This window comes from Bacillus sp. FSL R5-0512, assembly GCF_038593295.1.
In the GTDB taxonomy this organism is placed as follows: domain Bacteria; phylum Bacillota; class Bacilli; order Bacillales; family Bacillaceae; genus Bacillus; species Bacillus safensis.
This window is the reverse complement of the sequence record NZ_CP151982.1, coordinates 1263369-1321039: the sequence shown is the minus strand read 5'-3', so window position 1 is coordinate 1321039 and position 57671 is coordinate 1263369. Positions and strand designations below refer to the sequence as shown.

Genomic DNA, 57671 nt, shown 5'->3' with positions numbered 1-57671 from the left:
GAAGCAGCTTTCCCGCAGACAATTTTTAAAAGGAGCAGCTGGTGCGAGTATTCTCGGTTTTTTGGCTGCAAGTTGTGGATATGGATATGCCAGGTACATTGAGCCGCGCATGATCGATACCGTGTCACTGACCATTCAAGATGCTCAGCTTCCAGCTTCATTTGACCAGTTTAAAATAGCCCAATTTAGTGACGTTCATTTGAGTGATACATTCCCTGCGAAGGATCTACAAACCATCGTCCAGAAAATCAATGCTGCATCTCCAGATCTCATTGTGTTCACAGGTGATCTCGTTGATTTTCAAGCATCCTCTGAAGAGCATGAAAAAGCGAAGGCTTATTTGAATAAGCTTCATGCTCCGTTCGGTAAGCTTGCCATCTACGGAAATCATGACTACGGACCATTTGGCGTGGAGCTCTATGAGAAAACAATGGAGGCTTGTGGATTTACTTTATGTAAAAATGATGTGTTTCTATTAGAAAAAGATCATGCGCATATTCAGATTGCTTCACTGGATGATCTCATGATGAGCGTGCCTGATTACGATTTGATCAAACAGGAAGTATCATCTGATTTATTTACGTTACTGCTCGTCCATGAGCCTGATGCCGCTTTAGAGCTGAAAACCACACCTATTAACTTGCAGCTTTCCGGGCATACGCATGGCGGTCAAGTGCAGCTGCCTTTCTATGGACCGGTTCTCACAGCACCTTACGGCCGTACATATGTAGAAGGTTTATACGGCATCGATCAGCACCGCATCTATGTCAACCGTGGACTTGGAACAACGCGGCTGCCGCTTCGGTTTTTAGCCAAACCCGAGTTAACCTTTTTTACCTTGACATCTCGCGTATAAATAGAAGCCAAACCGCCCTCTCCTGCATATGTATAATCAAAGTTCTTTTTCATGACAAATGTTAGGAGAAACCTTACTGGGCCTGATTCCGTCCATATAGTATGTCAAGTGACGGCATCATGGCTTCTTTTATTTGAGTAAAAGGAGTGTGCTTTGGTGCTTCGATACACGGTGAAAAGTGGAGAATCCCTTGCTTCTATAGCACTTGATTTTCGAACTACAACAAATGCCTTAAAGGCTGCAAATCCGTCACTTCAAGCTCGCGAGCCCGAACAAAATGAGGTCATTATCATTCCTGGTTTGCCGGATCCTAATACGATCCCTTACCGCATTTTTGTTTCGATTTCAACGAAACGTCTCGTTTTGTTTTCTGGATCACAGCTTATTCGTTCGTATCCGATTGCAACAGGGAAAATTTTAAATATGACACCGACAGGTTCTTATTATATTGTCAACAGACAGCCAAACCCAGGAGGTCCCTTTGGCGCTTATTGGCTGAGCCTCTCAAAAATTCATTACGGCATTCACGGTACGAATAACCCGTCTTCAATTGGTAAAGCTGTTTCTAGAGGATGCATTCGCATGTATAATCAGAATGTCATCGAGCTTGCTTCACTCGTTCCAAATGGAACACCTGTGACCATTAGCCAGTAGATGAAATCAATTGTACGAATGGTTAAAATTTTATATGATATAAAGTGGGATCTTCAGGTTAAGGAGCGTATTTATGGATATTTTTAAAAACAGAAATTTTGTTCGTCTCTTTTTTGCAGCACTTGCTTCGCAAATGGGGACAACAGTAGGCAATATGGCGTTTGCCTTTTATTTGCTCGACCATTTTAGTCATCAGCCCGCATACGCCACATTGGCTGAGCTCATGTATTCTCTTCCTACCGTCTTTGTCTTTTTTATGGTCGGTGTAGTCGCAGACCGTTTTGATCGTAAAAAAGTCGCAGAGAATTGTGATTGGATACGAGCTGGGCTGACGATTGTATTATTCATCGTTATTTATTTTAATTCACTGCCACTTATTTTCTTGATCTTGTTTATTCGAAGTGCCATTACGAAATTCTTCTATCCAGCTGAAGCTTCTCTCGTTCAGGCCATTTTAAATAAAGATCAATATGCAAAAGCCGCTGGCTTAAATCAAATGCTGTTTAGTTTATTTATGGTATTTGGCGTTGGTATTGGTGCCATTATGTATAAAACGATTGGACTTCACGGTGCCATTACAATTGATTTAGTCAGCTTTATTATTTCAGGCATCCTGATTCGTTCATGTAACATTCCAATTGAAGCGCGCCAGCCAAATGGACAAGCTGGCTGGAGAGGCATGACCATCAAAACGTCTCTGAAAGATTTTAAAGAAGGCATTCTGTATATTTTAAAAAACAAATTATTGGCTTCTTTAATTTTTGGCTTTTTTGTTTTCGGTCTTGTCAATGGCGCATTTGCCGTTCTTCCGATGTTTACAATGAAATATGGACTTTCACCGGACCATTTTGAACTGCATACATCCTTCTTTACCATTGCGATTGGTGCAGGTCTGCTCGTTGGAAGCTTAATGGGCTCTGTCCTCGCTAAAAAGGTAAAGATGCAATATCTCATGTCGATTCCAATTCTGGTCGCAGGTATTTTGATTTTTGTCCTTGGCTCTACCCATACATTATGGTTGTTTTATGTCACATCATTTGTCATTGGTACATGCATTGGCCCAGTCAACATTGTCATTGGCGGCTGGCTGCCTAGAATCGTCCACCCTCGCCTGATGGGCCGTGTGTCAGGATGGGTTGATCCGCTCACTATGTTTGCTCAATCGATGACATTAGGTCTGATTGCTGTATTATTTCCAAAACTCATTACAAATGTTTCTTATATTTATTACGGAATGGGCTTTATTATTTTACTCGTCTTCCTTTTTTACTTCATTACACTGCCAAAGTTCAGCAGAGAAGCTGCCGACTTAGACGTGCAGCGTGAACTAAAGGGTCAGGGAGTTCAATAAGTAAATAGCAAAAAGGACTTTCTTTTCAGGAAAGTCCTTTTTGCATGGCTGAAACATCCTTCATGTCATTTCCTCTGCCCATAGAATCTGTTTGAAGCATGCATAAATAAATCACATATACCTCGCTTTACTAACGCCTCCATCCTTTTAGCACCTCTCGTTTTGTTTTGTTGATCCATTTTTTCTTGTTTTTCACAATAAAATTCCTTTACATCATTAAACGTTTTATAGTAGGATAGTCAGGTTGGAGGTGAAGGAAATGCTAAAAAGTTACTATTTTATTCATACAAAGAATGAACAGGGACAGTTTGTTGTACATACAGAAGATTGTGCATTTTTAGGTGATGCTGCAAGCCGTACATTGATTGGCATGCATATGAATGGGGAAAGCGCCATGGGTGAAGCCAAACAAATGACGAATGAAACTGACTTTAATGGTTGTTTTTATTGCGCTTATTCTATTCATACAAAATAATTCATCTGCTTACATCATATAAAAAAATATCATTTGAGAAACTACCCATTTTAATAAATAGGTAGTTATCATGAACTAATAGTTCACTTTATTTATATTTCATTCAGTCAATTCTTCTTATCATTCCTTCTATTGTTCAACACCCCTCCCCCTCATTTTTCGGCTGATACAATGCCAAGAATAAAATCATATAGACAATACAAGCTGTCCCTATCCATTGGAAAAGTCCGAATGGCTCTTTTAACCAGAAAACAGTCGTAACGACTGCTGCAAGGGGCTCAACACTTCCAATTAAGCTCGACTCTTTTGGTGATAAGTATTGCAAACTTTCTATGTAAAACCAAAAAGCGATCATCGTTCCAAATATGACCACAAATAATAAATAGACATACGCTTCAAAAGGTAAATGAGTGAGATTAACCTTCCATGGGGGATGGATCAAGCTAAGGGCGCCTCCTCCTATCAGCATTGCCCAGCCGACAATCACTAGAGAGTCGAATTGTTTTAACAGGTTAATTGGATATAACGTATAAAACGAGAGCGCCACAGCCGATAATATTCCCCAAATCACTGCCGCAAATGGAACGGTTAATGTTGAAATAGAACCATTCGTCAATAAGAAAAACATACCCGCTAAAGCCAATACCACTGTGACCAGATCTCTTCTAGTGAAGGTTGATTGCCTGCGAATGACCAAATACACGATAATCATAACAGGGGCAGTATACTGCAGCAGCGTTGCCACAGCAGCATTTCCATGTTGAATGGATGCCATATACGTATATTGAACAGACAGCATCCCCATTAGCCCAAATAGAAGGATTTGTATCGCTGTCCTCTTCTTTTGCCACACACCCATCAGATGTGTTTTTTCTTTTGTCATCACATGAACAAATAAAAGCAATCCCCCTGAGATGAGCAGCCGGACCGTCACAAGCCAATCGACATCAATCCCATATTGCTGAAACAATTTTTGTGAAATCGTTCCTCCTACACCCCAGCAGATGGCGCCTATGAGTACAAGTAAAATGCCCTTTCTCCTATTCATTTTCATTCTCCTCAATTCTCAACAAATCATGATAATATAGTTGATAGTAGTTCAATTTGTTACATATTGATATATGAATTGAACATAAAAATAAAAGAATATTGAGGAGAATCATGCACAACCATCATTTTCTGATTGACTACAACCTGAAAGAATTAACGGAGCATTCCACGACAACATGGCCTATTGCTCTTTATCATACGAAAATTCGTCATCATAGAAGCGGCTATATTCCTCTTCACTGGCATGACGAGTTTCAATTTGTCTTTATTTTAGAGGGTGAGGCTGAATTTCATATTAATGAAGAGACATTATATGTAAAGCAAGGAGATGGCATTTTCATCAATAGTGGCTGCCTGCACATGGTAAAAGATGCGAATGGGACGGCATGTACTTATGTTTGTTTAAATGTCTCTCCCTCTTTCATCACAGCGAATGAATTATTCACCACTTTTGTCCATCCTTATATGCATGCGAGCCAGACACCTTATATTTTACTCAACCGAAAAGATCACTGGCCAAAGCAGATTTATCAATGTATTCAAACCATTCAACAATTAATTGATGAAACTCCAGTCTATTATGAACTTGAACTCAATATTCAGCTCATCACCATTTGGAAAAGCTTATTACAAAATGGCTTCCAAATGAAACATGATGCGCGTAAACACGATAAAAATGAACGGATGAAACACATGCTGAATTGGATTCATCAGCATTATCATGAAAAGATCCTTCTCCAAGATATCGCTCGTGCAGGTCAGCTTAGCCGCTCAGAATGCTGCAGATCCTTCAAAGACATTTTAAAGAAATCACCTATGCATTATGTAAATGAATATAGAATTCAGCAAAGCCTCATCCTGCTCCAAGAAACGGATCTCAATATCACAGAAATCGCCTACCAAGTAGGTTTCAACAGCACAAGCTATTTTATCAATTTGTTTAAAAGAATAAAAAATACGACACCTTTAGCATATAGAAAATTAAAACAGACTGATTCTCTTCAGATTAAACGGGTAGAAGAAAACTGATGACAGATAGTGTGTTTGCTAAAATGAAGAGGGTGTTTAAACCCATCATAAATAACTATTGAAAATACAAGCAATGAGAATGGCTTAAATTTCAATGCCCTCGACGAATGCAGACTAGGGCATTTTTTATTGCTGTTTTTGTTCTTTTAGTTTCTTGAAAATCACAAATTGATAAACTCCAAATAATACGGTTAGGATCATAATTGCTGTAAATAATTGATCGACTGGAAGCAAGAAATATACGACAATAAAAGATAAAAGCAAAACAAAATAACCTATATTGAACGCTTTTTTGAATGTCATGATATTACCTCCTTTTTACAATCATATCACGTTTTAACTAACCGAATAACCAAGTTTATCCAGTTAAAGCCCCTATCCATTTATGGACAAAAGCTTTACTTGTTTTAACGCTTTTCGAGACTGTTCCTCTAACATCTCCTTTATGCTGTCAATCTAATCTAAAAATTTACCGTTCACAGTTTACGACATACTCATGCGACTATACTGATAAGCAAAAGAATACCAGTCAAATTCATAGCTGATCGTCTTGGGAACAACCCTCAAATGATTAATGATATATATAGCCATACCTTTGAAGAATTAGAAATAGAATCAGTTGAAGTTTTTGCAGAGGCTATGAATTTATAATTTGGGGGATGTTTGGGGGGATTCTAAAACACAAAATTTTCAACCCTCCCTAATCCCTTTATACCAAAGGTTTTCTTTTTACAATAACTCTATTTGCAATTTACTAATAAAAACGTATAATTTATACTAAGCACAGGAAGACGAAAGACAAAGGAGAGAAAAAATGGACGATTATGCTCATACTAAAGACATAGAACCTACAGCAGAAAACATCGCAAAAGCCATTTATACTGTTAACCGCCATGCTAAAACCGCACCAAACCCCAAGTTTCTTTATCTTTTGAAAAAACGCGCGCTGCAAAAACTATTGCAAGAAGGTAAAGGAAGAAAAGTGGGCCTACATTTCTCTAACAATCCCAAGTATAGTCAACAACAGTCCGACGTGCTGATTGAAATTGGAGATTATTATTTTCACCTGCCACCAACGAAAGAAGACTTCGAATTTTTGCCACACTTAGGAAATTTAAATCAATCATATCGCAATCCGAAAGCGAATATGTCATTAAACCGAGCAAAGCAAATACTTCAAACGTATGTCGGTTTAAAAGAAAAACCTGCCGCCACAAAACAAAAATCACATTACACAAAGCCCGTCTTCAAACGTCTCGGGGAAAGTTATTTTTAAACAACAAAAAACCACTCATACCGAGTGGTTTTTTGTTTAGATAATAAAATGATCGACTTTTTCAATCAGCTGATGAATTTCTGGTTTACTGATTTGATCATCTGCCCCGATCGTTTCCCCTTTATGACGCAAATCTTCAGTGATTAACGAAGAGAAAATAAGAATCGGAATGGAATTTGTTAAAGGATTGTCCTTCAGCAGTTTTGTTAGCCGGTGGCCATCCATTTTAGGCATTTCAATATCCGTAATAATCATATCAATTTCTTCTGTGACACTGATTCCTTTGCTGACAAGGTCCATGACATGATCATATGCCTGTTTGCCATCTTCAAAGGTCACAATGTTTTTATAGCCTGCTTCGGTTAATTCATTTGTTAATAAACGCATGAGAAGCGGAGAATCTTCAACGACATACAGCTTCTTCCCTGTTCTTCTCTCGTCTTTCTCACCGTCAAACATATGATACGTATCAACACCAGAAGCGGATTCAATATCATAAATGATTTTTTCGTAATCTGGAAGGAAAATCATTTTTTCATCAAGCTTAATGATGCCCGTTAAATGACGGTCCATCCCTTGATTGAGTGCAGTCGGCTTCTCAATCTCTTCCCAGCTGACGCGGTGAATTTGTGATACCGTTCCTGTATGGAACACAAATTTCCGTTGGTTGAATTCAGTCACAATATATTTCTCTTGTTCTGACTGATCTGACTCGACATTAAAAAAGGAAAATAGATTGATGACTGGTAAAATCTCGCCTCGTAAACTAATCATCCCTTCTACATCTTGGTGAGAGTGCGGTACAACCGTCACCTCAACCGGCTGAATGATTTCTCTTACTTTCATGACGTTAATGCCGAATTGATTTGCACCAATTTCAAACTTCACAATTTCCAATTCATTGGTACCAGAGTCAAGTAAAATTTCTTGTTTGTTTAAAGCCACGGAAATCCCTCTATTCTTCAATATAAGATTGTACTTTTTATATCGGCAGCATAGGTAAAAAGTTGACGTTTCTTTACGCTTTCTCTCGAACGAATTGATGAATCACAAGTCCTATCGCTGCAAGGATGAGCAAAGACCCTAGTGCAAGGCGGCTTGCGAGATTTCCGTGCTCTGCAAACAGCAGGGTAACTGAGCCATAAATGATCGGCCCGATAATGGAAGATACCTTCCCTGAGAATGCAAAGAGGCCAAAAAACTGTCCCCTTTTTTCCTTCGGTGTCAGTTCAATAATCAAGATTCGTGATGCCCCCCAGCTTGCGCCAAGTGAAATCCCGAATAAACTGCCCGCTATCCAGAAGACCCATTCGGTTGCCGCTGTCACAGCCAGAATCAGCGCCACAATCAAAATGACATACACAACTGTAATCGATCGCTTTGCCCCTATCGCTTTTGTGATATATCCAAACAGAAAGGAGCCAATGATACTTGAAATGGTCGACACAAGATAGAGCAAAATAAATTGCCCAGCGGTAAAGCCAATGATGATTTTGGCATAAACAGCCATCATCGCAATCGCTGTTTGTAAAGCATCATTCATAAAAAAGAAAGCAATCATAAAGATAAAAGCTGGCTTGTACTTTTTCATCTCTTTAAACGTGTGAATAATCTCTTTATACCCGCTGAAAAAAGACGCCTTTTTCTCTCGCTGAGGCAGCGGATGAGGATCTTTTACAAAAAAGAGAAAGGGTAGAAAAAAGAGAAGGAATAAAAGAGCTGTCGGAATAAATGCTTCATGAAACTGGTCATTGCCGACAAGTAAATAAACAGAGAGGCCGACAAGTGTTCCTAAATAGCCAACGGCGATACCAAATCCTGAAATAAGCGGGATTTCTTCCTTTGTCCCAAGATCGGGCAAAATGGTGTCATAGAAAACAAGACTAGAATGATAAAAAAACTTTGCGATCACAAACAAGGTGACCACGACCAATAAAGAAACAGGCAGCCCAAACCATTCACTTGAGAAATCAATCCCAGCAAAAATCCCCATCAAAAGCGTACAAGCAATACATATGAACGTAAACACCGTAATGTAGCGTTTCTTTTTTCCTGTACGATCAATCAGCACTCCGTATAAAGGTGTAAAAATGACGAGAAAAAAGCTGGCTAGTGCGTTTGCATAAGAAATAAAGGTGCTGGCGATCTGGTCCATTCTCGCACTGTCCCCGATCGTTTCCTGTAAGTAAAACGGGAAGAAAATGGTGATCATGTTTGATGAAAAGATCGTATTTGCAAAATCATACAACGCCCAGGCTAACACAGGTGCTGTCAAAAACAGCCCAAAGCCTGCCCCTTTTTTCTGTGCGGTTTTTTTTCCTGTTCTCAATCGATTGTCTCCCTTCCCTGCCTCATTTTCACTATCATTCTATTTTATGTGCTGTTTCCCTCATCCATACAAGCGATCTATGAAAAAAAGCACCTCTTACCATATAGCAGAGGTGCTTTTTTCATTATTTCTTCACAACAATGGTACTTGCAATCAAATCGTGAAGTGCTTGTTTTTTTTCTGTGAAAAAAGCAATGATATAGCCAATATATAAGATCGGAGACAAAAAGCCTTTTGCAAAGAAGCGGCCAGTTGCACGTCCGAATGTGACCTTTTCGCCTGTGACTTTTGTTACTTTGATACCGAGAGCCATCTTTCCAAGTGTTCCTTGCAATTTTGATGATTCCATGATGGTGTAATAAAGCCATGTCACCACGGTACCCATCAAGATTGCCCCTATATAGAAAAAGATCAGTCCCATAATAGCTTCCCATTCCTCATCCGTTATGACGGTTGAAGAATAGTAATAACTGTCGTCATCCATCATCATTGCTGCCTCTGGGCTTGAGATAAAAAAGACTGACGCCAAAATAAACATGATAAATGCAATTGGTACACCGATAATGATACCGTCCAAAAGGTGTGCAAGAAAACGATAGCCTACACCTGCTAGCTCAGGATGCTTCTTTTCTTGAATGTGTGGTTCTGTTATGTTGGTTTCCATCCTATTTCTCCTTTATTATGTATGTTTTCTATAAATTTCTTATAATCATTCGTTATTATATCCTATGAATATAGCAAGATCAATGGAGCTTTACACTTTTACATACATTTTAGATCAGTTTGATCTAAGCGATTTATGTGAATAAATACTGAAAATTTGTGAAAAACATGGCACTTCTAGTTCTTTTACCTCCTGATTTTTTAACATTTTGTGATATTTTCGTCTTGTTTCCATTCTTCTGTTGACAATGATTCTTCAAATGGTACAATAGTCAAGGATTTTTTTAAAGAAAGGTGTTCATGATGGGAACTGTCGTATTATTAAAGAACAACGAAATGACTGTAATTGAAGATATTTGCGAGGCTGATTTTTTAGATATGAAGCATGGTTTGTCAAATGATGACACAGCTTATATCTCTTGGTATGAAGACTACGATACTGCTTATGGATATTGATTTCATTTCATAGATGAAGCGTAAAAAAAGGCGATACAATCTGAGAATAGGTTGATCGCCTTTTTTACGTTTGTGCGCTTCTTTCACTTTCAGGTTCCACATGAATAAAGATTTGTGCATGCGGAAATTCCAGCTGAATCTTCTCTTCAATTCGATCACATAATTGGTGAACATCTTCAATCGTTGTCTTTCCATCTACAATCAAATGAAAATCAATATATTCCTCGGCACCAGACCGCCTTGTTCGAAAGTCATGATATTCAATAAATTCTTGACTAAATCTTTGAATGATCGCTTCGATCGATTGTTCTTCCTCTGGTGTTAACCGAGCATCAACAAGCGGCGGGAAGGCTTCCTTCATGAGTTTAAACGCTTCACGCATAATAAAGAGGGCCAGAACCATTCCAATGATCGGATCTAGGAAATACCAGTCGGTTAATGCCACAAGCAATAAACTAAATGCCACCCCTAATGACGTAAACACATCCGTTAAAAGATGCAGTGCATTTGATTTCATGGCAACTGAATGTACTCGCTCAGCCTCTTTGTTCACAACCCTCGATACAACAAAATTGATGAGCGCGCCTAGCAGCATGACCACAATACCAAGCACAGGCAGCTTGACTGGCTCTGGATGCATTAATTTGTGAACACATTCGTATATAATCCAAATGCCAGCAACGAAAATCAGCAGGGTCTCAATCGTTCCAGAAATATTTTCGACTTTTCCATGTCCATAAGGATGTTTAGAATCTGCTGGCTTTCTTGAAATACGAACAGAAATAAATGCAATAAACGACGCCATTAAATCGAGAAACGAATGAATGGCTTCTGATAAAACCGCAACAGATCCGGTTAAAAGACCCACAATGATTTTTAAGATGACCACAAATGTGTTGCTCAGCACGGATAGGAACGCGATTTTCGATGTCTTCGCTGATTGTTCCATCTATCGTCCTCCTTTAGGAGATCGTATGTCTATGAAAGCCATTCCCATGACCCTGATTCTCATGTTCTTTCAGTTTACGCAGTTTTGCCGTTTTCTAATCATCTTCATCACAGCCTGTATTTTCTCTTGAGGTTACGCTATAATAAATGTTGCTCTTTCTTCAATATATCACTCATGCGGTGATGGATAGGAGAATAGACTACATATAACGATATCCAGTGCCTTTCGCAGGTGACATTTATGCAGTGAATGGTAAAATAGGATAAAAACATAAATTTTTAAGGTGATGAGAAATGGAGCATTTGCTGAATCCAAGAGTAAAGGATATTGAAATTTCAGGCATTCGAACATTTTCAAATCTCGTATCGTCATATGAGGATGTCGTTTCATTGACGATAGGCCAGCCCGATTTTTATACGCCGCATCATGTCAAAACAGCTGCCAAAGCAGCCATTGACGAGAATTTCACCTCATACACTCACAATGCTGGTTTCCTAGAGCTAAGACAAGCGATCCAGCATTATATCAAGAAGAAAGTGAATCTTGATTATAATGCAGAGTCAGAAATCATTGTGACGACAGGTGCAAGTCAAGCAATTGATGCTGCGTTTCGAACCATTTTAACAGAAGGCGATGAGGTCATTTTACCTGGACCTGTATACCCCGGATATGAACCGATCATTCGAATGTGCGGTGCCATGCCCGTACATATTGACACAACGAATGCCGGCTTTAAATTGAATGCCAAGCTGATTGAGGATGCGTTAACGGAAAAGACAAAGTGTGTGGTTCTTCCTTACCCTTCAAACCCGACTGGTGTCACGCTTTCAGAAGAAGAATCGAAAGAAATTGCCCAGCTCCTTGAAGGAAAAGACATCTTTATTTTATCCGATGAAATCTACAGCGAGCTGACATTTGACCGGCCGCATCATTCAATTGCCTCTTTCTTAAAAGAACAGACCATTGTCATCAATGGACTGTCTAAATCTCATAGCATGACTGGATGGAGAATTGGATTTTTATTTACTTCAGCTCCAATTGCTAAACATGTATTAAAAGTACATCAATATAACGTGTCTTGTGCCTCGGCTGTCTCACAAAAGGCGGCACTTGAAGCTGTGACAAATGGTGTGGATGATGCACTGATCATGAGAGAGCAATATAAGAAAAGACTCGATTATGTATATGATCGGCTCATTTCTATGGGGCTTCCGGTAATTAAACCTTCTGGCGCTTTTTATATTTTTCCATCCATTGAATCGTTTGGGATGAGTTCCTTTGATTTTTGCATGGAGCTGTTAGAAAGTACAAGACTTGCGGTCGTACCAGGCTCAGCCTTCTCTCCACTCGGCGAAGGGTACGTGCGCCTGTCTTATGCTTATTCACTTGAAACGCTGAAAGAAGGACTTGACCGGCTAGAACAATTTGTACTTGAAAAACGTTCCATTCATTCGCTAGATTGAAACAACGGCTCTCTTGCCGTTGTTTTTATTTTGCAGGAAACATGATGTGAAATACGGTGCCCTTTTCAGGCTGACTATCCACACGGATCGTCCCGTTATGATTTTCTAAAATATTAAATGTGACCATGAGGCCAAGTCCGGTTCCTTTTTCCTTTGTGGTTAAAAAGGGCTCTCCAATCCGCTTCATTACCGATTCAGGAATGCCAACCCCTTCATCACGAATGGTGACAAGTATTCCATCACCTTCTGCTTTGGCTGTGATGTCTACCTTTCCTCCGTCCGGCATGGATTCTACGGCATTTTTGATTAAATTGATAAACACTTGCTTGAGCTGATTTTGATCCCCGTTCATCAGGAGACCTTCCTCTATCTCACTTGTGTTCATTAAAATGCCATTTAAGTTCGCTTGTGTTTCTAACAAGGCTGTGACTTCGCTGATGATTTTTTTCAAATCAAGCGTCTGCATTGAGGACGTTTGCTGCGGTTTCGCCAGCATTAGCAGCTCACTCAAGATAATTTCTATTCGGCTCAGCTCAGAGAAAACAATCTCGAAGTATTGATCGCGGTCTTTTGTTTTCGGTTTAATGAGCTGTAAAAAGCCTTTGATGGCGGTCAATGGATTTCTGATTTCATGTGCAATGCCAGCCGCCAATTGACCTGCGATCGATAATTTTTCTGAGCGGAGCATGAGCTCTTCTGTCTGTTTACGTTCGGAGATATCTCTTAAAATAATTTGAACCGCTGTTTCTCCAAAAAATGTAGTTGGGATACAGACCATTTCTGTATAAATCAGCTTATGTTTAAACGTATGACAGCTCATCGTGACAATCTCGGAATCTGATGCTCTTTCAATAATACGTGATAAGCTCTTTTTGACCTTTTGCTGATCACAGGAATGGATTTGATGAAAGATATCCTTACCTATTAATTTATCGTAATGCTCGGCTTCAAATAATTTAATGCCTGATTCATTCATAAATACCCACTTGTGATCATGGATGACTGCAATCGTATCAATGGAGTTTTGAATGAGCAGCTGATACCTCTCCCGGCTTTTTTGAAGAACGGTTTGGAATTTTTTACGGGATGAGATGTCCACGAGCAGCAAAAGCTCTGCCCGCTGATTTTGATAAATCGTCGGTGATGACTTTACCTCAATATGAATACTGCTCCCATCTTGACGCTTCCATATTTGTTCAATCATTCCGACTGGAAGGCCTTGCTGCAGCCTTGTTATTCGGCTTCTGACAATGTCATGGTACTCTTCAGCAATAAAATCAAACGCGGACTTGCCGATCATGTCATCTCTTGCACTTACCCCCATTAATTGCAGCATCGCATCATTCGCATACACGATTTTCCCTAATGTCGTAATACATAACGGATTTGGCAGCATGGCAATCAATTGTTCAGCTTCACTGACATTTTGGAAAGCCGGCAGACTGCCTAACGACTGTTCTGCTACTTTTGATGTTGTTTGAAATGCTGCTTTTTGGGGCTCAGTATCCAGCACCCTCATTTTCAGGATCATTTCTCTACTTACTTCGCTATCTAACCCATCACAAGCAACAAAATCAATGCTTGCTTCAATCCATACAGCTGTCAGATCACTTCTTAGCAGTCTAAAGTGGCAAACCTCTAGCATGTGCTGATTGTAAAAATAACTTTCGACGAGAAATTGATCTTCGGCATGAACAAAGTCTTTCAAAAAACACCCTAGTAAATCCTTTTGTTCATAGAGCAAAAGCTGCTTACAGTTGGAAGAAATGTAGAGAAAGCGGCCATTAGAAGAAAGAACGGCATGTAAATCGATGTTCGAATACAATTGATTCGAATCTTTCATTTGTTGTTCCATCGTCGTCCGACCCTCCTTTTCATTTTTTAGGGTTGTCCTTAGATTGATGTATAAAAAAGATTCGCTAGAAAACCCGTATTTTCCTTCTGTCATCGAGGGAAACGTCCATAAATTCAGCAAAAAGGGAGCACTTTCTGCTGCTGTGCTCCCTGCGGTTTATTGTTTTTCATATTTCTTTTGCAATTCAACGTACTTATCCACAATTTTACTTGGGATGTTTTTGATGACAGGATCTTTATCTGAAACATAAGGTGTCACGACACTAAAGGCTACCTCTGGATTAGAAGAAGGATAATATCCTCCAAAGGTTAAGTTGTATGTTGAATTTCCCCACCAGCTGCGGTTGGCGCCATAGTAGAAGGTTTGTGCTGTACCCGTTTTTCCTGCGACATCATGCTGACCAAACCGGCCAGCGGCAGTTCCGCCTGTTGATGTGACCATTTTCAGTCCCGTTTTTACGCGGTCAATATCTGCTTTCGAGTTGTTAATCGTATTCAGCACCTTCGGCTCATATTTTTTTACGACTGGGCCTACTTCATCATTCTTCGTTGGAAGATGAACACTTTTCACTACTCTTGGCTGAATACGGCTGCCTCCATTGGCGATCGTCGACATGTATTGCGCCACTTGAAGCGGTGTATACGTGTCATACTGACCAATTGCTTCATCAAGCAAGAGTCCGCCGACCGTCTTAGGATGCGTCTGCATCCCGCTTGATTCCTGCGGCAGATCGATCCCCGTTTTCACGCCAAGACCGAATTGCGCATAGTAGTTTCTCATTTTTTGTAAGTGCTCAGGCCTTGCAGGTAACGGACCATCCTTTTGATAGGTGATGCCCGCCATTCTCATCGCTACTTGGAACATGTAGACGTTGGAACTTTTTTGGAGTGCCTGAATGTCGTTAACCCATCCAAGAACTTTGTAAGACTGTTTCGCCTTTCCATTACTTCCTGCAAAATAGAGCGGTGTATCCATATAGGCTTGGTTGTGTGACATCCCGTCCTGATAACCGCCAAGTACTGTGGCTCCTTTGACAACAGAGCCCATTTCGTACTGGGTCGTAAATGTTCCGATCGCATAATCTGTAACGTCTCTGCCGTCCATTTTCTTGCCCGACATGGCGAGAACATCCCCTGTGTGAGGGTCCATCATGACGACAAAGGCACGATCCATCATATAGTTTCTCGCGCTGGCAGATCTAAGCTCTGATTCAACAATTTTGTCGACTTCCTTTTGCAGCTCCATATCAAATGTCAGCGCAAGATCAAGTCCTCTTCGTCCTTCTGTCCGCTTGATTTCATCGAGCAGCTTCCCGCCAACCTGTGTATATTGAACGGTCGCTTTCTCTGGATTTAGAAAATCCTCGTACTGATATTCTAAATAGCTCTTCCCTACCCGGTCATTTCGCGAGTAGCCTCTTGCCATATAGTAATCTTCACGTTCTTTAATAATTCCTTGCTCTGGTGTCGTCACACCGCCAAGTACATTATAAAGGGTCTTTTCATACGGATATTTTCTTGTCCAGTCGTTGATGACGTTCACACCAGGCAGTTCATCAAGATGCTCTGAGACAAGTGAAATCTCTTCATATGTCAAACTCACGGATGAAGTCTGTTTTGATTCTTTCGTTTCATCGAGTAAAGCCACTTTTTCGTCCCCTTTTTTCTCTTCGTTTGGGTCCATTGCCTTCACGATTTGGGGCTCAAAGGCATATCCGCCTGTAAATCTACGGTAGATCGCTGCAACAGCTTTTTCCTCTGCATCCTTTTCGATAGCCTTGACTTCTTTCTTTGGGACACGCTCTACTTGAAGCGGATAGACATCCTTTGCATCGATATCTTTTTTCTCCGCTTTTGAAATGAGTTTATCCGCTTCTTTCGGATGGCTCGCCAGCCAAAAATCCCGAATGTCACGCTCTCTCAAAAAATCAGTATCCATTTTTATATAAGTCGCAAGTTTTCTTGCTACCTTAATCTTATCCTCCGCTTTCACACCGCTTTCTGATGTATAAACGATGGCAGGCACACTTTCGTTATCAACGACGACTCTTCCTCTCGCGTCATACATTTTTCCTCTTGGAGACGGGTATGATGCTGTTTTGACCTCTGTTCGGTTGGCTTGCTTTTTATAATCTTCACCATTGACGATTTGCAGCACACCAAGCTTGATCACAAGTCCAGCAAATAAACTAAATACAGCGAAGAAAAAGAGATTAATTCTCCAGGCGTTCCGGCGCTTCATTCTTTTTTGCTCGGTAGCACCTTGATGCTGTTTCTCTCCCACTTATGTAGCTCCTCTCATCCTTTTCAATCTTTTACAATTACCACTCATTATTGTAACACTTTTGTAATAGTTGTTACAGCGAAACGAGTGAAAAAAAGCTGTCAATCCCTAATCTGCAAAAAAATATACTAACACTTTAAAATATTGGTATGTTTATGTCGTTTTCTTTAAATGGAAGAATTCCCTATCCTTTGATATGAAGCGGCTCTTACGATGACTTTAACAAAAATGACAAACTGGCATTGTCAATGGAGGATGCTGGTACGTTTATAACAAAAAGTCCATGTTATGATTTTTTGTGAGAAAACAAAACAAAGATTTTAGGAGGAGTTACAATATGAAGAAGAAATCATTCTTTTTTTCAGCGCTGACAGCTGCTGCACTCATCACATTCACTGGAGGACATTCAGCTGATGCGAAGGAGCTTAACCTGAAACAAGTAATAAATGTACAGCATCAAGCCATTGATCTTCATACACTAGCAGCAAAATTACATATCTCTTCAGATGTAAATAAGCTAAGCAAGTCGAATCAAAAAGAGATCGAAGCTCTATTAAACAAACTGATCAAAAGCGGTCAACCTGTTACTGGAACAAAAGTAGTGAAAGAAGTAAACAAAGCAAAACAAGAACAAAAACAAGAATCAGTGAAAAAACCAACTGCTTCTAAGCCAAGCACTCCAGCAAAAGAAAACACAAACAGCAACACTAAAGCTGACCAAAAAGACACAGCGGCATCAAAAGCAGACAGCAGCTTAAATGCATTTGAAAAAGAAGTGGTTGAGCTGACAAATAAAGAGCGTGCAAAACAAGGCTTAAAGGCACTTTCTGTTGATTCTAAATTAAGCAAATCTGCTCGTGCAAAATCTCAAGATATGAAAGATAAAAACTATTTCTCTCATACAAGCCCAACTTATGGATCTCCATTTGATCAAATGAAGCAATTCGGTATCACTTACAAATCAGCAGGTGAAAACATTGCCCAAGGTCAAAGATCCCCTCAAGAAGTTGTGACAGCATGGATGAACAGTGAGGGCCACAGAGCGAACATTTTAAACAAAAGCTATACACATATCGGTGTTGGTTATGTGAAATCTGGCAACTACTGGACTCAGCAATTCATCGGAAAATAATATCAAAAAAACCTGTCCCTATGTGGGACAGGTTTTTAGTTTGTTTTGAGAGTTTGTTTAAAGCTGCAAACTATTCCACCTAGGCGGGGCAGTTTATTTATTTGACCCATAATTTATAGATGCTCTGGGTCCCGCTGTTTTCTTCACCCTGTTCGCTCAGCTTTTCATAAAGTGACTTCGCAAGTGAGAGCCCTGGCATTTCTTCCCCCATCAGCTCTGCTTCTTCAAGTGCAATGCCCATATCCTTGATAAAATGTTTCACATAAAACCCTGGCTCGAAATCGCCTTTCAGCATTCTTGGTGCAAGATTTGACAAGGACCAGCTGCCGGCTGCACCTGTTGTGATGCTTTTGAGCACCTGCTCTGGATCAAGCCCTGATTTTTCGGCATAGGCCATTGCCTCTGCGACACCGACCATCCCCGCTGCAATGGCAATTTGGTTACACATTTTTGTATGCTGACCGCTTCCTGCCGGTCCTTGATATTGAATGTTTTCACCCATTTGCTCAAATAGTGGCAGACAGGCTTCATAGGCTGACCTTTCTCCGCCGATCATAATGGCCAGCGTGCCATTTTGGGCTCCTATGTCTCCGCCTGATACAGGTGCATCTAATGCATATACACCTCTTTCCTTCGCTTTCAGCTCAATTTCTTTTGCAAGCTGAGGCTTCGATGTCGTCATATCAATGAGATATGTACCTGGAGCGGCATGTGCCACAAGCCCATCTTCACCTAAATAGATCTCTTCTACATCCGATGGATATCCCACCATTGTGATGACGGCATCTGCACTTTCTGCAATCTCTTTTACTGCCGGCTTCCATAAAGCCCCTTTTTGAATCAATGCGTCTGCTTTTGCTTTCGTTCTTGTATAAACGATAACTTCATAGCCTGCATCCATTAAATGCCCTGCCATACTGCGTCCCATTACACCGATTCCTATAAAACCAACTGTTTTGATTTGTGCCATCACTTGTTCCTCCTTAAAGAGACTTTGTCAATCCACCATCAATGATCAGTGTTTGACCTGTCATATATGTATTGGCTTCAGATAAAAGAAACACTGCATATGCTGCAAATTCCTCTGGCTGTCCGTAACGGCCAAGAGGGATCGCTCGTTCAGCCTGTGCTTTGATTTCTTCAACCGTTTGATTCTCTCTTTGTGCTCGGTGCTTTTCCAGCTGTTTCACACGGTCTGTTTCAATTTTTCCCGGTGCTAACGTATTGATCAAAATGCCATCCTTTGCAAGCTCCTGAGCGGCTGTTTTTGTCCAGCCGGCAATGGCAGGTCTAAATGTATTCGACAGCATTAAGCCCGGTATCGGTTCTTTCACTGACATTGACGCAATATTTAACACACGTGCGCCGCGTTTTTTCAAATAAGGCAATGCCTCTTTTAATAATCGAATATAGCTGAGTAAATGAAGCTGAAATGATTCGATCCAATCTTCATCTGTTAAGGTGTCGAGCGTCCCTGTTTTTGGCCCGCCTGTATTGTTCACAAGAATGTCTAGACACTTCTCATCACCGGCCGCCGCTTGTACAAGCGCCTTGATTTGCCCGGCGTCAGATACATCACATACTTGATAAGTCAGCTGTCCTTTAACAAGCGGAGACAGCTCGTTGACTGTTTCTTTCAGCTTCTGTTCATGTCTTCCCGAGAGCATCACATCTGCTCCTTCTTTTGCTAGAGCAAAGGCAATCGCTTTTCCGATACCTTGACTGCTTGCAGCCACCAATGCTTTTTTTCCAGTTAGATTGACATCCATGTCAACACCTCCTCTCGTTTATTTTATCATACAAAAAGAACCTTGCTCACATCGCAAGGTTCCTTTCCGCTCATTACACCTTAAATCGGTCAACCGCCTGACGCAGTGCCTGGCTTGATTCGTTCAGCATTTCAGTTGAAGTTTTCGTTCTTTCTAACGCTTGAACTTGTTCATCTGTAGACGCATGCACTTCCTCAGCTGAGGCAGCAGATTCTTCTGAAATGGCAGCAATGCTTTGAATCGAGTCACTCATCTTCTGCTGTTCTTCTGTCATTTCATTGATCTGTGTATGAATGCTGTCGATTGAACCGACAAGTGCCTGCATTTCCATTGTGATGCTGCTGAGTGCCTCACCTGTTGCATTGATGGCGGCACCTTGTTCCTCATTCATTTTACTTGCTGTTGTCATCGCTTCAGCCGCCTTCTTCGATTCATCTTGAATGAGTTTGACGGTTTCACTAATGTGTTTTGTTGACTGCGCAGATTGTTCAGCAAGCTTTCTCACTTCTTCTGCAACTACAGCAAATCCTCGTCCACTTTCTCCTGCTCTCGCTGCTTCAATGCTTGCATTCAGTGCAAGTAAATTCGTTTGATCCGAGATTTCAGAAATAGCAGTCACGACGTTTTCAATATTTTTCGTTTTATGCTCAAGGTCTAGCAGCATTTGCTCTACCTTTTTCGATTCTTCGTTCGCTTGTGTTGATTTTTGGACGAGCACACCAAGTGCGTCAAGTCCTTTATAGCTTGCATCTTCAGATGATTTTGAGTTGGTTTGCATTTGCGTGGCAAGCTCACCCATATGACGCACTTTCTCATACAAATGCTCTGATTTCTCATTAATTGTTTCTGCATCTGATGCCTGCTTAGACGCTCCTGTTGCCACCTCTTGAATGGCCGTTGCAATCTGTTCGCTAGAAAGCAAGGTCTCATTTGAAATGTGCGTCACTTCATCCGCTGATTTCACAACTTGATCTGAAGCCCCTTTCACTTTTTCAATTAACTCCCTGATATCCTCGGTCATTTGATTGAAGCTTTTCGTGAGGAAACCAATTTCATCTTGGGACTTCGTTTCAAGCGTGCTTGTTAAATCGCCTTCCGACACCTTACGAGCGTGCTCTATTAGACGCTTGATTGGCGTTGTAATGCTTCTTGCCAATAAGAAGCTGAGGATCATCGCAAGAATAATGGCAATGACGGATATAATGATACTTGTCTGATTCATTTTTTCTGTGATCCAAAGCAGTTTACTTTTCTCAAAGCTGACACCAACCGTCCAATCGGCTTCTTTGATTTTAGATAGGACCGTCAGTTCTTTGCTGTCATCAACACCTGAGTTGTCAAGCGCTTTTTTCACAGAAGCGACCTTTGATATGTTTTTTCCTTGCTCTGTTGGATGCGCCAAAAGGGTGCCTGTGCCATCAACTAAGAAAGCGGTCCCCTTATAAGGAATCTCTTGTTCATTTATATACGTTTGAATGGAGGACAGCTTCAAATCAAGTCCAGCGACTCCAATGACCTTTCCATCTTTGACAATCGCCTTCGTGGCTGAGACAATCATTTTTTTCGTTGCTTCATCAATATATGGATCTGTCCAAACGACCTGATCAGGCTTTTCGGCTGCTTGTTTAAACCAGCCTTGTTTCGATGGATCATACCCTTCGCCAAGATCGAACTCCGGAAAGCCGAACATTTTTCCGTCACTTGTACCTATATAGGCAAACGAAATGAGTTTATCCTGTTCCTGCATGTTTTTTAGTTCATCGTTTTCAAAAGCCAATGTTTGCTTGGTTTGTTTTCGCGCAAATTCTTCAGTCATTGTACTTGTTGCGAGTTTATTAATTGTATTGCCGTAATTATCAAGCTTTTCTGTAATAATGTCTTTCATGCTTTTTGCCGTTGCTGCTGCGGTGGTTTTTGCATCTCGTTCAATCAGTGGTCTTAACACTAAGTTGGAACCCACTTGAACAGCCACGACGGTTAAAATTAAAATAACTGAGATGAAAACAGCTATTCTCACTTGAAGTTTCTTAAACATCTCATCACCCCTACATCTACTTTCACACCTTAATTTATATATCGGCAAAATGATACCGCATTCAATAGTTGTAAGAAAATTTAAATAGAAAAAACAAGCCATATAGGCTTGTTTTAAGTAAAATATTCAATTTTTGCAGAAGGAAAGTACTGATCTATATATGACTCTAAAGTCTCTCTCAGTTCTTGTTCCTCATCTTTTTGATAGATATATTTTCCTATACCGTATCTTCCCCACTTGTATCTTCTTTTTTCTTCGTCCAACTCTAATTTTGATTTTGGGTAATTTTTTTGAATCACACGCTTTGCTGGTTTTGTAAAGCGATGCTGAATCATCTCAAAGGTGATATCGTCTCTCACATCTTCAGGAAGAGCTGCATCAAGCTTTTCAAAAAGAACTTTATATCCTTCCTGCCAGCCTTCATGGATGTAGATTGGAGCAACAATAAAGCCTAGAGGATAGCCTGCCTTTGCGACCTTAACAGCCGCTTCAATCCGCTGATCTAGCGGTGATGTGCCAGGCTCGAAATATTTAATGACATAATCGGCATTGATACTAAAACGGAATCTTGTCCGGCCATTATGCTTTGCATCTAACAGATGATCGACATGATGGAATTTCGTGACAAAGCGAAGTTTTCCTAGGTCCGTCTGCCCGAAGTATTCAATCGCTCGTTTGAGTGTATGTGTCAAATGGTCAATTCCTACGATGTCTGAAGTACATGATGCTTCAAATCTCGTGATATCCGGCGCCCGCTCGTTCATGTATTGATCTGCCTGATCTAATATTTCTTCTACATTGACGTACGTTCGGATGTACGGCTTACTTCCCATTGTTGTTTGCAAATAGCAATAATGACAATGCCCCATACATCCTGTTGCAAATGGGATTGCATACTCTGCAGATGGTTTAGACGAGTCAAACTTTAATGTCTTCCTCACACCAATGACAAGTGTTGACTTCGCATTACGATACTTTTGCAAGTCATTTTTTCCCGGAATATTTCTGACCTGGTTGTGTGAAGTCGTTTCTCTTATTTCGATTCCCATACCCTCAAACTTTTCCTTCAGCTCTCGTCCTAACGGGTACTCTAACGCCCGAGGTTCAATGTAAACAAGCTGGGGAACGAAAGGTTTGATCATATTAAGCACATCCTTACCTTTAAGGTTTTCATACCGTTACTTTAACCGCACAGGATGGCTTTTATCCTTTCTAAAATCTCCCTTATTCAAACAAGTCTTGATAAAGAGCTTCTGCTTCTTCATATGTTGGAAAAACAGCATCATCTGGTGCTAGTGGATGATACGTTTCAAGCAAAAAGAGGGCAAGCTCTTCTTCGTTGTATGGATGTGAAACAATTTCTGCTTCTTTAATTTGTGCTACGTTTGCAGCATGTGGATTTCGATAAATCACATATACTTGATCACCCGGTTTGTAGTCTGAGAAAGGCAATCTGGTCACCTCCATTTTTTAATTATAGGGTGCCCTTCTCACTGCCCAATATGACTCAATATGATAAAATTCGACAAAAAAACCAGACAGTTTCACCTGTCTGGTTTTCATTCACTTAGTTCTGTTGAAACGTCTTCTTGACGAAATCAACCACTTCTTCTGTTGTGCTAAGTGATAAAATATGCTCTTTAAATGACGCAGCTTCTTCTTTAGAAAGCTTGCTTAGCTGCGTTCTAGCTGGAAGAATGGATGTTGCACTCATTGAGAATTCATCTAATCCTAATCCAAGTAGTAGCGGGATTGCGATTTCATCTCCTGCCATCTCACCGCACATGCCGACCCATTTACCCTCTTTATGCGCTGCTTCGATCACAAGCGTAATAAGACGTAAAATCGCTGGGTTGTAAGGCTGGTAAAGGTAAGACACTCGTTCGTTCATTCGATCAGCAGCCATTGTGTATTGAATCAAATCATTCGTTCCAATACTGAAGAAATCTACCTCTTTTGCAAATTGGTCTGCGATGACAGCTGTTGATGGAATTTCTACCATCATTCCGATTTCAATCGAATCAGAAACGTCTGTACCAGCAGCAACTAATGCTTCTTTTTCTTCAAGTAAAATGGCTTTTGCTTCTCTAAATTCTGATAACGTCGCGATCATAGGGAACATGATTTTCAAGTTTCCATATGTACTTGCACGAAGTAAGGCGCGTAGTTGTGTTCTGAAAATCTCCTGCTCTTCCAGGCAAAGGCGAATGGCTCTATAGCCAAGGAACGGGTTCATTTCTTTTGGAAGCTGCAAGTAAGGAAGTTCTTTATCGCCACCAATATCAAGTGTGCGGACAACCACTGCTTTCCCTTCCATCTTCTCTAAAACTGTTTTATACGCATCGAACTGCTCTTCTTCTGTAGGAAGCTGGTCTCTGCCCATGTATAAAAATTCAGTACGGTACAATCCGACTGCTTCGCCGCCATTTTCAAGTACACCTTTTACATCTTCAGGTGTTCCGATATTTGCAGCTAGCTCTACGTGAACGCCGTCTTTTGTAACCGTTGGCTGGTCAACAAGTTTCGCCCATTCCGCTTTTTGAGCTAAGTAGTCTTCATGCTTTTTTTGATACGCTTTCACTTCATCTTCAGAAGGCTGAATGATGACGTCTCCAGTAATACCATCCACAATGATCAGATCATCGTTTTTCACCGTTTTTGTTGCTTCTTTTGTCCCAACAACTGCTGGAATCTCCATAGATCTTGCCATGATCGCTGAGTGAGAAGTACGACCGCCGATATCTGTTGCAAAGCCTTTGACAAATTGTCTGTTCAGCTGAGCAGTATCAGAAGGTGTTAAATCTTCAGCAATGATGATGACTTCTTCAGAAATCATGCTTGGGTTTGGAATGTCAACGCCTAACAAATGTCCAGTCACACGTTTCGTTACGTCGCGAATATCCGCCGCACGTTCCTTCATGTATTCATTGTCCATTGCTTCGAACATTGTGACAAACATCGTCGCTGTTTCTTTTAAAGCAAATTCAGCATTTACTTTATCAGATTTGATTTTATCCTTTACTGGGCTTAGCAGTTCAGGATCACTTAACACAAGAAGGTGGGCAGAAAAGATATCTGCTTTGTCTTGGCCAAGCTCTTTTAGCGCATGCTCTTTAATTGCTTCAAGTTCTTGTTTAGAAACATGAATTGCTTCTTCAAAACGCTTCACTTCTGTCTCTGGATCATTGATGTCTTTTTGGTGAACTGTTAAATCTGGTTCTTCCAGACGATACGCTTTTGCAATCGCAACGCCTGCTGAAGCACCGATTCCTTTCAGTTGTTGCATTACTCGCCTAGGCCTTCACTTTTCATTGTGTCTTTAAGCGCAGCAAGTGCATCATTTTCATCAGAACCAGAAGCAGAGATTGTGATTGTAGCACCTTTCGCAATTCCTAGAGACATTACACCCATAATAGATTTCAGGTTCACTGTTTTACCATTATATTCTAAGTTGATATCAGCATCATATTTACTAGCAGTTTGTACAAGAACTGTTGCAGGACGTGCGTGAATTCCAGAATCTGCAGTTACTTTGAATGTTTGTTGAGCCATTTTTATCAATCTCCTTTTTATACAATTAATACATCCACAATATTATATCATACTGCCGAGCTTGTCATCTAACAAGAACGGCAGTTATGAAAATTATTTTGAAATTTTCATGATGTTTTCTTGTCCAGCTTTGATTTCACCGGATGCTTGAAGGTCAATAAATTGTCCTTCACTTAAGTTGGTAAATACAATTGGAGTCATCAAAGATGGTACTTCAGACTTAATTTTATCAATATCAACCTCTAAAAGTTTTTGACCGATTTCTACTTGATCTCCCTCTTGTACAAATGCTTCAAACCCTTCTCCTTTGAGGCCGACCGTATCAATTCCGAAGTGGATCAAAATTTCAAGTCCACCATCAGATTGCAGGCCAATGGCGTGTTTCGTCGGGAACACATTTAAGATCTTCCCTCTTACCGGTGAAACAACCGTTCCATCTGTTGGCAAGATGGCGAAACCGTCACCCATCATTTTCCCTGAGAATACTTGATCTGGTACATCTGTAATTGGATGAAGCTCCCCTGTAATTGGTGAAGCAAAAATTTCTTCCCCTTGCTCATTTTGAAGCGGCTTTGCAATGACTTCTTCGACCTGCTGGCTGACTTCTTCTTTTGCGGAAGGGTCTTTCGCTGGACGAGGCGTGCGGCCTGCAATGATGTCCTGCATTTGTGTTTTTAAATTATCAGAGCGCGGTCCAAAGATTGCCTGGATGTTGTTCCCTACTTCGAGAACACCTGAAGCGCCAAGCTTTTTCAAGCGGTCCTTGTCCACTTTCTTCTGATCATTGACAGTAACACGTAAACGCGTGATACAAGCATCAAGGTGCTTAATGTTTTCTTGATCACCCATTGCTTCAAGGATTTCATAAGGCAAGTCATTACCTTTTTCAGACTTCGCCTCACTTGCTCCGTCTGCTGCTTCATCCTCGCGGCCTGGCGTTTTCAGATTAAATTTGCGAATGGCGAATCTAAATCCGAAGTAGTAAATGACAGCAAGGACAAGACCTACTGGAATGACGAGCCACCAAGCGGTTCTATTTGGCAGGATACCAAATAGGAAGAAGTCGATTAACCCTCCTGAGAAGGTCATCCCGATTTTCACGTTTAGAATATCCATTATCATAAAGGATAATCCAGCGAATACACAGTGAATCGCAAATAATACTGGTGCAACAAACAAGAATGAGAATTCAAGCGGTTCAGTGATCCCTGTTAGGAAAGAAGTAAGGGCCGCTGATCCCATTATTCCTGCTACTAGCTTTTTATTCTTTGGTTTTGCTTCATGGTAAATCGCAAGTGCTGCTGCTGGAAGACCGAACATCATGAACGGATATTTCCCTGTCATGAATGTACCAGCTGTCAGCTGTACACCATCTTTGATTTGCGCCATGAAAATACGCTGGTCACCACGGACAAGCTCTCCTGATAAGCTCTTGTAGCTAAAGAACTCATACCAGAATGGTGAGTAGAAAATGTGGTGCAGACCAAACGGAATTAATGATCGTTCAATGACACCGAATACAAAGGCAGCCAGCGGCTCATTCGCTGCGAGCAGTCCTGTTGAAAATGAGTTCAGTGCACCTTGGATTGGCGGCCAAATGACTAGCATCAATAGCCCTAAAATAAGTGCTGAAATAGAAGTAACGATTGGAACAAAACGCTTACCAGCAAAGAAGCCAAGATATTGCGGGAGCTCAATTTTGTAAAATTTATTATACATATAAGCTGCTAATACCCCGACGATAATCCCGCCAAAAACGCCGGTAGACAAGGTCGGTATACCGAGCATATTAATATATGCTGGATGGCTTTCCTTGAAGAACTGGGCCAGTTTGAGTGAATCGGATGGAATGGATCCGTTGGCCATTAATACGGCACTCATCGTTACGTTCATGACAAGATAACCGATGATAGCGGCAATTCCTGCCACTCCGTCTCCATTGGCAAGACCGATGGCAACCCCTACAGCAAATAATAGTGGAAGATTCGAGAAGACGATGTTCCCCGCATTCTCCATGACACTTGCAACAAGCTGAATTGTATCGTTGCTTAAAAATTGAGCTACATCAATCAGCTGCGGATTTTGCATCGCATTCCCAAGTGCTAGTAAAATACCGGCAGCAGGAAGGATCGCAACTGGAAGCATGAGTGCTCGTCCAATTTTTTGCAACACACCAAAAAGTGATTTAAACACTGGTTGAACCTCCTTTTGTTTTCGCTTACAACATACATTTGGGATGCTCCCTGACGTACATTTCATAATTAACCGTTTACATTTCACTTTCAAACGCAAAAAAAGGCATGGTGATATAAGGTTGCGCAAATAACAGGATCTTATCCTGTATTTACCTTAAGTCACTCATGCCTGATCGAATCAGTTACACGTTTCAAGGAAACTATGAAATTTTATTTGTCAATCTGTACAGATGAAGTGTCAGGTAGACGGCCTCAGCATCCTGTACAGGCTTTTTCAATGCATGCTGCAAAATTTTGATCATTTTCCAAGCAGTATTGTAGCATAAAGGATATTCATTTTTCAATAGATGAAGCAATTTTTCTGGCTCCTCTAATGATTCTCCCCGTTTAATACGCTCAATTGAAAACGTAATATGGCGTAATAAGCGTAAATAATGAATACTTTCTCTGTCTACTTTCATATGAAACGAATCTTCAATGACTTGGACCATTTGTGTAATGAGCTGCGAATGACGGTTCACCTCAGATAAAGGCCGATTCGTCAAAGCTGAATGGATATGGAGCGCTATAAAGCCAATTTCTCCTTCTGGCAGCTTCGTTTCGACATCTGGCCGCTCGTTAATCAGTTCAACGACTTCCTTTGCAACCTCGTATTCTTTCGGGTAAAGCGATTGCGTCTCAAGCATAAAAGGGTTCGTGATATCATAGCCTTGCTGCACCCGCTTAAAACTAAACGCAATATGGTCGGTCAGTGCAACATGTATATGCTCATTCAATCGCTGTCCCATTTTTTCTCGTATATGATAAATGACGTCATTGGCAAGCTCAATCATGTTCTCATCAATATGATGAAGCAGCTGTTTATATTCTGTTTGTTCCTTCGTGTTTTTTAACACAAACATTTTTTCAAACACGTCTTGATCGAGAAGATCACCCGATTTTTTACCGAAGCCGATCCCTTTCCCAATCAGAACCACTTCGCCCAAAGAAGGGTGTCTTGCGATGATGACATTATTATTTAACGCTTTATCAACGGTGAAGGATTCCATGAACATCCCCACCTCCTTCTTATTCAATCCCTCTTATCGTACAAAACAGATGAAACGTGCGTCAACGATTGTTTTTCAAAACGGTTGTTGTCCGCTCAATCAGGTGAAATGGCAGCATTCTTTTTTCTGATTTCTCTCCCTTTAATGCCCGGTCGAACAAGTCAAAAGCTTCCTGTCCCATTTGTTTGAGGGGAATATGAATGCTGGAAATCCCCAAAACCTCACTCAATTGGTTATTTTGAAAGCTGAGTATGGCTGGTGATTCTCCTACTTTTATGTCATGACGCTGCGCCTCTAATAAAAAGCCTGCAGAGACTTCGTCATTTGTGATGAATAAAGCTGTAGGACGATTTTTCATTTTCTGCCATTCTGCAAATAATTGCTTCCCATCAAGCAGGGATAACTTCCCTTCGATGATCCATTCCTCATCAATGGTCTGTCCGAGCGATTGCATCATGTCTTGATAAGCCTGAAGGCGCGACTTGCTATTCGCTCCTTCTGTTCTGGCGAGAACGATCGCAATTCGTTGATGCCCGCATGCAGCCAAATGATACAGGCCTTCCTTAAATGCTTGATCATGCGCAATCGACACGGTTGAGCATTGATCGTGCGGCGCAGGATGGCAAAATATAATCGGCCCTGATTCCTGCCACTTTAAAATGTGACCATCACTTAACGCATTTGAACAAAATATTAAACCATCCACACGGCGCTCTTTTAAACTCATTAACGCTTCTTTTTCTTTTAATGGGTCATATCCTGTTTGAAATAAAGCAAAATGCATACCGCGCGCCTGTGCTTTTTCTGCAATACCTGTGACGAGTGTGCTGAAATAAGAGTGTTCAATGTTTGGAAGGACAATGCCAAGCATATTCGAATAGCCCTTCGCTAAATGAACCGCCTGAATGTTTCTCGTATACTTGAGCTCTTCCATCGCTTGTAGAACACGCTCTCTTTTGTCCTCTTTGACATAAGGATGATGATTCAACACACGTGATACGGTTGTCACAGATACGCCCGCTCTTATCGCAATCTCCCTTATGTTTGCCATTTTTTCTCCTACTTTCTCTTGATATGGTAAGCGTTTCATACTTTAAGATGTATGTGAGCTGAACAAATCACTGGATGGAAAGGGGAATTCAAGATGGGTTTCATCATATGGATTATATTATGTATGACTGTTTTGTTTTCTGCTCGTTTTGCATTACATCCTTTAGGAAAAGAACATAAAATCAAACCGTTTCAATCAATTGATGATTTTTTTGTTGATAAGGATCGAGAAGAGTGATAAAAAATCACGATGACACTTCCAAGACCTGGACGTTCATCGTGATTTTTTTATTACTTGATGATCGTCAGCTCTTTCGGATAATTGGTTAAGGTGACTGGACCATCTGCCGTAATGAGAACATCATCTTCAATTCTTACGCCGCCGACTCCTGGGACATAAATTCCTGGTTCAATCGTATACACCATACCTTCTTGCAGAAGGTCGTCATTTGCCTGACTCATAGAAGGAAACTCATGAACAGAAATCCCTAACCCATGTCCGAGGCGATGCGGGAAATATTCACCATACCCCGCTTCTGAAATCAGCCCGCGGGCTTTTAAGTCAAGATCGCCGATTCTCACGCCTGGCTTACTCATTTCAAGTGCTGCCATTTCTGCATTTAAGACGGTTTGATAGATGTCCTTTTGCTTTTCAGAAGCTTCCTGATAGATAAATGTTCTTGTGATATCTGAGCAATATCCATCGACAATGACGCCCAGGTCAAATAACACAAAATCGCCTTTTTTTAAGGCTGCCTGTCCCGGATTTCCATGAGGCTCGCCTGATTTTTCACCAAAGAGAACCATGGTTGAAAAGGACATGCCTTGAATGCCTTTTTTCTTTAGTTCATATTCTATGACAGCGAGCACTTCTGTTTCTGTGATTCCTTCTTTTAAGGCGTTAACCCCAATTTTTACACCTTCATCTGCCAATTGAGCCGCTTTTTTCAGTGTAGCAATTTCAGATTCATCTTTGATCAGTCTGAGCTGATCGAGCGCATCTTCAGCCCGGACGAACGTTTCTGCCCCGGTGACAGCTTGGAGCTGTTCTGCTCTTTGAAGCGGAATCGATTCTTTTTCAATCGCAAGACGCGCCGCTTGAATACCTCGTTTTTCTATCGCTGATTGAATGAAATCAAATGGATTCTCATGATCTTCATATCCAATGATATCGCCGGACCATCCTGCATTTTTTGCCTGCTCGACTTCCATTTTAGGCAAAATAAAAAATGGTTCTGCCTCTTGGAACACAAACAGCCCCATCACTCTTTCATGCGGCTCTGTGAAGTATCCAGATAGATAAAACACATTTTCCTTTGTATGTATAAATGCACCTTGAATGTCTTCTTTCTTAAGCCAAGAAGACAAGCTCTTCATTCGGTTCATCATGATCCTCCTCACACGTTTTACTACTGGTCTATTGTATCAGTTTTTGCTGTATTTCGCACAAAAGCGCACTGGCATGAATCCAGTGCGCCCTGATGATTGATTTAAGATGCACGAAGCAGACGCAGACCATTTAAAATGACCAAAATCGTACTTCCTTCATGCCCGATGACACCAAAGGGCAAATCAAGCACTTGTAAGAAATTCGCACAAATTAAAAGACAGATCACCGTTAATGAGAAAATAATGTTTTGCTTAATGATTCGATTCATTTTTCTTGAAAGACGGATCATCTTTGTTAGGTTACTTAAATTGTTCTTCATTAAAATGAGATCCGCTGTTTCTAAGGCAACATCTGTGCCTCCGCCCATCGCAACCCCAACATCTGCTGTGGCGAGCGCTGGTGCATCATTGATTCCGTCTCCTACCATGATGATTGAATTACCTTGTTTTTTTAATTGATTGACCTCATGTACCTTTTCATCTGGAAGACATTCAGCCACTACGGTTTGGATACCGGCTTCCTGCGCAATCGCTTCAGCCGTTTTTTGCTGATCTCCTGTCAGCATGACGGTTTGGATGCCTAAATCATTTAGTTCTTGAATCATTTTTTTGGCTTCAGGTCTGATTTGATCCTTAAGGCCAAGACAGCCAACAACTTCTTCACCCTTTTGAACGTAGACCACTGTGTATCCTTGAGCTGAAAGGTCATCACCTGTCTCTTCAATCTCGCGGTCGATTGACGCCTTACCCGCAAAGTCTTTCTTCCCAATCCGCCACGTTTCTCCATTTAATTGTGCTTTTACACCAAATCCAGAGGTTTCTTCAATGGTGACATGGACTGATCTTTCTGTTTGGTGTTCTTTTGCCATATCAGAAATTGCTTTCGCTAATGGGTGGTTTGATTGACTCTCAATTTGATAGAGTGCCTGATAAAAAGCAGATTCATCCTGCCCTTTAGCCATGACGACTTGTTCTACGGCTGGCTTCCCGCTTGTAATTGTCCCCGTTTTATCAAAAGCAATCATGCTGCTTGTGCCTAGTTTTTCTAAAAAGACACTACCTTTAACAAGCATTCCATTTCTCGCGCCATTTGAGATCAGTGACAGTGCTGCTGGCATGATGGATGCAACTAGAGCACAAGGTGAAGCAACGACCATAAACACCATTGCCCGGTAGAAAGTTTCACTCATACTCCAGCCGAGGACAAAATGAGGCAGAACCATTAATACCGCAACGGTAATCAGCACGCCTTTTACATAGGCACCCTCAAATTTTTCGATAAATGCCTGGCTTGGCGAAACACTTTCTTGAGCGGATTCAACAAGTTTAATAATTTTATGGAATAGCGTTTCTTCATTATGTTTCGTGACTTCCACTGTTAAGGAACCATTTAAATTCACTGTTCCTGCAAATACGTCTTCCCCCTGCCCTTTTTCCTGTGGAACAGATTCGCCTGTGAGGGCAGATTCATCCACACTTGTTCTCCCGCTTAAAATGACACCATCTGCTGCAATGCGTTCCCCAGCTTTGACCATAATCCGGTCACCTGGTGTTAATGATGAAGCGGCGATTTGAATGGTCGTACCATCTTCTTCAATTAAAGTTGCTTCATCTGGTGCAATGCTCATTAATGCTGTTAAATCTTTTTTGCTTTTATTTGACGTATACGTTTCAAGCGCACCACTCAGTGAGAAAATAAAAATTAAGATAGCGCCTTCTGCCCAATAGCCGATTAGAGCTGAGCCTATTGCTGCGAAAATCATTAAAAGTTCCACATTCAAGGTCTTCGACGAAATCGTTTCTTCAATTCCTTCCTTCGCCTTTGCAAAACCTCCAATAACAAATGCTAGGATGAAAAGAGGAATGCTCCACATACTCTGATCCTTTAGAATCCATCCAGTTAGAATAAGAATCCCCGATATACCTGCTGCAATTAATTCTCCGTGCTGTGCCCATTTATGTAAGGACCATTTCGATTCCTTTTGATTTGTCGTTTGGTAAAGTGCTGTATTCTCATTCATGATTGTTTTCTCCTCTCTAATTGATAATCGTTTTCATATTATCAATCGTTGCCCGTTTCTTTTTCATCTATATTTTCTGCTATTTCAAGCTTTTTATTGGTCTGTCACTCATTATAACAGGTTCTGATTAATTTTCAATTAATAATTATTATAATTTCTTTTTGATAATAATTATCATTACTGATATAGACCGTTCCGTCTTCTTCTGAGCACAGTGTATTCAGATGAAAAGCAAACGAACACAAAAAAGAACCAACAGAATTGGTTCTTTCACAGAAAGGATTTGTTCTACGAATTTGTCCACTCTTTGATTTGTTTTTTCGTCAGTGGACCTACATGATTTTTCACCACTTCTCCTTTTTCGTTAATCAAAAAGGTCGTTGGAATGGTGATGATTTGATATTTCTTCATCATTTCTCCATGTTCATCTAGTATGATCGGGAATGTAAACCTTCTGTCTTTCACAAATTGGGCAACAGCATGTTTACTTTGTTCAGCACCTAGTAAATTCACGGTCAATATGTCAACATCACTCTGATTTTCTTTCACAATCTGTTCAAATTCGGGCAGCTCCATTTTGCAGGACGGGCACCATGTTGTCCAAAAATGCAAAATGGTCTTTTTCCCTTTTTCGGGAACCATCTGCATGTCACCATTTAATGTCGGCGCCTCTATCCTTGGCGCCATCACAGGCTCTTTTGCTTCTGCTGCTGTGCTCGTTAGAAATAGAAGCAGGGTCATCATCAGAAGACTGGCGGGTAGATGTTTACGATTCATCATGATCTTCCTTCCCAGTTTTCTTCTAGCTTGCCCTCTCGATGGCGATGACATTCAAGCTTTTTTCAATGTAAGAAACATTGAAACGCCGAGCTCCTTACAAATCGTCGCATAATGCAGGGCAGTCAACAGCAGCATGCCTGTGTTCATCCCTAAAATGACCCCCATCATATTCAAGCTTTCAATTGAACCGAGGAAATACACCATAGAAAAAGAGACGACATGCACCCATATATTATGTAGGAACACATCTTTGATGAGCCCCATCCCGATTAAACACGCTTGAAACGGCATCACAAACAGGTGGCATAAAAAGTATGGCCAAAGCAGCTGTAAATAGACAGCAGCTTGCGGTGAATCAAAAAAGAGCTGTGTGAGCGGGTAAGCAAAATAATACATGACCATCACTGCCGGCACCCCATATCCAAACGTTATAAGAATCGCCTGTCTGACACGTTTTTTCACAAGATCATACTGACCTAAAGCATAGGCTTCAGAGACACTCGGAATCATCACAATCATGATGGAATGAGCGATAAACGCTGGGAAAAAACCGATCGACATTGCGACACCAGCCAGCATGCCGTAATGATCAACAGCAAGTGTTCCAGAAATGCCTGCTGCTACGAGCGCTCCTTTGATTAAAAATGGTTCAACCGCATTGGCGATCGCATGAAAGATGCGCATGCCCGTTGTCGGAATGGAAACGGCTAATAGGCGCTTTCGCACATCACTTCCTCTTAATTCAACAGACCTGACATTCACAGCATTTTTTGCCATGACGTATTGGGAGTATAAATAAATAAAGACAACAAGATCACTCGCAACAATGACACCAATGGCGATGAGTACTGCTGTTTCAATATCAAACGAATACCAATGAAAAAACAAAAACAAGCAGATAAGCTGGATCGTTTTCTTCAGCATATTGGCTAAAGCAATTCTGCCCATTTGCTGCTTTCCCATAAAATAGCCGCGGGCAATGGAGGTAAACGCAATAATCGGGATAAGTGACAGCACTAGGCCCTTCATAAGCGGATGATACGACTGAAACACTGGAATGAAAGGCAGTACAATAGCTGCTATAGCTGTTGTTGTACTTGTCACCACAAGTGTCATTTTAAAGGCATGACGGAGCATGCTTTTGTGGAGACGCTCATGTGATTCTGCAATGAATTTAGAAATGGAGACTGGCAGCTCTAAACTGGCGATCACAAGGACAAGCATGATGATTGGAAGGATACTCATATATAAACCCATTCCATGTTCTCCAAGCTCTCTCGCTAAAATCATATTGACTAAAAACTCTATACACTCCGCAATAAAAGCTGCGACAGATAGCAGAATGACCCCTTTTACAAATCGATTCATGTAGCCTCCCCTTGTCTAAAGCAAATTCTTTTCACATTCTATGAGACAAGTCCAAAAAATATTTTAATAATTGAAGACAAAAAAAGAGCAATCTCATTGATCGCTCTTTTTCTCTATACGGCAAACACGTGACGTCCGATACGTTCTACAATTTTGCGGGAACGAATCCAATGATCTGTTGCCGTTTTTGGATTATAAAAATAGATAGCCTTTGTTGTTCTGTCATGCTCTTTTACTACCTGCTTCACCGCTTTAATGGAATCTTGATCTGCCTTATCATGAATGCTTCCATTTGATACTGGCTGGAAGGCATTTCGCTGATAAATCACACCTTTCACGCTGTCAGGAAAAGAACGATGCTCCACCCTGTTTAAGACAACACTTGCCACCGCTTTTTTCCCTTCGTAAGATTCACCTTTCGCTTCAGCGTGTACCAACCGAGAAAGCAAGTCCATTTCTTCATTAGAATACTGTTTTCCGCTTGCCTTATTCGTTGTTTCAGATTTTACTTTTTTCTTTTGCTTCGGTTTTGAAGACTTTTCTTCTGTTGACGTACTTAGCAATTTCACTTTTGGCTGACGCTTTTCTTCAGAAAATGCTGGGATGACTTGCTCGTGGTCTTGATCTATATATGAAAGCTGATGTTTAACAGGTGCTTGTGAAAGTTCGTGACTTAATGTGCCTTGCTGCTCTTGTATATTGTCCATCTTCATTGCTGCAACGAGCATAAGGATGACAAAAAGAGCTGTATGAATTTTAAACATTCGCCTTTTTCCTCCTTTAATCAAAGTAGGCTGTAAGATACTTGTCCACTCTAACAAGAGCTCATTCTATTTTCACGCACAAAGATTTACATGCCTGTCCAAATTCCGTCATTAAATGGCATGTCCTAGTTGAGCGCACATAAAATGGAATTGTTAGCGCTTAAAAAGGTCCCTTTTTCACCTATCATCATCCTTATGCTCCTGATTATGGGTTATTACATTTTCTTTTCATATGTATCAGAGTCGTTTGAAGTGTGACAAAAGAACGAAAATAAAAAAGCTTTCTCTCATCAATGAGAAAAAGCTTTAGCTTCTTGCTTCTGTAAGATATTCAAAAATAACATCTCCACCATGTTTGGCGATCCCGCGAAAATGTTTAAAATCATCTTGATTCACCAAAACAGAACGAAACGTTAAAAAGTCATCTTTTTGGATGGCCACCTGTTTTTCCGTCCCATTCCGTAAAGATTCGAGGATTGTGAGGATTTGTTCTTCAGTCAAAAAAACCGCTCCTTTTCAGCCATGATCAATTATTAAATATACCATTCGTTAGAAGAGCATACAACGAAAACAAAACAAAAACGTCTTTATCCTTTACATTGGTATGAAAATATTGCAAAATACTTTTTAATAGGGAATGAAATCTGTTTTTAAAGGAGAGGGATCGGTTGAAGATTGCAAAAATTGGAAATGTGATCGAATTTAGAAATGGTTTAACAGGTGTAGTTGAAAAAGTGAATGAAAACTCTGTCATTGTGGATGTCACCATTATGGACAACTATAGAGATCTAGAACTGGATTCACTAACAGTCGTTAATCATAAAAACTATAAAATCATCAAAGACTCCGTACATTAATTTGCAATCCTCAATTCAGACAATCGGTACATACGTATATATAAAGCAAATTTGGCTCGTTTGACAACTTTGCTCTATTTGAACAATCACATATGAAAAAGACTGATACCACTTAAAGAGGGGTCAGTCTTTTTGCGTATGAAAGGTTTGCATTTCCGCCTTCGTCTTGTACATCTCGACTTCCTCGGGTGTGATCACTCCTTTATCAATCAAGAGGGCAATCACTCCAAGCAATGTGGAGGCACTCCATTTATACCGTTCTTTGTTTTGATGTTCGAGCATTTGAAGCTCTTCCTTTAGCTCCATTAGCAGCTGCTCTGCCCGTTCTTCTTTGTTTGCCAACTCAAACGCCTCCATTTATCATTCATTGCCCTTATTTTATCTTACATCAAATGAGATAAGCAAAAAAACATGATCCCCCTTTACAAACGTACGTTCTGTTATGTATAATATGTTTACGAGCTGGTAGCCCCCAGCCGTCCTAGCAAGTTCTATTCCCATTCGTATGAGAAGAGTGACATGACTCTTCTCTTTTTTTATGGTTGATTCGCAAAAAAAGACATGCATCCGGCATGTCTTTTCCTTTTTTCTCATTTTACATATCCATCACCAAACTTAGTTTGCAGCATTTGTGGTTACTCAGGACATCAGGAAAACGACTTTTTTATATGACTCAAGTAAATCCCCATTAACTTTTTTTGGGGACGATTTGTAATCTCTTCGCAGTGACATTATACCTGTGCTAGCCCGCCATCTACGAACAATTCAACACCAGTCAAGTAACTGCTTTCGTCTGAAGCAAGGAAAGTTACAGCGTTTGCTACTTCTTCAGGTGTCCCAACTTTTCCAGCTGGAACAGTATTTCTGGCATCTTCCATCGCTCCTTCAAGTGCATCACCAAAAAGCTCATCGTATGCAGGTGTAAGAATCACTCCTGGACTTACCACATTTACACGAATTTCAGTACCTTTTAGGTCAAGAATCCAGTTGCGAACTAGTGCTCTTAATGCTGCTTTAGATGCTCCATATACACTAAATGCTGGGTTGCCAATTGATCCAGCAGTAGAGCCCGTTACAATAATAGAACCTACTTTGTCCGGGAATAGTGATAGCGCTTTTTGAACAGTAAAAATGGTTCCTTTCACGTTAATGTCGAACGTTCTATCAACCTGCTCTTCAGTAATTTCACCTAATGGCAGGAAGTTGCCGATGCCTGCATTAGCAAAAAGGATGTCCAACTTACCTTTTTCCTGCTTTATCATGTCATATAGTTTGTCTAAGTCTTCAAGCTTAGAAATATCACCTTGAACACCGGTTACGTTCTTGCCAATTTGGTTAACAGCTTTATCAAGTTCGTTTTGTCTACGTCCCGTGATATACACATATGCACCTTCGTTTACAAATTTTTGTGCTGCAGCAAGACCAATCCCACTTGTTCCACCCGTTACAAGTGCTATTTTACCTTCAAATTTACCCATACTTAACACTCCTTTAGAATTCATATTATTTTATGTCTAGTACCTTTAAGTACTTGAAGAACAACTTACAAGATATAGTATCCTTCAGTAAGCACATTATCGGAAGTACCCACTTTTTTGTGATATAGTAACTAAAAAGTAATAAATGTGGAATGGAGAGCTTTAGACATGAAAAAATTCAGCTGCGGGTTTGAAGTGACAAAGGAAGTGATTGGCGGAAAATGGAAAGGCCTTGTATTATACTTTTTAATGAATGGACCAAAGAGAACGAGTGAATTAAAGCGCATTATCCCAAATATCACTCAGAAAATGCTGATTCAAACACTTAGAGAGCTTGAGGCCAGTGGACTTGTGACCAGAAAGATGTATAATCAAGTACCGCCGAAGGTTGAATATTCATCCACTGAACTTGGAGAATCTCTTAAACCTATCTTGCAGGAGCTCTGTCAATGGGGGAGCCAATATGCGGAGCAAGAGTATGCAAAAGGTGAATATGAAATTGTACAACCAGAACAACTAAAGTTAGGATTGAAGTAGCTGCTGAAGTAAATGCTATACAACATCAATACCATCACCTAACAGATGAAGAACAGTCAGAAATAAATGAGATAGTCAATTTTGAAAGTGAAGTTCTAATCAGAAGTGTCATGGACTATATTCAGGAGAACTTTGATGAAATTCAAAAATGAGCTGTTTCAAATGTTAAAGAGAAGGTTCAGAAACTTAACTTTAAACAATGAATGAAGATATGATCATAATATTTAATGCCTCTGATCTCTAGATAGGCATTTTTTCTTTCGGATAAAAAAAAGACGTACAAATTGTACGCCTTAATCTGCTTCTGAACTATCAATTTTTCACTGCATAAAAGTCACAGTTCAGGTTGCACCTCAGGTCACACTTTTTCATACAATTCCCATGAGTATTTTCAGGTGTGACTTTTTCCACTTTAATGTGACACCAATTCGTTTCACACTCCGTCTCACACAGCGGAATAATTACCGATTATCAATCGTCTCCGGATACATATCATGGTTCATCATACGGTATTCTGCCATTTCCTCATATTTCGTGCCAGGTTTCCCGTAGTTCGTATACGGGTCAATGGAAATACCGCCTCTTGGCGTAAATTTGCCCCAAACTTCAATATACCTTGGATCCATCAATTCAATCAGGTCGTTCATAATAATGTTCATACAGTCCTCATGGAAGTCACCATGGTTACGGAAGCTGAACAAATATAATTTTAGCGATTTACTTTCGACCATGATTTCATTTGGGATATAGCTGATATAAACTGTCGCAAAATCAGGCTGACCTGTTTGCGGACATAGTGAGGTAAATTCTGGACAGTTGAATTTCACAAAGTAATCTCTATTTGTATGTTTATTTGGAAACGTTTCAAGCACTTGTGGTGCATAATCAAACAAATAATTGGTTCCTTGGTTTCCCAGTAGCGTGACACCTTCTAATTCTTCTGGTTTTCTTGTCGTCATGTCATCTCTTCCTTTCTATACGCCTCGTTTATTTCCCCACAATAACGTGTGCAGCTGCGGCAGCACTCTTACGCGGTTTAAGTCTGGATCTTGCGCTACTTGATCGACAAGCGCTTCATATTTCTTTAATAAATGCGTCAATAAGTACGCATCATCAGCTGTCGTCGTGTCATCATTTCCTACCTGCAAATAAAAAGGAAGCTCAGGGTATTTTGCATGAACATCCTTCGCATACGCTAGGTCACGATCGTCAAAGATCACGACCTTCAGGCTAGCATGCTGCAACCTATTTCCGTTTTTCAGCTCATCTATAATACGTGTTAGTTTCGTAAAATCTGTTTTCATATTCGAGCTTGGCGGCTTAGGAGAAATGGTTAAATCATCAATTTTCAAAAACCATTCCTGATACATCGTCCCTTGTGTTTCAAGCGCTGTATCAATTCCCTCTTCATGCAGTAAATCAATGAGGGATTCCATTTGTTTTAAAAGGGCTGGGTTTCCCCCTGAAATGGTGACATGAGAAAAAGCCTGTCCGCCTATTCTTTTTAATTCTTTGACAATGTCTTCTGCCTCAAGCCACTGAATGTCATGCTTCGCTGAGCCATCCCATGTAAAGGAGGAATCACACCAGCTGCACGAGTAGTCACAGCCAGCCGTTCTGACAAACATGGTTTTTTGTCCAATGACCATTCCTTCTCCTTGAATGGTTGGACCAAAGATTTCTAATACGGGAATCGCTTTAGCCATTGATCTCAACTCGTTTCGGACGGTAAATGCAATAGCTTGTTGGTGTCTCTCTGACAAAGACCTGAACACATGCCGGCTTGTTCGCTAAAGTCGATAAATACGCTGCGACTTTGTCATGTACGGTCTTTGCTACCACCTCAGTGGTTGGCATCGCGTATCGATCGTTTGATGAGAATTCCTCATGATCATTGAGCAGCGTGTGATCGTACTGCCCATGAATGAGCTTTTTCAATGTACTGAAATTGACAAGGAAACCCGATTCATCTAGCTCGTCTCCCGCAATCGTGATATTGATGGTGTACGTATGACCATGAACACGGCTGCATGCGCCCGCATCTTCTCGCGGGATGAAATGGGCAGCAGAAACATGCATGTCTTTATTTAATTCAAATGAAAATGGATGATCGGTTTGTGGATAGATTTGAGAAAGCATTTATTTCGCCTCCTTCATTTCCATATAAGTGTCATAGCCATTTTTCCGCAGCTTACACGCAGGACATTCCCCGCAGCCATCAGAGATGATGCCGTTATAGCAAGTGAGCGTTTCATTTTTCACAAAATCCAGCGCATTAAGCTCGTCTGCCAGCTTCCATGTTTCTGCTTTATTCAGCCACATCAGTGGTGTATGAATCACAAATGGTTTTTCCATTGCTAAATTCACTGTGACGTTGCATGATTTCACAAACTCGTCACGGCAATCTGGATAGCCGCTAAAGTCTGTCTCACAAACACCTGTGATAATATGTCTTGCTCCAATTTGATACGCAAGAATAGAGGCGAAAGATAAGAACACTAAGTTTCTTCCTGGTACAAATGTGGAAGGAAGCTCTCCTTCTTTTTCCTCAATGTCAATGTCATCTCTTGTTAAAGCATTAGGTGCCAGTTGATTTAAAAGAGACATATCTAACAGATGATTCTTCACACCTAATTTGTCAGCGATTCTTTTGGCGACATCAATTTCTTCTTGATGACGCTGATTATAATGAAAGGTCACGGTTTCTACCTCTTCAAATTGTTGAAGTGCCCATAATAAACATGTCGTACTGTCCTGTCCCCCGCTAAAGACAACGACTGCTTTTTCATTTTTCATTTTCTGTTCTCCTCCTTTTGCAGATGAGTACAACCGTACAACACTGCATCTGAAAGGCTCCTGAAAACCCCTATTTTTCTCAAAAGAAAAGACACCTTTACATGTGTATGAGGTGTCCCAGCCATAAAAAATAAAAAATGCCACATCCAAGGATACGGCAAGTCCTTAGTTTTTTATAGAGGGTTTTGCTAGAACCTCTCCCGTCTTCACGGATTTTTGTTCAATTTTCACAGAGGATAGTGTACCACATATTTTTCATGCAGGCTATCCCTTCTTTACTTAACTATCGGGGCAGGCACTTTTTTTAGACAAAGAAAGAGGATAAAAAAGATGCTGACATAGCCAAAAACCGGATAAACCGTTGAAATCAGTGTACCGTAACCAATTTTACTAATCACATAGCAGCATATGAGAATAAGTGATATCGTAAAGATGCTGTTCATTCGGATATATGCCCTCACCTGTCTCTCCAGCCCGTATAAATTGCCTATGACGGATGTAAAAACTTCACCGAAGATGACAAATAAATAAATGAGATGAATCGAGTTTGCGACTTGATACACTACCTGGGCCATTGGAATATCAAACGCCTCCAGCATATCTAATGAAGAAAGAGATAAGAAGCAAGCAAGCAAAATGAGTGTCAGCATGATGCCCCCAAGCACCGCTCCCTTTTTAATGACTGCTTCAGAGGTCATTTCATTTGCGACGGGTACTAACACTGCCTGTGACAGTGCTAAATTAAAGGCACCATATGACACGGCTGATAATATCCACTCGCCCTCACCCATTTGCAGCGCAAGAACATAACTTTCACTGCTGCTAAACACAAATGAATCAAGAAACACGATCATTGAAAAGAAAATCAGCATTGGAACGACAAGGACGTTGACTCCAAATAGCCCTTTTGAACCTTTAAAGAGTACAATGACGCTCAAAATGATCGTCAAAAAGATCCCATATTCCTTCGATATGCCAAGCTGTTCTTCAAAAATAGCCCCTGCGCCTGAAATCATGACTGAGGTGACACCAAGTAAAATAAAAAACATGACAATATTAATATATCGACTCGCAGCTGCGCCAAATAAAAAACGGTTCATATCTTGATAAGATTCTGCTTCGATTCGTTTCGAAATCAGCATCATTTTTGCCCCAAGGCCAGTAAAAATAACACCGCTAATCAGGATTCCTAATAGTCCAATCCAGCCAAAACGAACAAAAAATTCTACGATTTCTTTCCCTGTCGCAAACCCAGCTCCAACCACTGTTCCTACATAAACAAAGGCAAGCTGAAAAGCGGATTCATTTGAACGTTTCATGTGACCCCTCCGCACCCATCACTTTCGATTGTCTCTTTTTTATCCTATGAGACAAGTTCCTTGAAAAGAAGGACAAACCATGATTAAATGCAAAAAAGGATTTTTATTCCCCTTTGAGCAAAACAGTTGAAAGTCAAAATAGGTCAGAGTATACTATAGTCAAAGATGGTCAAACAATAGACCATTTTCTTTAACATTCATTGGTCAAATAAAGTCAAACTTTATTTTAAGGAGGTCATGGCAAATGCGTTGTCAACATTGTCAAGTAAATGAAGCAACTATTCGCCTGAATATGCAAGTAAATTCGTCCCGGAGCCAAATGGTTTTATGTGAAGACTGCTATACCTCTTTGATGGAGCAGTCAAAAATGAAAATGGGACCTCAGCTTTTTGGAGGAAGTTCATTCTTCTCTCAGGCAGCAAGTCATGCCCCAAACATGGAGCAGCCAAAGCAAAAAGGCTTACTCGATGAGCTTGGCCGTAACTTAACAGATGGAGCAAATGCTGGTTTAATTGATCCAGTCATTGGCCGAGATGAAGAAGTCGCAAGAGTCATTGAGATTTTAAATAGAAGAAATAAAAATAACCCTGTTCTTATTGGTGAACCAGGTGTTGGGAAAACAGCGATCGCAGAAGGACTCGCGCTCAAAATTGCGAGCGGCGATGTGCCAAATAAATTAAAGAACAAACAAATCTATTTATTAGATGTCTCCTCACTTGTCGCAAACACAGGTGTACGCGGTCAATTTGAGGAAAGAATGAAGCAGTTAATCAAAGAACTGCAAAGCCGTAAAAATATCATCTTATTTGTAGATGAAATCCACCTTCTTGTGGGCGCAGGATCTGCAGAAGGATCAATGGATGCTGGAAACATTTTAAAACCAGCCCTTGCAAGAGGCGAGCTGCAGCTAGTAGGTGCGACGACATTAAAAGAATATCGCCAAATTGAAAAAGATGCTGCACTCGAACGGCGCTTCCAGCCCGTTATCGTAGATGAGCCAACACAAGATGAAGCAATCGACATCTTAAAAGGCATTCAAGATAAATACGAGGCCTATCATGGTGTCACCTATTCAGATGAAGCAATCAAAGCGTGCGTTCAATTATCTTCGCGGTATATTCAAGACCGTCATTTGCCGGATAAAGCCATTGATTTAATGGATGAAGCTGGTTCAAAAGCGAACCTCTCCATTGATGCAGCAAGTGAAGATGAGCTGACAAACCGACTAGCGCAAATTGCCGCAGAAAAACAAGCTGCGCTAAAAGAAGAACAATATGAAAAAGCAGCGAAGCTACGCGATGAAGAAGAAGCCATTGAAGCAAGACTTCAAAACAAAACAACTGAAAAAGAGCATATCGTTACAGCAGAGGACATTCAGGCCATTGTGGAACAAAAAACAGGCATTCCTGTCGGGAAACTCCAAGCAGACGAACAAACCAAAATGAAAGAAATTGACGTCCGTCTAAAAGCACGAGTGATTGGACAGGAACATGCGGTTGATAAAGTGGCGAAAGCCGTGAAAAGAAGCAGAGCTGGTTTAAAATCGAAACATAGACCAACAGGCTCCTTCCTTTTCGTTGGACCAACAGGTGTCGGGAAAACCGAATTGTCTAAAACGTTAGCTGAAGAATTATTCGGTTCAAGAGATGCGATCATTCGTTTAGATATGAGTGAGTACATGGAAAAACACTCTGTGTCCAAACTCATCGGTTCTCCTCCTGGTTACGTTGGACATGATGAAGCTGGCCAGCTGACTGAAAAAGTGCGCAGAAAACCATACAGCATCATTTTGCTGGATGAAATCGAAAAAGCACACCCAGATGTACAGCACATGTTCCTGCAAATCATGGAAGATGGCCGCTTAACAGACAGCCAAGGCAGAACGGTCAGCTTTAAAGATACAGTCATCATCATGACAAGTAACGCAGGCAGCGCAGATAAAACGGTCAAGGTCGGCTTCCAGTCTGATCAGGGAGAAGCGATTGAGGAACAATCACTCATTGATTCACTAAGCAGCTACTTCAAACCAGAATTTTTGAACCGTTTTGACAGCATCATTCAGTTTGAATCATTAGACAGAGATGATTTAGTGAAGATTGTTGATCTTCTGCTCAATGAGCTGTCAGAGCAATTAAAAGAGCAGAATTTAACAGTCCATGTCACAAATGAAGCGAAAGAAAAAATCGCAGAGCTTGGATATCACCCTGCATTTGGTGCTCGTCCACTTCGAAGAACCATCCAAGAGCACGTTGAAGACCAAATGACGGAGATCCTGCTTGAAGAGGAGCAGCTTTCTGGATTTACTGTGGATGTTGAACATGACGAAATCGTCGTAAAAAAAGGATAACTACATCTTCAGGATGATATGCATCTCCATCATGTTGCGGCGTCTAAGTTCCATCTGAACGACGACGCTCCCCCGCCTCTTTTCCTTTACGATAAAAGAAAAAGAGGTGGATCACATGATGAATTGGAGCTACGATCTTGTTAAAATCATGTATGAAGAAAAATTAAAAGAGCTGCTTCATTTAGATGAACCAGCTCAAAACGATTAAATGGAGACTCCCTTTATATGAGAGGGAGTTTTCTTTTTACGCAGATAGAAAGCGCTTTCGTCAAAAATTCTTCACAGAAAGTGTCTTAATTTTATATTCTGACTAAAACCCTTCTGGAACACACCGATATTAACTATAGAAAAAGATAGTTAAAGGATTTGGTGAGATAATGGACAAAACATCGTTAATTGGTATTATTTTAGCATTTATTGCACTAGGTGTCGGTATGGTTTTGAAAGGTGTGAGTCTAACTGCTCTTCTCAACCCGGCGGCTATATTAATCATCATTGTTGGGACGGTTGCAGCTGTTGTCATCGCATTCCCTTCTAGTGAAATTAAGAAAACACCAAAATTGTTCGGCAAAATTTTCAAAGACAGCCAGCTTCCAACGATTCAAGAAATGATCCCTCTATTTTCAAACTGGGCACAAATTGCGCGTCGTGAAGGTCTTTTGGCATTAGAAGCAAGTCTTGAGGAAGTCGATGATGATTTTCTAAAGAACGGGTTAAGCATGGCAGTTGACGGCCAAAGTGCTGAATTTATTCGAGACGTCTTAACAGAAGAAGTTGACGCCATGTCTGAACGACATCAGTCAGGTGCATTAATCTTTACACAAGCTGGTACATACGCTCCGACGCTAGGGGTACTTGGCGCCGTTGTCGGACTTATTGCCGCACTTGCCAACATGGGAGATATTGAAGCACTTGGACATGCGATCAGTGCTGCCTTTGTCGCCACACTGCTTGGGATTTTTACCGGATATGTGTTATGGCATCCATTTGCCAACAAGCTGAAGCGTAAATCAAAGGAAGAAGTAAAGCTTCGTCTGATTATGATCGAAGGTATTCTTTCTGTTCTTGAAGGTCAATCTCCAAAAGTCATTGAACAAAAACTTCTTATGTACTTACCAGCAAAAGAACGTGCAAATCTTGTCATTGAAGAAGGAGAAAATCAAAATGGCTAGGAAACGTAAAAACCATGATCATGAAGACCATGTAGATGAATCTTGGCTTATCCCTTATGCCGATCTACTAACGCTTCTTCTCGCCCTCTTCATTGTGCTCTTTGCATCTAGTTCAATTGATGCGGCAAAATATGAACAGATGGCTAAGTCTTTTAATGTAGTTTTTACTGGCGGTACTGGTGTTATGGATCAATCCAGTATGCAAAGCACGGAAGAAACTGAAAACAGCAACCAAGTCAAGAAAGCAGCCGAGGAAGAGAAAGATGAAGAAGCCAAAGCAAAGGCTAGGGACCAAGCGATTCTCACAAAGGTCAAACAACAGGTCGATTCATTCATTGCAAATAAAAAACTTGGTTCAAAGCTCGAAACAAAGCTTACGGATGAAGGTCTTCTCATTACGATTGAGGACAGTATCTTCTTTGACTCTGGACGGGCAGTTATTCGCCCTCAGGATGTCCCGTTAGCAAAAGAAATCTCAAAACTGCTCGTCATTAATCCTGCTCGTGACATTGTCATTAGCGGACATACAGATAATGTACCGATCAGAAATTCAGAATTTGAATCAAACTGGTATTTAAGCGCCATTCGCGCTGTGAACTTTTTAAATATTCTTCTTGAAAACAGCAATCTAAACCAAGAGAACTTTAGTACAAAAGGATACGGCGAATTCAAACCGATTGCCTCGAACGATACAGCAGAAGGCAGAAGTAAAAACCGGCGTGTAGAAGTACTCATTTTACCGATTGAGAAAAAAGCGAAATAAAAAAAGAAGCCAGCGGCTTCTTTACAGATTGTTGACAAAGGGCTAAAATGATCTCTATTTTAGCCCTTTGTCTTCTTTTCAGCGTGATAGAATACCTTTGCAGTCTAGGAACGAGCACCGGCACGCAGGACTGACAACTGAATGCGAGGGATTGCTTGCGCGCTGAAAAGGAAGCCAGCGGCTTCCTTTTTATTTATTCTTGATGATCATATAAATGCTTTGCACGCAGCCCTACATGTTTGAGCATATCGATGCAGGCATCTTTCTCTTCTTCGCTGAGGACACTGATCATCTCATGAATTTCTTTCGCATGATCTGGGAAGATGTCATCAAGCAAAGCTCGTCCCTGCTTGGTAATATGCGCAAATGTCACCCTGCGGTCTTCTGCACAAGCCTTGCGGCTGAGGAGTTCTTTCTTCTCCAATTTATCAACCACATACGTGATGCTGCCGCTTGCAAGTAAAATCTTATCACCGATTTGCTGAAGCGGCTGATCACCTTTATGATACAGCAATTCTAGCACAGCAAATTCAGTTGGATTCAGCCCGTGCTTCACAATATGTTTGTTCATGTGATGATTAATTGAGCGATAGGCACGTGATAATACAATAAATAGTTTCAATGATTTTTCAACATTATGATTTTCCATTTTTTATCATCCTTTATGAAATGCAACCCACTAATGTGACATTAATAAACAATAAGTAAAATGTCAACATTTTGATCCATCTTTAGCACGAAAATGAGACCAGAACGAATCACCTAATTTTTTAAAAATCACACAAGTCATCGTAATAAAGATAGGTTCAATGCTATAATAAGTCTATTAGGTAATACGTTGGAGCGATGAATGATGAGTATACTGAAAGGGTTTTGGAAGAAGATCAGGCTTTACCTTATTTTGGTCATGCTTCCAACCCTAATCATTAGTTATTTTATCTATGAAAAAGAAACTGAAAAAATCGATTTAAAGAACAAACAAACCGCTACACTTATGTTAAATATTCACAAAAATCAAATGAATTATTTAATAAGTGAAACAGAAGCGAGATTAACTTCCCTCGCCATGGGATTTGACCAGCCGCTTGAGACGAAAAAAGTACAAAACATCCTAGAGAAAATCTATAAACAAGAACCTCGTTTTTCAGGTCTGTATCTCCTAGACAAAAAAGGAAATGTAACAGCAAGCACCACCCCGTTAAAGGAAAAAATTAACCTATCATTCAGAGATTACTTTAAACGCATTCAAGTGACCAAGCAGACCGTGATCACAGACAACTATGTAAGCCGAATTACAAAACAGCGGATTCTCTCCATTTGTGTGCCTGTTCTCGATGAAAACGAAGAGGTCACCAATGTACTAATTGCCGCCATTCAAATTGATTATTTAAGAAATATTATGAATGTATTGAACCCTGATCTTCATTTTAAGATGCTGAATCAAAATGGACATGTCGTCTTTACAAGCGGTCCACAGCCAGTACCCGAGGGCGGCAGCACCGTGTCTACATATTTAGATGAAAACAGCTGGAAGCTGGAGGTCTTTCCGCAGCGTGCTTCAACAAGTGAAGTGCTGTCTGTGATGCTCATCCCTTTATCCAGTGCGTTTATTTTATTAAATATTTTATTCACACTCGTCCAATATATCGTGTTAAGGCGGCAAACTCAGCAGGAGCGTCATCAAAATGAAGCGCAAAAGCTTGAATTGATCGGAACACTCGCAGCAAGTACAGCACACGAAATTCGCAACCCATTAACAGGGATTAGCGGATTTATCCAGCTATTGCAAAAGAAGTATCATTCAGAAGAAGATCAGCTCTATTTTTCTGTCATCGAGGAAGAAATTAAACGGATCAACCAAATCGTCAGTGAATTTCTTGTATTAGGAAAACCAACGGCAGAAAAATGGCAGAATAACTCTGTAAAAGAAATTGTAAGTGAGATCATGCCGATCGTTTTCTCTGAGGCAAATCTTTATAATGTTGAAGTGGATTTGCAAATCAATACGATTCAAGATGTGGGCGTGTATTGCACAAAGGATCATATTAAACAAGTTGTTTTAAATGTAGCAAAGAACTCTTTAGAAGCGATGCCAAACGGCGGTCATTTGAAGATTGTGATCGAAGCTGAAAAAGAACATGTCATCATTAAAGTAGAGGATACAGGTGAAGGCATACCAGAAGAGATGTTAAAGCACATCTTCCTCCCCTTTATTACATCGAAGGAAAAAGGCACAGGTCTTGGGCTTGTCGTGTGTAAACGAATCATTTCGATGTATGGCGGAACAATTGATATTCATAGCGAAGTGAATAAAGGAACGACTGTCATGATCATGCTTCCTTCTGCTCACTCAGCATAACTGAAGATGTCAGCCGGTTTTGCTTATGCAAGACCGGTTTTTCATGTCAATAAGAGGGGCGGTTCACAGATAAAAGACTCATTTGAGACACAAGATCATGAAAGGAGGGGGCAGATTGTTTCTCATGAAAAAGAAGATGCTGATACTCATTCATCAGGTTGTCCAGTTCTTGACTATATTTAATTGTCTTCTCACCAGTGTAACCTTCCACTTGAGCAGCTTCTACCATTTGTTTTCTCTTCTCATCAATGGACATCAGCAATTGTTCTTTCCTTACGTAAATATTCATGATCTCAGCTCCCGCAATGATTTCGACTGTCTATGCTCAAAATGATCCGACACCAAAATTATACTTTATTTGTAAATTAAATTAAATATGCTTATTTTATTTAATTTTTTACAGCCTAAAGACCTTTTACCCAATCAAATTTGGGGGTAAACTTCAAATTTGGACAGGACTGACACATTGATTAAACAGAATTTTATCCTATGCAGAAGATCAAAATCAACTATTTTCTTTCTCATTTTATGTCTAATTTCCTAAAAAAAAGCTGATCTTCCGCCTCATGCGGAATGATCAGCTCTATCATTAAACCGTTTCTTCCTCGTAAATCGGCACCCAGCCCTCAGTTGTGACAAATATGCGAACTGCGACCACTTTGCGATCCTCTTGAAGTGTAAAGTAATGACGAATGTTTGGCGGAACAGAAATTAAATCACCTGGATTCAATCTCACATCAAAAAAGACGCCATCCTTGCCTTGAATAGCAAAGATTCCGTGCCCGCTCACAATAAAGCGTACTTCGTCATCTGTATGGTGATGCTCACGTTTAAAGTTTTGGAGCAGCTCATCAAGATTTGGCGTGGCATCAGATAATGAAATGACATCCTGCGCTTTGTACCCTCTTTTTTCAGAAATACTTTGGATTTCCTTTTGGAAAACAGTCAAAATCTCTTCCTTTTCCTCATCGGTTAAATCATACTTTTCTGATAAACGGTTTGGCAGCTTTTCAATATCCCAATGCTCATAAATGACCCCTTGGTTTTCCAAATATGTTGCTACCTCTTGCTCGCTTTCAAGTAATGTGTTCTCTTCATTATGAATCAAAATCGTCGCCATGTGTTTTTCCTCCTTTTTATCTTACAAGCTGCTGTTGATAAAGCGCTAATTTTAAGTGATAGCTAAATAAAAATTCATATGCTTCTAATACTCGTTTTGCTTCAAAGGCTGTTTTTCCCCAGACTGTAATACCATGATTGCGAATGAGTACAGCACCAGATGACGCCTCTAGTGTCAGATGTTTGGCAAATTGCTCTGCAAGCTTCGGAATATGAGCTGGATTTTCAATAATCGGAATCGACACTTCTGCATCCTCTTCCCAATAACCAAGCGCTTTGATGATTTCGTTGCCTTTAAAACGAATCTCTCCCTTATCCCCATACAGCTCTGACATCACATTATTATCGATTGTATGGACATGGAGGCAGCAGCCTGCTTTCGTCCGTTCATATACGTACGTGTGAAGCAGTGTTTCAGCTGATGGTCTAAGCGGCTCGTTCGGATCATGGGGCTGGCCTGCCGCATTTACTAGCACAAAATCTTCGTTTGTTTCTTTTCGTTTATCTTTGCCGCTTGCCGTCACCAAAAACGTGATTGGATCATCCGACACCTTGATCGATAAATTACCGCTTGTTCCGAAAAACCAATCTCTTTGAGCCAGTTCACGTTTAACGTCTGCTAGCTCCTGCCAGCGTTTGCTCTTTGCGTCTGCCATTCCTTCACTTCCTTTATTTGAACAAATTGCGCTTGTAGATCAATAAATGTGTCATATTCCTTGTGTACGAGGCCGAGCTCTTGACATTCATTGAGCAAGTAGTCGCGCGCAAACGTAAGATCCGCATGCTTCGCCGCCTCCACATCAGTCACTGAATCTCCGATCATGATGATGAAGTCATCCTCATGAGTCAGCTTTCGAATGATTGAGGGCTTGCAGCATCCGCAGCCATTTTGACATGGCGTATCGCAGGCATGCGGCCATTCAATCTGAATATGGCCTTCCACAAATGATGCATGGTTGCAATAAATATCGTCTCGATCGACAATGCCTTCGAGGATGGGGTAGACAAAAAAGTCCATCCCCCCGCTAAGTACATAGAAAGGAATATCTGCTTTTTTTACCTCATCGACAAATTGCTTAAATCCTTCTCGAATCTCTGTATCCTCTAAAATAAATGATTGAATAGCATCCTTCTGATCACTTTTCAGTAATTGAAACATCTGCCCGACGCCTTCTTGAATGGTGATTTCCTTTGACAGGACACCATCCTTCAGCTTCGTCCATTCACTTGGTGCAAACTGTTTCATGATGCGGATGATATTATCATTTTTTGTAATTGTTCCATCAAAATCACAGCATACAATTGGTTTTTTCATTATTCTGCTACCCTTCCCCAAAGATCAAGTGCCGCTTTTAAGTCTTGGCAGGAAGCCGCCTTATCTCGGATGGACTCTTCGTGAATCACGGCATCAATGATCGAACGAAATGCCTTCCCTCCGCCAATGGCTCCCCGCGGATGTCCGTGAATGCCTCCACCTGCATTTATCACATGATCAATTCCAAAATCTTTGATCAATACTGGAACCATTCCTGGATGAATGCCTGCTGACGGGACAGGGAATGTTTTTTGAACCGTATCCTCTTTTACGCAAGCTTCATAGATTCCAAAGGCATCTTTTTTCGAAAGAGCAACCGACCCATAAGGTGAGGGAAAGAGGCTCAAATCAGCGCCAGCATATCGATTTAATTTGCCTAAAAGAAGAGAATGCGAGAATCCATATTCAGGAGAGGATGTCAAAGCACCACTCACAGCGGGATGCGCCATAATCGGCAGTGGAATGTCTGGGTCCTCAGCTAGGCTTTGCATGACATCAAGGCCGTATGCAAAGACATTGAATAAGAGCGCATCTGCCCCAAGTTCAGCGGCCTTTCTCGCTCGATCCTTCAGGTCAAAGGTTCTGCCCGTTAAATTGACAGCATACAGTGTGCGGTGTCCTGTTTCTTCATAGGTTTCTTTTAAAATCGCTTTTCCTTCTTTGATTCGCTCTTCAAAAGGGGCTAATGGACTTTCGAATAAAATTTCATCGTCTTTGATGAAGTCAACCCCGCCTAATGCCTGTAAGCGGAGCTGCTCTTTTAAATCCTGCATATCACGGCCGATAACGCCTTTAAAAATACTCATCAATAATGGACGATCAAACACATTTACCTTTTTTCGTATGCCATCAATTCCAAATACAGGTCCTGGCAGGCTTTTTTTAAATTCTTCAGAAAATTGGATATCGACTAGCTTCACTTTTCCGTCTAGTGAAAGCTTTCCAAAAATCGTCGTAAAAACAGCTGGTAAATCAGCTGAAAAGTTTGCCTCAGGATAAGCAATGGTCACCTCTGATTGATAAAGGCCATTTTCGGCTGGAACAGCCTTTTCTAATACTTTTTCAACTCGGCCTTTATGCTTTTGAAGCTGCTCCTTTTTGAGCTGCGGCAAATCCGTCCATGATCCAACTGTTAAACCAAGCGCGATCTGCTCCGCTTTTCGATTTATTTGTTCATCCTCTCGATGTGTTAATACGTATGTTGCCAGTAATTCACTCACTAGGAATCCCCTTTCGATTGCGTCATGCATATGTTCAATAAAAAAACCTCTTCAAGTGCTTCATGAGCGCCTTAAAGAGGTTGTTTCGTGTCATTCATCCGAATCTTATCTCTCAGCGCTTGCTGCAAGAATTAGCACCGTGCTTCATGGAAGTCGGTTGCCGGGCTTCATTGGGCTAGTCCCTCTGCCTACTCTTGATAAGAATATTCAATTTTCTTAAATATTGCCTGAATTATCGCACCATTTTTTTATGTTGTCAATGGCTTTTTTTCAAACAGCTTCAAAGCAGCGATGCGCTGAGCGGCTTCTTGTAACCGCTCCTCACTTGTTAGAAGCCCTACTCTCACGTACCCTTCACCGTGAGCACCAAAGCCATTGCCTGGCGCAACAACAACATGTGCCTTCTCTAATAATAAGTCAGAAAAGGCTTCAGATGTATATCCTTCCGGCACCTTTAACCAAGCAAAAAATGAACCCTTTGGTGCACTGACTTCCCAGCCAATTTCTTTGCAGGCAGCCATCCACACATTCCGCCTTTTCTCATATCGATCATTTTGCACCTGCACGCACGTTTGATCGCTTAATAGCGCTTCCGCTGCTGCATCTTGAGTGGCTTTAAACAGCGAGACAAACAGATGATCCTGATAAAGCTCAATCGCTTCAATAACAGACGAATTTCCTGCTGCAAATCCTACTCTCCACCCTGCCATATTGTACGTTTTAGATAATGTGTAAATTTCTATTCCCGTCTCTTTCGCTCCCTCTACTTGCAGAAAGCTGAGCGGCTTTTCTCCATCAAATCCAATGCCGCCATATGCAAAATCATGGACTACACATAGCTCGTGATCTTTCGCAAACGTAACGGTTTCTTCAAAAAATGCACGGCTTGCCGTAGCCCCCGTCGGATTGTTGGGGTAATTTAAATACATTAATTTTGCCTTTTTCTTATCATCTTCAGGCAGCAAATCGTAGTCAGGTAAAAAATCATTTTTTTCAAGAAGTGGCATGGTTACCATATGCGCTCCAGCAAGCACAGCGCCTGACCAATAATCAGGATAACCAGGATCAGGGACAAGAAGCGTATCACCCGAATTCAGCAGACATTGCGGCAGCTCAACAAGCCCTGCTTTCCCGCCAAATAAAATCGCAATTTCCGTTTTTGGATCAAGTGCGACCCCATATTCTCTTTCATAAAAAGCGGCAGCAGCCTTTTTTAATTTCGCTGTTCCACGGAATGAGGAGTATTGATGATTTTCAGGTTTTGCTACCGCTTCCTGCATGGCTTTTACAATGTGCGGAGGAGTTGGCTGATCAGGATTTCCCTGCCCCAAATTAATGATATCTGCCCCTTCCTGCACTTTTTTCTGCACCTTTTGGACAAGGGACGCAAAAAATTGTTTCGGTAATTGTTTCAACACATCTGATTGCTGGAATTCCATTTCTTCACCTTCTATTCAAGTTACGTGACAATACAATCACTGTAATGGATTGTTTTATGAATTGTAAAGCAATTTTGAAAAAAGATTGACATGTAAAGCGCAGCTCTGATAATATCTTGAATTAAGAAATGCAATCAGACACGAAACAATTACATATTGATTTCTCTTATCGAGAGTTGGGCGAGGGATTTGGCCTTTTGACCCCAACAGCAACCGACCGTTAATACCACTGTGAAGTGGGGCGCAGCAAGTAACGCGCCAAGACAATTGTCTTATAGGGCACGGTGCTAATTCCATCAGACGTATGTGCTGAGAGATAAGAGAGGCTTTGAGCATACACACCATCAAGCCTCTTTCTCTCAGGAGAAAGAGGCTTTTTTATATGATTTGGAGGGGAAGCAATTGGTTACACTTACGGCATCATATGAAGAACTAACAGAAAGCTCGGCAGTTGCACTCGCAATTAGACTTGGCTTGATCCAAGAAAGCAGTCATTTGACATGTACTGAAATCGGTGACGGGAATTTAAATTACGTCTTTCATATTTATGATCACAAACAAGAAAAAGGATTGATCATCAAGCAGGCGCTGCCTTATGCAAAGGTGGTAGGGGAGAGCTGGCCGCTTACATTAGACCGGGCAAGAATTGAAAGTGCCGCCCTGATCAAGCAGTCAGAATATGCGCCTCACCTTGTACCAGCAGTCTATTATTCAGATACAGCTCTTGCAGTGACAGCCATGGAGGATCTCTCCCACTTAGAAATCGTCAGAAAAGGGCTAATTGCCGGAAAACAATATCCGCATTTATCTGATCATGTTGGAGAATTTTTAGGAAAAACACTTTTTTACACATCTGACTTTGCTACAAATCCTAAAATCAAAAAACAATTTGTGAAGCAATTTACGAACCCTGACCTGTGTGATATCACAGAAAAACTCGTCTTCACAGACCCTTTCTTCGATAGTGAAACAAATGACTTCGAAGAAGAATTAAGAGAATTTGCAGAAGCGCTTTGGGCAGATCTTGAAGTGCAAGCTAGGGCAGCAGAATTAAAGCGTATCTTCCTGACATCAGCTGAAACATTGGTTCATGGAGATCTTCATACAGGCAGTATTTTTGCAAATGAAACTGAAACGAAAATCATTGATCCAGAATTCGCGTTTTACGGTCCCTTCGGATTCGATATCGGCCACTTTATCGCCAATCTGTTCCTGAATGCTTTATCTCGCGAGAATGAACACGAGCAGCAGCACCTTTTTAACCATGTCGTCAATGTATGGGCAACCTTCAAAGAAGTGTTCACAAAAGCTTGGAAAGAGGACAGCATTGAAGCGTTTAGTGTATCGGACAGCTTTTTAGAAACAACGTTTGACCGGATTTTAAAAGAAGCAACAGGCTTTGCCGGCTGTGAGCTTGTCCGCCGAACAATTGGTCTTGCTCATGCCGCTGACCTTGATGCAATTCCATCACCAACTAGACGGATTCAGCAGAAAAAAGCAGCACTGACACTTGGAAAAACATTTATCAAACAATATCATGCAGTGGAAACAGCGTCTGACCTCGTCGCATTATTCCAGCCATCTGTAAAGGAGTGACGGGTTTTGTCAAAAGAATTTGAAGTCCCCCGTTCTGTCGAATGGGAAGAAAACCGTATTAACATTTTAAATCAGCAAAAATTACCAACCGAAACCGTATTTGAGCATTTATATACGAAAGAAGATGTGTATGATGCGATTGTGTCATTAAAAGTACGCGGAGCGCCTGCGATTGGCATTACAGCAGCTTTTGGGCTGGCGCTTAGTGCACAAGCAATTGAAACAGAAGAATTGGATGTTTTTAAACAAGAAGTCATTCGAATCAAAGAATATTTAAACAGTGCTCGTCCAACCGCTGTGAACCTCGCCTGGGCATTAGACCGGCTGCTGCAGCGCATTCAGCGTGCAGCATCAGTGAATGCAGCCAAAACAGACCTTGTGCATGAAGCCATTCAAATTCAAATAGAAGATGAAGAAACATGCAGACAAATCGGTCAAAATGCACTTCAGCTCTTTAAATCAGGTGACCGTATCATGACCATTTGTAATGCAGGCTCCATCGCAACGAGCCGGTATGGAACAGCCCTTGCTCCCTTTTATTTAGCCAAAAAGAAAAATCTTGATCTTCACATTTATGCATGTGAAACACGCCCTGTTCTTCAAGGCGCTCGTCTGACAACATGGGAGCTCATGCAAGGCGGCGTGGATGTGACGCTCATTACAGATAACATGGCAGCCCATACGATGAAGGAAAAGCAAATTTCTGCTGTCATTGTTGGAGCTGACCGTATCGCCCGTAATGGAGATACAGCGAATAAGATTGGAACGTTAGGTCTTGCCGTTCTAGCCAAGCATTTTAACATTCCGTTTTTTGTAGCAGCACCGCTTTCAACCTTTGATGTATCCACCCGCGACGGGTCAGATATTCCAATTGAAGAGCGCGACCCGCTGGAAGTAAAGGAATTAAACGGCGTCCCCATTGCACCGCCTGATGTTCAGGTATTCAATCCCGCCTTTGATGTCACTCCTCATCATCTTATTTCAGGCATCATTACAGAAAAGGGAATTATCACATCGAACTATGCAGAAGAGATTGATGCTCTTTTCGCCGAAAGCATCTCTCAATGATCGCAAAAAAGCGCCGTGTTCTTGTCATTTAAGAGCACCGCGCTTTTTTGGTTCTTGATTCGTTTTTGTTAAGATTTCTTTTTTTTGTTCTTCTGTCAAAACGTTCATTTTGACACATAGTGACGTCACGGCATACATTTTGCCTTTTTTGCCCCAAAACATGCCAGCGCCCTCCTTTTTCCCTCAACCAACTTTTTTAGCTTAATAAAAGGATATGTCGCTTGACAAACATTTGGAACAGGTCAATCGATTTATTTTTGAACAAATGGGATGCCTTCTAATTCAAGCAGGACCGCTTTCATGTCTGTTTTCGATCCTGCATAGCCCGTCAGAGTCCGGTCTTTTCCAATCACCCTGTGACACGGGATAAAAATAGGTAATGCATTTCGTCTGTTAGCTTGTCCGATGGCTCTTACAGCCTTTGGATTGCCAATCGCTTCTGCAATGTCTGCATAGCTTTTTGATTCACCATATGGTATGGCCGACAATGCTC

Annotated in this window: 58 protein-coding genes, 1 pseudogene and 3 riboswitches (2 of these 62 cut by a window edge); of the genes and pseudogenes, 19 read left to right on the top strand and 40 right to left on the bottom strand. The window is 40.9% G+C overall.

The window, feature by feature from the left end; all coding sequences use genetic code 11:
- From NSQ25_RS06700 to NSQ25_RS06685, 4 genes are all read left to right on the top strand, one after another.
- Positions 1-856: the 3' portion of a metallophosphoesterase gene (locus NSQ25_RS06700; protein ID WP_326136491.1), read on the top strand. 2 nt of this gene lie to the left of the window's left edge; the window shows 856 of its 858 coding nt (coding positions 3-858); the start codon is cut by the window's left edge — 1 of its three bases falls inside, at position 1; it ends in the stop codon at positions 854-856.
- Between the two features lie 156 nt (positions 857-1012).
- On the top strand, positions 1013-1510 hold the full coding sequence (locus NSQ25_RS06695; protein ID WP_326136492.1) for a L,D-transpeptidase family protein: 498 nt from the start codon (positions 1013-1015) through the stop codon (positions 1508-1510).
- A 73-nt stretch (positions 1511-1583) separates the two neighbouring features.
- The gene (locus NSQ25_RS06690) at positions 1584-2861 is read left to right on the top strand and encodes an MFS transporter (protein ID WP_034281582.1); all 1278 of its coding nucleotides are present in this window, start codon (positions 1584-1586) and stop codon (positions 2859-2861) included.
- A gap of 259 nt (positions 2862-3120) precedes the next feature.
- Positions 3121-3336, top strand: coding sequence for a hypothetical protein (locus NSQ25_RS06685; RefSeq protein WP_024424712.1), 216 nt, complete (start codon positions 3121-3123; stop codon positions 3334-3336).
- 136 nt (positions 3337-3472) lie between these two features.
- On the opposite strand, the gene NSQ25_RS06680 is transcribed toward NSQ25_RS06685, so the two are convergent.
- Complete coding sequence (locus NSQ25_RS06680; protein WP_326136493.1) at positions 3473-4384, bottom strand: EamA family transporter; 912 nt, start codon at positions 4382-4384, stop codon at positions 3473-3475.
- Positions 4385-4497: 113 nt separating this feature from the next.
- Between NSQ25_RS06680 and NSQ25_RS06675 the strand changes: the two genes are divergently transcribed.
- Entirely contained in the window at positions 4498-5415 is a 918-nt protein-coding gene (locus tag NSQ25_RS06675) for an AraC family transcriptional regulator (RefSeq protein WP_305933630.1), read from the top strand.
- Positions 5416-5541: 126 nt separating this feature from the next.
- Here the strand turns inward: NSQ25_RS06675 and NSQ25_RS06670 are convergent, their stop codons facing one another.
- Positions 5542-5718, bottom strand: coding sequence for a hypothetical protein (locus NSQ25_RS06670; RefSeq protein ID WP_169737552.1), 177 nt, complete (start codon positions 5716-5718; stop codon positions 5542-5544).
- Between the two features lie 177 nt (positions 5719-5895).
- On the opposite strand from NSQ25_RS06670, the pseudogene NSQ25_RS06665 reads away from it, so the two are divergent.
- Both NSQ25_RS06665 and NSQ25_RS06660 read left to right on the top strand, forming a co-directional pair.
- A pseudogene (locus tag NSQ25_RS06665) lies at positions 5896-6066 on the top strand (site-specific integrase); the annotation flags it as partial.
- 163 nt (positions 6067-6229) lie between these two features.
- Positions 6230-6691, top strand: a complete 462-nt coding sequence (locus NSQ25_RS06660; RefSeq protein ID WP_008356877.1) for a YkyB family protein — start codon at positions 6230-6232, stop codon at positions 6689-6691.
- A 36-nt stretch (positions 6692-6727) separates the two neighbouring features.
- Here the strand turns inward: NSQ25_RS06660 and NSQ25_RS06655 are convergent, their stop codons facing one another.
- The 3 genes from NSQ25_RS06655 to NSQ25_RS06645 form a co-directional block, all read right to left on the bottom strand.
- The gene (locus NSQ25_RS06655) at positions 6728-7636 is read right to left on the bottom strand and encodes a chemotaxis protein (protein WP_024424709.1); all 909 of its coding nucleotides are present in this window, start codon (positions 7634-7636) and stop codon (positions 6728-6730) included.
- Between the two features lie 73 nt (positions 7637-7709).
- Positions 7710-9020 (bottom strand): MFS transporter, encoded by a 1311-nt coding sequence (locus tag NSQ25_RS06650; RefSeq protein ID WP_034281575.1) that lies wholly within the window; start codon positions 9018-9020, stop codon positions 7710-7712.
- 124 nt (positions 9021-9144) lie between these two features.
- Positions 9145-9684, bottom strand: coding sequence for an RDD family protein (locus tag NSQ25_RS06645; protein ID WP_081124325.1), 540 nt, complete (start codon positions 9682-9684; stop codon positions 9145-9147).
- A 302-nt stretch (positions 9685-9986) separates the two neighbouring features.
- On the opposite strand from NSQ25_RS06645, the gene NSQ25_RS06640 reads away from it, so the two are divergent.
- Positions 9987-10139: a hypothetical protein gene (locus NSQ25_RS06640; RefSeq protein WP_162842519.1), complete on the top strand. Its 153-nt coding sequence runs from the start codon at positions 9987-9989 to the stop codon at positions 10137-10139.
- A 64-nt stretch (positions 10140-10203) separates the two neighbouring features.
- Here the strand turns inward: NSQ25_RS06640 and NSQ25_RS06635 are convergent, their stop codons facing one another.
- Entirely contained in the window at positions 10204-11088 is an 885-nt protein-coding gene (locus NSQ25_RS06635; RefSeq protein ID WP_326136494.1) for a cation diffusion facilitator family transporter, read from the bottom strand.
- Positions 11089-11381: 293 nt separating this feature from the next.
- Here NSQ25_RS06635 and NSQ25_RS06630 point away from each other — a divergent pair, with 293 nt between their 5' ends.
- Positions 11382-12551: an aminotransferase A gene (locus NSQ25_RS06630; protein ID WP_326136496.1), complete on the top strand. Its 1170-nt coding sequence runs from the start codon at positions 11382-11384 to the stop codon at positions 12549-12551.
- 25 nt (positions 12552-12576) lie between these two features.
- Here the strand turns inward: NSQ25_RS06630 and NSQ25_RS06625 are convergent, their stop codons facing one another.
- The gene (locus tag NSQ25_RS06625; RefSeq protein WP_326136498.1) at positions 12577-14406 is read right to left on the bottom strand and encodes a PAS domain-containing protein; all 1830 of its coding nucleotides are present in this window, start codon (positions 14404-14406) and stop codon (positions 12577-12579) included.
- Between the two features lie 156 nt (positions 14407-14562).
- Positions 14563-16689, bottom strand: a complete 2127-nt coding sequence (locus NSQ25_RS06620) for a penicillin-binding protein 2 (protein WP_326136499.1) — start codon at positions 16687-16689, stop codon at positions 14563-14565.
- 337 nt (positions 16690-17026) lie between these two features.
- On the opposite strand from NSQ25_RS06620, the gene NSQ25_RS06615 reads away from it, so the two are divergent.
- On the top strand, positions 17027-17821 hold the full coding sequence (locus NSQ25_RS06615) for a CAP domain-containing protein (protein ID WP_061109766.1): 795 nt from the start codon (positions 17027-17029) through the stop codon (positions 17819-17821).
- 97 nt (positions 17822-17918) lie between these two features.
- On the opposite strand, the gene NSQ25_RS06610 is transcribed toward NSQ25_RS06615, so the two are convergent.
- The 10 genes from NSQ25_RS06610 to NSQ25_RS06565 all read right to left on the bottom strand — a co-directional run bounded on the left by NSQ25_RS06610 (position 17919) and on the right by NSQ25_RS06565 (position 29472).
- The gene (locus NSQ25_RS06610; RefSeq protein WP_326136500.1) at positions 17919-18791 is read right to left on the bottom strand and encodes an NAD(P)-dependent oxidoreductase; all 873 of its coding nucleotides are present in this window, start codon (positions 18789-18791) and stop codon (positions 17919-17921) included.
- 13 nt (positions 18792-18804) lie between these two features.
- On the bottom strand, positions 18805-19590 hold the full coding sequence (locus NSQ25_RS06605) for an SDR family oxidoreductase (RefSeq protein WP_144496611.1): 786 nt from the start codon (positions 19588-19590) through the stop codon (positions 18805-18807).
- A 73-nt stretch (positions 19591-19663) separates the two neighbouring features.
- The gene (locus NSQ25_RS06600) at positions 19664-21625 is read right to left on the bottom strand and encodes a methyl-accepting chemotaxis protein (RefSeq protein ID WP_326136502.1); all 1962 of its coding nucleotides are present in this window, start codon (positions 21623-21625) and stop codon (positions 19664-19666) included.
- 113 nt (positions 21626-21738) lie between these two features.
- Positions 21739-22767, bottom strand: coding sequence for a spore photoproduct lyase (gene splB / locus NSQ25_RS06595; protein ID WP_034281564.1), 1029 nt, complete (start codon positions 22765-22767; stop codon positions 21739-21741).
- Positions 22768-22849: 82 nt separating this feature from the next.
- Positions 22850-23092 (bottom strand): transcriptional regulator SplA domain-containing protein, encoded by a 243-nt coding sequence (locus NSQ25_RS06590; RefSeq protein WP_044331928.1) that lies wholly within the window; start codon positions 23090-23092, stop codon positions 22850-22852.
- A gap of 100 nt (positions 23093-23192) precedes the next feature.
- A complete protein-coding gene (ptsP, locus tag NSQ25_RS06585) occupies positions 23193-24911 on the bottom strand; it encodes a phosphoenolpyruvate--protein phosphotransferase (RefSeq protein ID WP_041106058.1) in 1719 nt (572 codons plus the stop codon).
- Positions 24911-25177 (bottom strand): phosphocarrier protein HPr, encoded by a 267-nt coding sequence (locus tag NSQ25_RS06580; protein ID WP_003211078.1) that lies wholly within the window; start codon positions 25175-25177, stop codon positions 24911-24913. The genes ptsP and NSQ25_RS06580 overlap by 1 nt, the downstream gene beginning before the upstream one ends.
- 93 nt (positions 25178-25270) lie before the next feature.
- Positions 25271-27370 (bottom strand): glucose-specific PTS transporter subunit IIBC, encoded by a 2100-nt coding sequence (gene ptsG, locus NSQ25_RS06575; RefSeq protein WP_024424696.1) that lies wholly within the window; start codon positions 27368-27370, stop codon positions 25271-25273.
- A gap of 202 nt (positions 27371-27572) precedes the next feature.
- On the bottom strand, positions 27573-28427 hold the full coding sequence (locus NSQ25_RS06570; protein ID WP_024424695.1) for a transcription antiterminator: 855 nt from the start codon (positions 28425-28427) through the stop codon (positions 27573-27575).
- Between the two features lie 55 nt (positions 28428-28482).
- Positions 28483-29472 carry a LacI family DNA-binding transcriptional regulator gene (locus NSQ25_RS06565; RefSeq protein WP_326136503.1) on the bottom strand — a complete coding sequence of 330 codons (990 nt, stop codon included), beginning with the start codon at positions 29470-29472 and terminating at the stop codon, positions 28483-28485.
- Between the two features lie 93 nt (positions 29473-29565).
- Here NSQ25_RS06565 and NSQ25_RS06560 point away from each other — a divergent pair, with 93 nt between their 5' ends.
- Entirely contained in the window at positions 29566-29709 is a 144-nt protein-coding gene (locus tag NSQ25_RS06560; protein ID WP_162842493.1) for a hypothetical protein, read from the top strand.
- A 53-nt stretch (positions 29710-29762) separates the two neighbouring features.
- Here the strand turns inward: NSQ25_RS06560 and NSQ25_RS06555 are convergent, their stop codons facing one another.
- From NSQ25_RS06555 to NSQ25_RS06530, 6 genes are all read right to left on the bottom strand, one after another.
- Entirely contained in the window at positions 29763-30857 is a 1095-nt protein-coding gene (locus NSQ25_RS06555; RefSeq protein ID WP_034281559.1) for a Xaa-Pro peptidase family protein, read from the bottom strand.
- Between the two features lie 104 nt (positions 30858-30961).
- Entirely contained in the window at positions 30962-32881 is a 1920-nt protein-coding gene (locus NSQ25_RS06550; protein ID WP_252050388.1) for a heavy metal translocating P-type ATPase, read from the bottom strand.
- A gap of 288 nt (positions 32882-33169) precedes the next feature.
- Complete coding sequence (gene stoA, locus NSQ25_RS06545; protein ID WP_034281555.1) at positions 33170-33658, bottom strand: endospore biogenesis thiol-disulfide oxidoreductase StoA; 489 nt, start codon at positions 33656-33658, stop codon at positions 33170-33172.
- Positions 33659-33712: 54 nt separating this feature from the next.
- Entirely contained in the window at positions 33713-35029 is a 1317-nt protein-coding gene (locus tag NSQ25_RS06540) for a polysaccharide biosynthesis protein (RefSeq protein ID WP_024424690.1), read from the bottom strand.
- Between the two features lie 113 nt (positions 35030-35142).
- The gene (locus NSQ25_RS06535; RefSeq protein WP_326136504.1) at positions 35143-35793 is read right to left on the bottom strand and encodes a cell wall hydrolase; all 651 of its coding nucleotides are present in this window, start codon (positions 35791-35793) and stop codon (positions 35143-35145) included.
- Between the two features lie 306 nt (positions 35794-36099).
- Positions 36100-36294, bottom strand: a complete 195-nt coding sequence (locus tag NSQ25_RS06530) for a hypothetical protein (protein WP_034281552.1) — start codon at positions 36292-36294, stop codon at positions 36100-36102.
- 167 nt (positions 36295-36461) lie between these two features.
- On the opposite strand from NSQ25_RS06530, the gene NSQ25_RS06525 reads away from it, so the two are divergent.
- Positions 36462-36650, top strand: coding sequence for a DUF2187 family protein (locus NSQ25_RS06525; RefSeq protein ID WP_003211747.1), 189 nt, complete (start codon positions 36462-36464; stop codon positions 36648-36650).
- A gap of 123 nt (positions 36651-36773) precedes the next feature.
- On the opposite strand, the gene NSQ25_RS06520 is transcribed toward NSQ25_RS06525, so the two are convergent.
- Both NSQ25_RS06520 and NSQ25_RS06515 read right to left on the bottom strand, forming a co-directional pair.
- The gene (locus NSQ25_RS06520; RefSeq protein ID WP_024424687.1) at positions 36774-36992 is read right to left on the bottom strand and encodes a hypothetical protein; all 219 of its coding nucleotides are present in this window, start codon (positions 36990-36992) and stop codon (positions 36774-36776) included.
- Positions 36993-37381: 389 nt separating this feature from the next.
- A complete protein-coding gene (locus NSQ25_RS06515) occupies positions 37382-38128 on the bottom strand; it encodes a glucose 1-dehydrogenase (RefSeq protein ID WP_111927283.1) in 747 nt (248 codons plus the stop codon).
- A gap of 168 nt (positions 38129-38296) precedes the next feature.
- On the opposite strand from NSQ25_RS06515, the gene NSQ25_RS06510 reads away from it, so the two are divergent.
- Entirely contained in the window at positions 38297-38665 is a 369-nt protein-coding gene (locus NSQ25_RS06510; protein WP_326136505.1) for a winged helix-turn-helix transcriptional regulator, read from the top strand.
- 461 nt (positions 38666-39126) lie between these two features.
- Here the strand turns inward: NSQ25_RS06510 and queF are convergent, their stop codons facing one another.
- From queF to NSQ25_RS06485, 5 genes are all read right to left on the bottom strand, one after another.
- Entirely contained in the window at positions 39127-39624 is a 498-nt protein-coding gene (gene queF, locus NSQ25_RS06505; protein ID WP_024426839.1) for a preQ(1) synthase, read from the bottom strand.
- Between the two features lie 15 nt (positions 39625-39639).
- Positions 39640-40371: a 7-carboxy-7-deazaguanine synthase QueE gene (queE, locus tag NSQ25_RS06500; protein ID WP_034281545.1), complete on the bottom strand. Its 732-nt coding sequence runs from the start codon at positions 40369-40371 to the stop codon at positions 39640-39642.
- Entirely contained in the window at positions 40364-40804 is a 441-nt protein-coding gene (gene queD / locus NSQ25_RS06495; RefSeq protein ID WP_034281544.1) for a 6-carboxytetrahydropterin synthase QueD, read from the bottom strand. The genes queE and queD overlap by 8 nt, the downstream gene beginning before the upstream one ends.
- The gene (gene queC / locus NSQ25_RS06490; protein ID WP_024424683.1) at positions 40805-41461 is read right to left on the bottom strand and encodes a 7-cyano-7-deazaguanine synthase QueC; all 657 of its coding nucleotides are present in this window, start codon (positions 41459-41461) and stop codon (positions 40805-40807) included.
- Between the two features lie 159 nt (positions 41462-41620).
- Positions 41621-41665, bottom strand: a riboswitch (PreQ1 riboswitch).
- 71 nt (positions 41666-41736) lie between these two features.
- The gene (locus tag NSQ25_RS06485; RefSeq protein ID WP_326136506.1) at positions 41737-42780 is read right to left on the bottom strand and encodes a hypothetical protein; all 1044 of its coding nucleotides are present in this window, start codon (positions 42778-42780) and stop codon (positions 41737-41739) included.
- 244 nt (positions 42781-43024) lie between these two features.
- Between NSQ25_RS06485 and NSQ25_RS06480 the strand changes: the two genes are divergently transcribed.
- The 3 genes from NSQ25_RS06480 to motB all read left to right on the top strand — a co-directional run bounded on the left by NSQ25_RS06480 (position 43025) and on the right by motB (position 47062).
- Positions 43025-45127 carry an ATP-dependent Clp protease ATP-binding subunit gene (locus tag NSQ25_RS06480; protein ID WP_326136507.1) on the top strand — a complete coding sequence of 701 codons (2103 nt, stop codon included), beginning with the start codon at positions 43025-43027 and terminating at the stop codon, positions 45125-45127.
- A 377-nt stretch (positions 45128-45504) separates the two neighbouring features.
- Positions 45505-46299, top strand: a complete 795-nt coding sequence (gene motA / locus NSQ25_RS06475) for a flagellar motor stator protein MotA (RefSeq protein ID WP_024424680.1) — start codon at positions 45505-45507, stop codon at positions 46297-46299.
- Positions 46292-47062: a flagellar motor protein MotB gene (motB, locus tag NSQ25_RS06470; RefSeq protein WP_326136509.1), complete on the top strand. Its 771-nt coding sequence runs from the start codon at positions 46292-46294 to the stop codon at positions 47060-47062. The genes motA and motB overlap by 8 nt, the downstream gene beginning before the upstream one ends.
- 193 nt (positions 47063-47255) lie before the next feature.
- Here motB and NSQ25_RS06465 read toward each other — a convergent pair whose 3' ends face one another.
- Positions 47256-47711, bottom strand: coding sequence for a MarR family transcriptional regulator (locus tag NSQ25_RS06465; RefSeq protein WP_034281539.1), 456 nt, complete (start codon positions 47709-47711; stop codon positions 47256-47258).
- A 204-nt stretch (positions 47712-47915) separates the two neighbouring features.
- On the opposite strand from NSQ25_RS06465, the gene NSQ25_RS06460 reads away from it, so the two are divergent.
- A complete protein-coding gene (locus NSQ25_RS06460) occupies positions 47916-49421 on the top strand; it encodes an ATP-binding protein (protein WP_034281538.1) in 1506 nt (501 codons plus the stop codon).
- A 46-nt stretch (positions 49422-49467) separates the two neighbouring features.
- Here the strand turns inward: NSQ25_RS06460 and NSQ25_RS06455 are convergent, their stop codons facing one another.
- The 6 genes from NSQ25_RS06455 to NSQ25_RS06430 all read right to left on the bottom strand — a co-directional run bounded on the left by NSQ25_RS06455 (position 49468) and on the right by NSQ25_RS06430 (position 54514).
- The gene (locus NSQ25_RS06455) at positions 49468-49710 is read right to left on the bottom strand and encodes an aspartyl-phosphate phosphatase Spo0E family protein (RefSeq protein ID WP_024424676.1); all 243 of its coding nucleotides are present in this window, start codon (positions 49708-49710) and stop codon (positions 49468-49470) included.
- A 300-nt stretch (positions 49711-50010) separates the two neighbouring features.
- The gene (locus NSQ25_RS06450; protein ID WP_101677268.1) at positions 50011-50541 is read right to left on the bottom strand and encodes a cupin domain-containing protein; all 531 of its coding nucleotides are present in this window, start codon (positions 50539-50541) and stop codon (positions 50011-50013) included.
- Between the two features lie 16 nt (positions 50542-50557).
- Positions 50558-51196, bottom strand: coding sequence for a methylthioribulose 1-phosphate dehydratase (locus NSQ25_RS06445; RefSeq protein WP_211042851.1), 639 nt, complete (start codon positions 51194-51196; stop codon positions 50558-50560).
- Complete coding sequence (locus NSQ25_RS06440; protein WP_046310758.1) at positions 51160-51855, bottom strand: 2-hydroxy-3-keto-5-methylthiopentenyl-1-phosphate phosphatase; 696 nt, start codon at positions 51853-51855, stop codon at positions 51160-51162. The genes NSQ25_RS06445 and NSQ25_RS06440 overlap by 37 nt, the downstream gene beginning before the upstream one ends.
- Positions 51855-53105: a 2,3-diketo-5-methylthiopentyl-1-phosphate enolase gene (gene mtnW, locus NSQ25_RS06435; RefSeq protein WP_196797905.1), complete on the bottom strand. Its 1251-nt coding sequence runs from the start codon at positions 53103-53105 to the stop codon at positions 51855-51857. Before mtnW ends, NSQ25_RS06440 begins: the two co-directional genes overlap by 1 nt.
- A 72-nt stretch (positions 53106-53177) precedes the next feature.
- Positions 53178-53279: riboswitch (SAM riboswitch) on the bottom strand.
- Positions 53280-53323: 44 nt separating this feature from the next.
- Entirely contained in the window at positions 53324-54514 is a 1191-nt protein-coding gene (locus tag NSQ25_RS06430) for a pyridoxal phosphate-dependent aminotransferase (protein ID WP_326136513.1), read from the bottom strand.
- A 163-nt stretch (positions 54515-54677) separates the two neighbouring features.
- Positions 54678-54837: riboswitch (SAM riboswitch) on the top strand.
- Between the two features lie 79 nt (positions 54838-54916).
- Here NSQ25_RS06430 and mtnK point away from each other — a divergent pair.
- Together mtnK and mtnA are read left to right on the top strand one after the other, a co-directional pair.
- Positions 54917-56110 carry an S-methyl-5-thioribose kinase gene (gene mtnK / locus NSQ25_RS06425; RefSeq protein ID WP_120207164.1) on the top strand — a complete coding sequence of 398 codons (1194 nt, stop codon included), beginning with the start codon at positions 54917-54919 and terminating at the stop codon, positions 56108-56110.
- A 6-nt stretch (positions 56111-56116) separates the two neighbouring features.
- The gene (gene mtnA / locus NSQ25_RS06420; RefSeq protein ID WP_041116442.1) at positions 56117-57178 is read left to right on the top strand and encodes an S-methyl-5-thioribose-1-phosphate isomerase; all 1062 of its coding nucleotides are present in this window, start codon (positions 56117-56119) and stop codon (positions 57176-57178) included.
- A gap of 24 nt (positions 57179-57202) precedes the next feature.
- Here the strand turns inward: mtnA and NSQ25_RS06415 are convergent, their stop codons facing one another.
- On the bottom strand, positions 57203-57340 hold the full coding sequence (locus NSQ25_RS06415) for a hypothetical protein (protein WP_165585032.1): 138 nt from the start codon (positions 57338-57340) through the stop codon (positions 57203-57205).
- Between the two features lie 89 nt (positions 57341-57429).
- Positions 57430-57671 carry the end of a methylated-DNA--[protein]-cysteine S-methyltransferase gene (locus NSQ25_RS06410; RefSeq protein ID WP_081124308.1) on the bottom strand. The gene runs 250 nt beyond the window's last position, so 242 of the gene's 492 nt are visible here — the last part of the coding sequence; the start codon falls outside the window, past its right edge; its stop codon occupies positions 57430-57432.

What these genes read in the sequence shown, in the direction of transcription:
- NSQ25_RS06590 (WP_044331928.1), bottom strand. Translation starts at nt 23,092, where the DNA reads ATGGAGGTGACCAGATTGCCTTTCTCAGACTACAAACCGGGTGATCAA.
- NSQ25_RS06660 (WP_008356877.1), top strand. Translation starts at nt 6,230, where the DNA reads ATGGACGATTATGCTCATACTAAAGACATAGAACCTACAGCAGAAAAC.
- splB (WP_034281564.1), bottom strand. Translation starts at nt 22,767, where the DNA reads ATGATCAAACCTTTCGTTCCCCAGCTTGTTTACATTGAACCTCGGGCG.
- NSQ25_RS06455 (WP_024424676.1), bottom strand. Translation starts at nt 49,710, where the DNA reads ATGAATATTTACGTAAGGAAAGAACAATTGCTGATGTCCATTGATGAG.
- NSQ25_RS06570 (WP_024424695.1), bottom strand. Translation starts at nt 28,427, where the DNA reads ATGTTCATGGAATCCTTCACCGTTGATAAAGCGTTAAATAATAATGTC.
- motB (WP_326136509.1), top strand. Translation starts at nt 46,292, where the DNA reads ATGGCTAGGAAACGTAAAAACCATGATCATGAAGACCATGTAGATGAA.
- ptsP (WP_041106058.1), bottom strand. Translation starts at nt 24,911, where the DNA reads ATGCAACAACTGAAAGGAATCGGTGCTTCAGCAGGCGTTGCGATTGCA.
- NSQ25_RS06515 (WP_111927283.1), bottom strand. Translation starts at nt 38,128, where the DNA reads ATGGGTAAATTTGAAGGTAAAATAGCACTTGTAACGGGTGGAACAAGT.
- NSQ25_RS06625 (WP_326136498.1), bottom strand. Translation starts at nt 14,406, where the DNA reads ATGGAACAACAAATGAAAGATTCGAATCAATTGTATTCGAACATCGAT.
- NSQ25_RS06555 (WP_034281559.1), bottom strand. Translation starts at nt 30,857, where the DNA reads ATGAACCGAATGAAGAGCTTGTCTTCTTGGCTTAAGAAAGAAGACATT.
- NSQ25_RS06680 (WP_326136493.1), bottom strand. Translation starts at nt 4,384, where the DNA reads ATGAATAGGAGAAAGGGCATTTTACTTGTACTCATAGGCGCCATCTGC.
- NSQ25_RS06540 (WP_024424690.1), bottom strand. Translation starts at nt 35,029, where the DNA reads ATGAATCGATTTGTAAAAGGGGTCATTCTGCTATCTGTCGCAGCTTTT.
- NSQ25_RS06675 (WP_305933630.1), top strand. Translation starts at nt 4,498, where the DNA reads ATGCACAACCATCATTTTCTGATTGACTACAACCTGAAAGAATTAACG.
- NSQ25_RS06510 (WP_326136505.1), top strand. Translation starts at nt 38,297, where the DNA reads ATGAAAAAATTCAGCTGCGGGTTTGAAGTGACAAAGGAAGTGATTGGC.
- queE (WP_034281545.1), bottom strand. Translation starts at nt 40,371, where the DNA reads ATGGCTAAAGCGATTCCCGTATTAGAAATCTTTGGTCCAACCATTCAA.
- NSQ25_RS06415 (WP_165585032.1), bottom strand. Translation starts at nt 57,340, where the DNA reads ATGTTTTGGGGCAAAAAAGGCAAAATGTATGCCGTGACGTCACTATGT.
- motA (WP_024424680.1), top strand. Translation starts at nt 45,505, where the DNA reads ATGGACAAAACATCGTTAATTGGTATTATTTTAGCATTTATTGCACTA.
- NSQ25_RS06645 (WP_081124325.1), bottom strand. Translation starts at nt 9,684, where the DNA reads ATGGAAACCAACATAACAGAACCACACATTCAAGAAAAGAAGCATCCT.
- NSQ25_RS06580 (WP_003211078.1), bottom strand. Translation starts at nt 25,177, where the DNA reads ATGGCTCAACAAACATTCAAAGTAACTGCAGATTCTGGAATTCACGCA.
- NSQ25_RS06560 (WP_162842493.1), top strand. Translation starts at nt 29,566, where the DNA reads ATGGGTTTCATCATATGGATTATATTATGTATGACTGTTTTGTTTTCT.
- NSQ25_RS06635 (WP_326136494.1), bottom strand. Translation starts at nt 11,088, where the DNA reads ATGGAACAATCAGCGAAGACATCGAAAATCGCGTTCCTATCCGTGCTG.
- NSQ25_RS06565 (WP_326136503.1), bottom strand. Translation starts at nt 29,472, where the DNA reads ATGGCAAACATAAGGGAGATTGCGATAAGAGCGGGCGTATCTGTGACA.
- NSQ25_RS06460 (WP_034281538.1), top strand. Translation starts at nt 47,916, where the DNA reads ATGAGTATACTGAAAGGGTTTTGGAAGAAGATCAGGCTTTACCTTATT.
- NSQ25_RS06640 (WP_162842519.1), top strand. Translation starts at nt 9,987, where the DNA reads ATGGGAACTGTCGTATTATTAAAGAACAACGAAATGACTGTAATTGAA.
- NSQ25_RS06535 (WP_326136504.1), bottom strand. Translation starts at nt 35,793, where the DNA reads ATGTTTAAAATTCATACAGCTCTTTTTGTCATCCTTATGCTCGTTGCA.
- NSQ25_RS06610 (WP_326136500.1), bottom strand. Translation starts at nt 18,791, where the DNA reads ATGGCACAAATCAAAACAGTTGGTTTTATAGGAATCGGTGTAATGGGA.
- stoA (WP_034281555.1), bottom strand. Translation starts at nt 33,658, where the DNA reads ATGAATCGTAAACATCTACCCGCCAGTCTTCTGATGATGACCCTGCTT.
- queC (WP_024424683.1), bottom strand. Translation starts at nt 41,461, where the DNA reads ATGAAAAATGAAAAAGCAGTCGTTGTCTTTAGCGGGGGACAGGACAGT.
- queD (WP_034281544.1), bottom strand. Translation starts at nt 40,804, where the DNA reads ATGCTTTCTCAAATCTATCCACAAACCGATCATCCATTTTCATTTGAA.
- mtnW (WP_196797905.1), bottom strand. Translation starts at nt 53,105, where the DNA reads ATGCATGACGCAATCGAAAGGGGATTCCTAGTGAGTGAATTACTGGCA.
- NSQ25_RS06445 (WP_211042851.1), bottom strand. Translation starts at nt 51,196, where the DNA reads ATGGCAGACGCAAAGAGCAAACGCTGGCAGGAGCTAGCAGACGTTAAA.
- NSQ25_RS06670 (WP_169737552.1), bottom strand. Translation starts at nt 5,718, where the DNA reads ATGACATTCAAAAAAGCGTTCAATATAGGTTATTTTGTTTTGCTTTTA.
- NSQ25_RS06480 (WP_326136507.1), top strand. Translation starts at nt 43,025, where the DNA reads ATGCGTTGTCAACATTGTCAAGTAAATGAAGCAACTATTCGCCTGAAT.
- NSQ25_RS06690 (WP_034281582.1), top strand. Translation starts at nt 1,584, where the DNA reads ATGGATATTTTTAAAAACAGAAATTTTGTTCGTCTCTTTTTTGCAGCA.
- NSQ25_RS06685 (WP_024424712.1), top strand. Translation starts at nt 3,121, where the DNA reads ATGCTAAAAAGTTACTATTTTATTCATACAAAGAATGAACAGGGACAG.
- NSQ25_RS06550 (WP_252050388.1), bottom strand. Translation starts at nt 32,881, where the DNA reads ATGAATGAGAATACAGCACTTTACCAAACGACAAATCAAAAGGAATCG.
- NSQ25_RS06440 (WP_046310758.1), bottom strand. Translation starts at nt 51,855, where the DNA reads ATGAAAAAACCAATTGTATGCTGTGATTTTGATGGAACAATTACAAAA.
- NSQ25_RS06600 (WP_326136502.1), bottom strand. Translation starts at nt 21,625, where the DNA reads ATGTTTAAGAAACTTCAAGTGAGAATAGCTGTTTTCATCTCAGTTATT.
- NSQ25_RS06630 (WP_326136496.1), top strand. Translation starts at nt 11,382, where the DNA reads ATGGAGCATTTGCTGAATCCAAGAGTAAAGGATATTGAAATTTCAGGC.
- NSQ25_RS06615 (WP_061109766.1), top strand. Translation starts at nt 17,027, where the DNA reads ATGAAGAAGAAATCATTCTTTTTTTCAGCGCTGACAGCTGCTGCACTC.
- NSQ25_RS06465 (WP_034281539.1), bottom strand. Translation starts at nt 47,711, where the DNA reads ATGGAAAATCATAATGTTGAAAAATCATTGAAACTATTTATTGTATTA.
- NSQ25_RS06605 (WP_144496611.1), bottom strand. Translation starts at nt 19,590, where the DNA reads ATGGATGTCAATCTAACTGGAAAAAAAGCATTGGTGGCTGCAAGCAGT.
- NSQ25_RS06450 (WP_101677268.1), bottom strand. Translation starts at nt 50,541, where the DNA reads ATGGCGACGATTTTGATTCATAATGAAGAGAACACATTACTTGAAAGC.
- queF (WP_024426839.1), bottom strand. Translation starts at nt 39,624, where the DNA reads ATGACGACAAGAAAACCAGAAGAATTAGAAGGTGTCACGCTACTGGGA.
- NSQ25_RS06485 (WP_326136506.1), bottom strand. Translation starts at nt 42,780, where the DNA reads ATGAAACGTTCAAATGAATCCGCTTTTCAGCTTGCCTTTGTTTATGTA.
- NSQ25_RS06430 (WP_326136513.1), bottom strand. Translation starts at nt 54,514, where the DNA reads ATGGAATTCCAGCAATCAGATGTGTTGAAACAATTACCGAAACAATTT.